Origin of the sequence: Vibrio sp. M260121 (assembly GCF_036533715.1) — a bacterium.
Lineage (GTDB): Bacteria > Pseudomonadota > Gammaproteobacteria > Enterobacterales > Vibrionaceae > Vibrio.
On sequence record NZ_JATABF010000001.1, the window covers coordinates 230,685 to 288,355 of the forward strand.

Annotated in this window: 43 protein-coding genes, 4 tRNA genes and 1 other annotated feature (1 of these 48 only partly in view); of the genes, 19 read left to right on the forward strand and 28 right to left on the reverse strand. The window is 45.3% G+C overall.

All coding sequences use genetic code 11. The annotated features are described in order from the left end of the window. Together QTO06_RS01060 and QTO06_RS01065 are read right to left on the reverse strand one after the other, a co-directional pair. On the reverse strand, positions 1–1,583 hold the 5' end (the start) of the coding sequence (locus QTO06_RS01060; protein WP_331406572.1) for a T6SS effector BTH_I2691 family protein. 1,951 nt of this gene lie to the left of the window's left edge; 1,583 of the gene's 3,534 nt are visible here — the first part of the coding sequence; its start codon is at positions 1,581–1,583; its stop codon lies off the left edge, out of view. Between the two features lie 281 nt (positions 1,584–1,864). Further along, positions 1,865–4,180 (reverse strand): YgiQ family radical SAM protein, encoded by a 2,316-nt coding sequence (locus QTO06_RS01065; protein WP_331406574.1) that lies wholly within the window; start codon positions 4,178–4,180, stop codon positions 1,865–1,867. Positions 4,181–4,592: 412 nt separating this feature from the next. Between QTO06_RS01065 and QTO06_RS01070 the strand changes: the two genes are divergently transcribed. After that, the gene (locus tag QTO06_RS01070; RefSeq protein WP_331406575.1) at positions 4,593–7,049 is read left to right on the forward strand and encodes an EAL domain-containing protein; all 2,457 of its coding nucleotides are present in this window, start codon (positions 4,593–4,595) and stop codon (positions 7,047–7,049) included. 75 nt (positions 7,050–7,124) lie between these two features. On the opposite strand, the gene QTO06_RS01075 is transcribed toward QTO06_RS01070, so the two are convergent. Next, positions 7,125–11,609, reverse strand: coding sequence for an Ig-like domain-containing protein (locus tag QTO06_RS01075; protein ID WP_331406576.1), 4,485 nt, complete (start codon positions 11,607–11,609; stop codon positions 7,125–7,127). Between the two features lie 182 nt (positions 11,610–11,791). Between QTO06_RS01075 and QTO06_RS01080 the strand changes: the two genes are divergently transcribed. Together QTO06_RS01080 and QTO06_RS01085 are read left to right on the forward strand one after the other, a co-directional pair. Beyond that, a complete protein-coding gene (locus QTO06_RS01080; protein WP_032802905.1) occupies positions 11,792–12,502 on the forward strand; it encodes a hypothetical protein in 711 nt (236 codons plus the stop codon). Positions 12,503–12,686: 184 nt separating this feature from the next. After that, complete coding sequence (locus tag QTO06_RS01085) at positions 12,687–12,887, forward strand: DUF4250 domain-containing protein (protein ID WP_331406579.1); 201 nt, start codon at positions 12,687–12,689, stop codon at positions 12,885–12,887. Positions 12,888–12,909: 22 nt separating this feature from the next. Here the strand turns inward: QTO06_RS01085 and metR are convergent, their stop codons facing one another. Next, positions 12,910–13,821: an HTH-type transcriptional regulator MetR gene (gene metR / locus QTO06_RS01090; RefSeq protein ID WP_009706929.1), complete on the reverse strand. Its 912-nt coding sequence runs from the start codon at positions 13,819–13,821 to the stop codon at positions 12,910–12,912. Between the two features lie 264 nt (positions 13,822–14,085). Between metR and metE the strand changes: the two genes are divergently transcribed. Further along, positions 14,086–16,368: a 5-methyltetrahydropteroyltriglutamate--homocysteine S-methyltransferase gene (metE, locus tag QTO06_RS01095; protein WP_331406580.1), complete on the forward strand. Its 2,283-nt coding sequence runs from the start codon at positions 14,086–14,088 to the stop codon at positions 16,366–16,368. Positions 16,369–16,461: 93 nt separating this feature from the next. Here metE and QTO06_RS01100 read toward each other — a convergent pair whose 3' ends face one another. The 15 genes from QTO06_RS01100 to QTO06_RS01170 form a co-directional block, all read right to left on the reverse strand. Continuing rightward, complete coding sequence (locus QTO06_RS01100; protein ID WP_331406581.1) at positions 16,462–16,863, reverse strand: GspS/AspS pilotin family protein; 402 nt, start codon at positions 16,861–16,863, stop codon at positions 16,462–16,464. 3 nt (positions 16,864–16,866) lie between these two features. Beyond that, positions 16,867–17,163, reverse strand: coding sequence for a YciI family protein (locus tag QTO06_RS01105; protein WP_331406582.1), 297 nt, complete (start codon positions 17,161–17,163; stop codon positions 16,867–16,869). A 120-nt stretch (positions 17,164–17,283) separates the two neighbouring features. Beyond that, complete coding sequence (gene yciA, locus QTO06_RS01110) at positions 17,284–17,679, reverse strand: acyl-CoA thioester hydrolase YciA (RefSeq protein WP_331406583.1); 396 nt, start codon at positions 17,677–17,679, stop codon at positions 17,284–17,286. Positions 17,680–17,816: 137 nt separating this feature from the next. Beyond that, a complete protein-coding gene (locus QTO06_RS01115; RefSeq protein ID WP_331406584.1) occupies positions 17,817–18,389 on the reverse strand; it encodes a septation protein A in 573 nt (190 codons plus the stop codon). A 120-nt stretch (positions 18,390–18,509) separates the two neighbouring features. Then, on the reverse strand, positions 18,510–18,752 hold the full coding sequence (locus QTO06_RS01120) for a hypothetical protein (RefSeq protein WP_331406585.1): 243 nt from the start codon (positions 18,750–18,752) through the stop codon (positions 18,510–18,512). A 90-nt stretch (positions 18,753–18,842) separates the two neighbouring features. Further along, positions 18,843–21,398 carry a response regulator gene (locus QTO06_RS01125; RefSeq protein ID WP_331406587.1) on the reverse strand — a complete coding sequence of 852 codons (2,556 nt, stop codon included), beginning with the start codon at positions 21,396–21,398 and terminating at the stop codon, positions 18,843–18,845. A 1-nt stretch (position 21,399) separates the two neighbouring features. Beyond that, positions 21,400–22,569 (reverse strand): acyl-homoserine-lactone synthase, encoded by a 1,170-nt coding sequence (locus QTO06_RS01130; RefSeq protein WP_331406588.1) that lies wholly within the window; start codon positions 22,567–22,569, stop codon positions 21,400–21,402. Positions 22,570–22,873: 304 nt separating this feature from the next. Then, positions 22,874–24,133 carry a dicarboxylate/amino acid:cation symporter gene (locus tag QTO06_RS01135; protein WP_331406590.1) on the reverse strand — a complete coding sequence of 420 codons (1,260 nt, stop codon included), beginning with the start codon at positions 24,131–24,133 and terminating at the stop codon, positions 22,874–22,876. 336 nt (positions 24,134–24,469) lie between these two features. Next, on the reverse strand, positions 24,470–25,276 hold the full coding sequence (trpA, locus tag QTO06_RS01140) for a tryptophan synthase subunit alpha (protein WP_086369166.1): 807 nt from the start codon (positions 25,274–25,276) through the stop codon (positions 24,470–24,472). Beyond that, positions 25,276–26,466 (reverse strand): tryptophan synthase subunit beta, encoded by a 1,191-nt coding sequence (gene trpB, locus QTO06_RS01145; protein WP_005376781.1) that lies wholly within the window; start codon positions 26,464–26,466, stop codon positions 25,276–25,278. The genes trpA and trpB overlap by 1 nt, the downstream gene beginning before the upstream one ends. A 65-nt stretch (positions 26,467–26,531) precedes the next feature. Then, positions 26,532–27,971, reverse strand: coding sequence for a bifunctional indole-3-glycerol-phosphate synthase TrpC/phosphoribosylanthranilate isomerase TrpF (gene trpCF / locus QTO06_RS01150; RefSeq protein WP_331406592.1), 1,440 nt, complete (start codon positions 27,969–27,971; stop codon positions 26,532–26,534). Positions 27,972–27,984: 13 nt separating this feature from the next. Continuing rightward, positions 27,985–28,995, reverse strand: a complete 1,011-nt coding sequence (gene trpD / locus QTO06_RS01155) for an anthranilate phosphoribosyltransferase (protein WP_017635721.1) — start codon at positions 28,993–28,995, stop codon at positions 27,985–27,987. A 36-nt stretch (positions 28,996–29,031) separates the two neighbouring features. Then, positions 29,032–29,640, reverse strand: coding sequence for an aminodeoxychorismate/anthranilate synthase component II (locus QTO06_RS01160; RefSeq protein WP_038889962.1), 609 nt, complete (start codon positions 29,638–29,640; stop codon positions 29,032–29,034). 16 nt (positions 29,641–29,656) lie between these two features. Then, positions 29,657–31,222: an anthranilate synthase component 1 gene (locus tag QTO06_RS01165; RefSeq protein ID WP_331406594.1), complete on the reverse strand. Its 1,566-nt coding sequence runs from the start codon at positions 31,220–31,222 to the stop codon at positions 29,657–29,659. A gap of 126 nt (positions 31,223–31,348) precedes the next feature. Continuing rightward, positions 31,349–31,452 (reverse strand) — a sequence feature (Trp leader region). Continuing rightward, on the reverse strand, positions 31,399–31,524 hold the full coding sequence (locus QTO06_RS01170) for a tryptophan operon leader peptide family protein (protein ID WP_009706915.1): 126 nt from the start codon (positions 31,522–31,524) through the stop codon (positions 31,399–31,401). Its footprint overlaps the feature before it by 54 nt. 95 nt (positions 31,525–31,619) lie before the next feature. On the opposite strand from QTO06_RS01170, the gene rnm reads away from it, so the two are divergent. Beyond that, positions 31,620–32,498, forward strand: a complete 879-nt coding sequence (gene rnm / locus QTO06_RS01175) for an RNase RNM (RefSeq protein ID WP_331406596.1) — start codon at positions 31,620–31,622, stop codon at positions 32,496–32,498. 38 nt (positions 32,499–32,536) lie between these two features. Beyond that, positions 32,537–33,157 (forward strand): L-threonylcarbamoyladenylate synthase, encoded by a 621-nt coding sequence (locus tag QTO06_RS01180; protein WP_061009875.1) that lies wholly within the window; start codon positions 32,537–32,539, stop codon positions 33,155–33,157. A 96-nt stretch (positions 33,158–33,253) separates the two neighbouring features. Here QTO06_RS01180 and QTO06_RS01185 read toward each other — a convergent pair whose 3' ends face one another. Then, complete coding sequence (locus tag QTO06_RS01185) at positions 33,254–33,964, reverse strand: calcium-binding protein (protein WP_331406600.1); 711 nt, start codon at positions 33,962–33,964, stop codon at positions 33,254–33,256. A gap of 345 nt (positions 33,965–34,309) precedes the next feature. Here QTO06_RS01185 and rluB point away from each other — a divergent pair, with 345 nt between their 5' ends. After that, positions 34,310–35,248, forward strand: a complete 939-nt coding sequence (gene rluB, locus QTO06_RS01190) for a 23S rRNA pseudouridine(2605) synthase RluB (protein WP_331406601.1) — start codon at positions 34,310–34,312, stop codon at positions 35,246–35,248. Positions 35,249–35,407: 159 nt separating this feature from the next. Here rluB and QTO06_RS01195 read toward each other — a convergent pair whose 3' ends face one another. Both QTO06_RS01195 and efpL read right to left on the reverse strand, forming a co-directional pair. Continuing rightward, complete coding sequence (locus QTO06_RS01195) at positions 35,408–35,728, reverse strand: HI1450 family dsDNA-mimic protein (RefSeq protein WP_005431208.1); 321 nt, start codon at positions 35,726–35,728, stop codon at positions 35,408–35,410. 2 nt (positions 35,729–35,730) lie between these two features. Further along, entirely contained in the window at positions 35,731–36,297 is a 567-nt protein-coding gene (gene efpL / locus QTO06_RS01200; protein ID WP_005431209.1) for an elongation factor P-like protein EfpL, read from the reverse strand. Positions 36,298–36,484: 187 nt separating this feature from the next. Between efpL and QTO06_RS01205 the strand changes: the two genes are divergently transcribed. Then, on the forward strand, positions 36,485–37,252 hold the full coding sequence (locus QTO06_RS01205) for a nucleotidyltransferase domain-containing protein (protein ID WP_045421455.1): 768 nt from the start codon (positions 36,485–36,487) through the stop codon (positions 37,250–37,252). Between the two features lie 40 nt (positions 37,253–37,292). Here the strand turns inward: QTO06_RS01205 and QTO06_RS01210 are convergent, their stop codons facing one another. Beyond that, complete coding sequence (locus QTO06_RS01210; protein WP_331406602.1) at positions 37,293–39,656, reverse strand: DNA polymerase II; 2,364 nt, start codon at positions 39,654–39,656, stop codon at positions 37,293–37,295. 432 nt (positions 39,657–40,088) lie between these two features. Here QTO06_RS01210 and uvrY point away from each other — a divergent pair, with 432 nt between their 5' ends. From uvrY to nspC, 10 genes are all read left to right on the forward strand, one after another. Continuing rightward, positions 40,089–40,733, forward strand: coding sequence for a UvrY/SirA/GacA family response regulator transcription factor (uvrY, locus tag QTO06_RS01215; protein WP_331406603.1), 645 nt, complete (start codon positions 40,089–40,091; stop codon positions 40,731–40,733). Position 40,734: 1 nt separating this feature from the next. Beyond that, complete coding sequence (uvrC, locus tag QTO06_RS01220) at positions 40,735–42,567, forward strand: excinuclease ABC subunit UvrC (RefSeq protein ID WP_331406604.1); 1,833 nt, start codon at positions 40,735–40,737, stop codon at positions 42,565–42,567. A 46-nt stretch (positions 42,568–42,613) separates the two neighbouring features. Further along, on the forward strand, positions 42,614–43,171 hold the full coding sequence (gene pgsA / locus QTO06_RS01225) for a CDP-diacylglycerol--glycerol-3-phosphate 3-phosphatidyltransferase (protein WP_005530466.1): 558 nt from the start codon (positions 42,614–42,616) through the stop codon (positions 43,169–43,171). Between the two features lie 400 nt (positions 43,172–43,571). Beyond that, positions 43,572–43,645, forward strand: a tRNA-Cys gene (locus QTO06_RS01230). A gap of 36 nt (positions 43,646–43,681) precedes the next feature. After that, positions 43,682–43,757: transfer RNA gene (locus tag QTO06_RS01235), tRNA-Gly, on the forward strand. Positions 43,758–43,835: 78 nt separating this feature from the next. After that, positions 43,836–43,922 (forward strand) — tRNA-Leu (locus tag QTO06_RS01240). Between the two features lie 11 nt (positions 43,923–43,933). Then, positions 43,934–44,009: transfer RNA gene (locus tag QTO06_RS01245), tRNA-Gly, on the forward strand. Positions 44,010–44,772: 763 nt separating this feature from the next. Beyond that, entirely contained in the window at positions 44,773–47,664 is a 2,892-nt protein-coding gene (locus QTO06_RS01250) for a pyridoxal phosphate-dependent class III aminotransferase (protein ID WP_331406605.1), read from the forward strand. An 18-nt stretch (positions 47,665–47,682) separates the two neighbouring features. Then, entirely contained in the window at positions 47,683–48,936 is a 1,254-nt protein-coding gene (locus tag QTO06_RS01255; RefSeq protein ID WP_005430654.1) for a carboxynorspermidine synthase, read from the forward strand. A 337-nt stretch (positions 48,937–49,273) separates the two neighbouring features. Further along, on the forward strand, positions 49,274–50,407 hold the full coding sequence (nspC, locus tag QTO06_RS01260; RefSeq protein WP_331406607.1) for a carboxynorspermidine decarboxylase: 1,134 nt from the start codon (positions 49,274–49,276) through the stop codon (positions 50,405–50,407). A 104-nt stretch (positions 50,408–50,511) separates the two neighbouring features. Here the strand turns inward: nspC and QTO06_RS01265 are convergent, their stop codons facing one another. Beyond that, on the reverse strand, positions 50,512–51,024 hold the full coding sequence (locus QTO06_RS01265) for a glycine cleavage system protein R (RefSeq protein ID WP_331406608.1): 513 nt from the start codon (positions 51,022–51,024) through the stop codon (positions 50,512–50,514). 241 nt (positions 51,025–51,265) lie between these two features. After that, complete coding sequence (locus QTO06_RS01270) at positions 51,266–52,168, reverse strand: DUF3943 domain-containing protein (protein ID WP_045369213.1); 903 nt, start codon at positions 52,166–52,168, stop codon at positions 51,266–51,268. 198 nt (positions 52,169–52,366) lie between these two features. Between QTO06_RS01270 and QTO06_RS01275 the strand changes: the two genes are divergently transcribed. Further along, a complete protein-coding gene (locus QTO06_RS01275) occupies positions 52,367–53,599 on the forward strand; it encodes a CinA family nicotinamide mononucleotide deamidase-related protein (protein ID WP_331406609.1) in 1,233 nt (410 codons plus the stop codon). A gap of 77 nt (positions 53,600–53,676) precedes the next feature. On the opposite strand, the gene QTO06_RS01280 is transcribed toward QTO06_RS01275, so the two are convergent. The 3 genes from QTO06_RS01280 to nrdA form a co-directional block, all read right to left on the reverse strand. Then, positions 53,677–53,955, reverse strand: coding sequence for a 2Fe-2S iron-sulfur cluster-binding protein (locus tag QTO06_RS01280; RefSeq protein WP_331406610.1), 279 nt, complete (start codon positions 53,953–53,955; stop codon positions 53,677–53,679). Beyond that, positions 53,955–55,088, reverse strand: a complete 1,134-nt coding sequence (nrdB, locus tag QTO06_RS01285; RefSeq protein ID WP_331406611.1) for a class Ia ribonucleoside-diphosphate reductase subunit beta — start codon at positions 55,086–55,088, stop codon at positions 53,955–53,957. The genes QTO06_RS01280 and nrdB overlap by 1 nt, the downstream gene beginning before the upstream one ends. A gap of 81 nt (positions 55,089–55,169) precedes the next feature. Continuing rightward, positions 55,170–57,452 carry a class 1a ribonucleoside-diphosphate reductase subunit alpha gene (gene nrdA / locus QTO06_RS01290; protein ID WP_331406612.1) on the reverse strand — a complete coding sequence of 761 codons (2,283 nt, stop codon included), beginning with the start codon at positions 57,450–57,452 and terminating at the stop codon, positions 55,170–55,172. Positions 57,453–57,671: the final 219 nt, after the last annotated feature.

Genomic DNA, 57,671 nt, shown 5'->3' on the forward strand with positions numbered 1-57,671 from the left:
GTTGGTTTCTCCCATTGGCTCTCAGCCCATTGGCGGTCTTCTTCTTGCATCACTAGAGTAAATGACTCAACGGCTTGCTTGTGCAGTTGATACAAACTGTACTGCGTGTCTTCGCTGTACAGGTCGAAGGTTCTCTCGAGATGATGAGGTGTCAAAGATTCCATTACACCAATAAAGTCGCTTTTTACCGAGACAACTTCGGCAAGCATGGTTTCTTTTTGCTCTGACAGCTCTTGCATTTCGCTCAGCATTTGCTTCCAGTTGAGCTGCTTGCGCCAGCGTTCAGTCGCTATCCATTGTTCGTATTTACCAAATCGGCTCGCAGAAATTCGATATTTGTCCTGTATTGCTTTGGCAATGTCGCTTTGGGTATGTTGGTGTGATTCAATCGCTCCGGCGGAAAATTTAGCAGGATAGCCTGATTGAACTGAGCTTTTATTCTGCTCTGCCAAATCAAGTTGGTTAGAGGAGTCATAATACTCAGCCATGTCGGTATAAAACGACAGCTCTTCGCCGTTACGCTTAACGCTAGCTGGCATGTCGATCTCGTCACTTGCCCCGAACATGCACAGTTGCATGGCGGTCTGCATCAAGTTCCACTGGTTTGAAAACTGGTCAGTGAAAAGACGATATGGGCTTGCTGCGCCAACAAAATGCAGCGACATATCTTGAATGTCTGCGGCGTAATCTTTTATCGCGACGAAGTAGCCCGACTCTTCTTCTGGAATCGCAGAGGTTAAGTCACTCTCGGCTGCGACAGGTTTAAAGACGGAACCATCTTCATCAGCTTTGGTCGCGATGCCAGAATCTGCAAAGCGCCCATCATCGACGGCAGAAGAATCAATATCAGCCACTTGAGTTAACTTATCGATTGGTGCAATGTTGTGTTGATTCTCGTTTGCGGATAACACAACAGTCTGCATGCGATCGATATGATTACTCGGATTGTTAAGGACGCGCATGAACATGTTCCATGTCCAACGGTGTTCAGAGTAACAAATCGACAGCACGCTCCCATCTTCGTAAGTAAGGAAAGGTTTTGCACCTTCTGGTGTCCCACGCTGTTCGGATTCTGGGCTTTCCGACTCTCCCAACTTGTAGAGCGTGAATTGCGTTCCTTTGATTTCATATTCGTCTAGGCTTTTGTTGATTGCATCATAGACATACAACCAACCATCGCGAAGCTGACGCAGGGTGTAGCCAACGGTATTGAGTTTGGCTGGGCCTTGGCCTTTCCATTCGTCAGGCAAACCAAAAGGTTGTGTTTCTTCTGTTTCTAGCTGATCGATGGCGTAGCGAACAGGGATAAAATGTGCCGGTAAAGCCTCTGTTGGTTCTTTCTCGGTTTTTAAATTGAGAGGTTCTGGTTCAGACGGCGGTGGCGGATCGATTTTTTTTGTTTCTCCCTCCCAAAACATACTGCGCTCTGGAGGCGAGCCAGCCATATCATCGGATGCGGTGGTTGGAACGGTATTCAGAGATTTCAACGTGCCATCGCTTTCAAATGCCTGAACAGCTTCTTCGTGGGTATAGCTGTTGTCGTGCCAAAACATCGAAGTTTTCGGGGGAAGTGGATTACTCATCGTCAGCCTATGTTTAAGAGTTTTACTCCATTAGGCAAATATCGCACCAAAATAAAACAATTAAAAATCAGTGGGTTATTCCTTGCGTGATTCTGCTTTTACCAAAAAGTTGTTTGTTTTTCCAATAAGTTGGTTGGCGTATACCATTTTTTGTATCGGTAGGGCTTAAGGGTGACTTAGAGCCTAATTGTAAGTTGTGATAGGGACTATTGAGAGCTGTATACAAAAAAAGGCTCCAGAGTTAACTCTGGAGCCCTTTTTAGTATTCAAGTTCTATTGTATTAACGGCGTTTTGGCTTGCGTTGACCTGCCGTTCTGCCTTGTCCTTGAGGACGACCTTGGCCTTGTGAGCCCGCACCGTTGGAGCGGTTTTGGTTGCCACGACCTTGGCCGTTTTGTCCGCCTTGCGCTTTACCTGAACCGTTGCGGTTGCCAGATGGTTTGCCATCACGCGAGCCACCTTCAGAACGTTTGTTCAAGTGACCACCAAAGCCTGGTTGGTTCTTGGTGTGTTTGGTCGCAAAACGGTTTGCACCGTGACGACCAGACTTACGACGTTGTGCTGGTGTTTGCGCATCAATGTCTTCTGCCGGAACCAGACAGTTTGGTTTATCACCAATCAGGTGCTTCTTGCCCATGTTGATTAGCGCTTCGCGGATCATTGGCCAGTTTGCTGGATCGTGGTAGCGAAGTAGGGCTTTGTGTAGGCGACGCTGACGTTCACCTTTCGCCACTGGCACATCTTCACGTTGTTTGTACTTCACGCGTTTCAGAGGGTTCGTCTCTGAGTAGTACATCGACGTTGCGTTACACATTGGCGATGGGTAGAAGTTTTGTACTTGGTCACACTCGAAGTTGTTCTTCTTCAGCCATAGCGCCAAGTTCAGCATGTCTTCGTCTTCTGTACCTGGGTGTGCTGAGATGAAGTAAGGGATCAGGTATTGTTTCTTACCTGCTTCCGCGCTGTACTTCTCAAACATCTCTTTAAAGCGGTCGTAAGTGCCCATGCCCGGCTTCATCATCAGATCCAGCGGGCCTTTCTCGGTATGCTCAGGTGCAATCTTCAGGTAACCGCCGACGTGGTGAGTTACAAGCTCTTTTACGTACTCTGGTGATTCAATTGCAAGATCGTAACGTACGCCAGATGCGATCATGACCTTCTTAACACCTTTTACTTTGCGTGCTGCGCGGTAAAGATCGATGGTGTGTTTGTGGTCGGTATTCAGTTTGTTACAGATACCTGGGAACACACAAGAAGGGCGACGACAGTTTGCTTCCGCTTTTGGATCGCTACAGCCAAGACGGTACATGTTTGCTGTAGGACCACCCAAGTCAGAAATCGTACCGGTAAAGCCTGGAACCTTGTCACGGATCTCTTCTAACTCGTTGATGATGGAATCTTGAGAGCGGTTTTGAATGATGCGACCTTCGTGCTCGGTAATCGAACAGAAAGAACAGCCACCAAAACAGCCACGCATGATGTTAACCGAGGTTTTGATCATGTCGTAAGCAGGAATTTTTGCTTTGCCATACATAGGGTGAGGAACACGCGCATAAGGCAAGCCAAATACAAAGTCCATCTCTTCTGTCGTCAACGGGATTGGCGCTTGGTTTACCCAAAGTTCGCGGTCACCATGACGTTGCAATAGGGCACGACCAGAGTACGGGTTGGTCTCTAGGTGCATAACACGACTTGCGTGCGCATACAGAATACGGTCGTTGTTTAGTTTTTCGAAGGCAGGTAAGCGCACCGCGGTGTTCGCAGCATCATGACGTGATGGGCGAATCGTAATTGGCTTCGCTTCTGGTTCTTCTTTTTTGGTGTCGCACTGAGTTTCTACTTCGTATGGGTTCTTAGGCACGAACGCTTCTTTACGAGGTTTCTCAATACGAGAGGAATCGATAACCGTGTAACCTTCTGGTTCTGCAGGTAAGTTAACCGCAGTACCACGGATATTGGTCATATTGTTGATGTCTTCGCCATCGGCTAAACGGTGCGCTACTTCAACAAGAGCACGCTCGGCGTTACCAAATAAAAGGATGTCAGCTTTTGCATCGAACAGAACAGAGCGGCGCACTTTATCTGACCAGTAGTCATAGTGAGCCACACGACGCAAACTCGCTTCAATACCGCCAAGAACAATAGGTGTGCCTTTGTAAGCTTCACGACAACGTTGTGAGTACACCAACGTTGCACGATCTGGACGTTTACCACCTTCGTTATTAGGTGTGTAAGCGTCATCGTGACGAAGCTTTTTGTCAGCAGTGTAGCGGTTGATCATGGAGTCCATGTTGCCCGCTGTGATCCCGAAGAACAGGTTTGGCTTACCCAGTTGCATGAAAGCATCTTTGTTTTGCCATTCTGGTTGAGCAATGATACCGACACGGAAACCTTGAGATTCCAATAGACGGCCAATGATCGCCATACCAAAGCTCGGGTGGTCTACATACGCGTCACCCGTGACAATGATAATGTCACAACTATCCCATCCTAGGGCGTCCATTTCTTTGCGACTGGTCGGCAAGAAGGGTGCCGTACCAAAACACTCAGCCCAGTATTTTTTGTACTCATGAATAGGAGTAATGTCGTTGGTCATATTTTGCTCTCTGTTCCAGGGAGCGCGAATTATAGCGATTTGATAATCAGGTATCTATACCCAAGTTCCCTTATCAAGCTTAGTTCAGTAAGTTTTATTGCTAGATGAAAATAACTCGCAATTAGGCTGGTGGTTTTTACTACGTTATGTCCTTCAAAGCCTTATGGTTATTGGCTTTGCAGACGATGAAAATTTATTGTTGAGCAACAGTGTGCTTATCAAAAACTCTTTCTATAATTTAATTAAGTGCATGCTAATGCACACGTCGTTTTGACTTTGAATATTGACCGACCGTATCGACGTTCCAAATGGTGTTTGACCACTTTGCAATCATAAAACTACAGCAAAATCAGGCGACACCGTGGGTAGCCAATATTCGTAGTCATGGCTGATACAAACAGGGGGCTAGGTTATGAGTGAATTAGTGTCTATTGCACAAGGAGAAGTGCAGCCCGCATCCGGTCATTCTCAAGTTATCGATTGGTCTTACGATATCCAGACCCGAGAATTTGAATGTGACCAAAAGGGCATGATGTCCGCATTTGGTTTAAAGAAACCGATTAGCGGGTTGGATGAATTGCTGGAGCATATGTTGTTAGGGCAACAAGACGCTGCAAGAGAAAAAATTGCTCAGATAGAGCGTCATGGAGGACATGGCAACTTGTCTTGTTGCTTAATGCCAAACGAAGCCATGCTCGTTCACGTCGATATGAGCTTTGAGCGCCTGAATGATCACATTGTTCAAGGTATCGTCATTCCTCAATTGACGATCACTGGCAGTGAGGAATTGGCGAAAATCCTCGAAACCATTTTTGACTTGCCCAATGTGGGGATATTGATTGCTGACCAAGATACTCGAATTCTGGGTTGTAATCGGGCTTTTGAACAACAGATGGGGTACGAAAATCGCGATATCATCGGTTTGAAAACCAACATTTTTAGCTCGGACCATCATAGCCAAACTTTCTACGACGACATGTGGGAGCAGATTGACCAAGAAGGTTACTGGAGCGGTAACTTATTAAGTCGCACTTCAAACGGAAGTAACCAAGCCCAACATTTGTGTATCTACCGTCTTAATTTTACCTCTGGTCGAACACTGTTCCTTGGCTTTTCGACGGATATCTCTGCCTCTTTGTTGTGGATGAAAAAAGCGGGAGAACAAGCTCAACAATGGTCTGCCTTTCTTCCCCCTCGTGACGAATTCGAATCTCAGCTTGCCAATCTAGCACGAGAAAATGGCAACAAAGATTTGAACATCGTCATGACGTTACGCCCTAATTTCTCGCGTAAAAACTTGCTTGAGCAACAGCTCGGTTTAGCGGATTTCATGATGCGTAGTCGACACGCGAGCATAGCAGGTCAATTATCCAAAGATGTATTTGTCGTTTGTTTGCAGACGCCGCGCTGTCAGTGGCTTAGTCCTTTGAGGCTGATTCAGATTGCGTTAAGAGGCTTTTTTGTTGAACTGAGAAGTGAGCTGGGTTCGAGCATGCATGATGTGATTGTAGAAGGTCAAACAGGGGTATCAGTACTGGGTTACGATACCAATAATCCAAGACAAGCTTTGGTGCATGCCGCGCAAGCGATGGTCTCTGCACCGACAGGCGACCAAAGTTACTTTAGTTTTTACAACAGTGACTTGCATGTTGAACTGGTCAAGCGTCATCATCTGGAAGCGTTTTTGAGAACCCAAATTGAGAGCCAATTGGTGGATGTGTACTTTCAACCGATTATTGAAACTCGCACTGGAAAAATCGTGAAGTTTGAGGCGTTAGCTCGTTTCTACCATCAGAACAAAACCTACGACACACAAGAGATGATTTCAGTGGTGGAAGACCTAGAGTTGATCGCGGCGCTGGACGACGTAGTGTGCAGAACCGCGCTGAAGCAATTGCCTCATATTCAAAAAGTCTATGGTGAGGAGGTTGGCTTAACGCTTAACCGTTCGTTAAATACCAAGTTAGATTCCCTCCAAGTTCTGCAAAGTTCTTTAGACTTAATCGCAGAGAGTGGGGTAGACCCAAGCCGTATTACCATTGAACTAACTGAAACCGCATATTTCGAACAAGACCAAGAGCACACTGTCGCGTTGGAAGAATTACGTGGGCAGGGCATTAAGATCGCGATTGATGATTTTGGTACGGGATATTCTTCGTTTTCCTATCTCGAAAAAGGCCAGTTTGATCTACTCAAGATCGACCGCAAGTTCGTCAAGAACATCGAAGAGGGCAGCACAAAATACAGCATTGTTAAGATGATCACTGAGCTCGCCCATAAGCTGAATGTCAAAGTGGTTGCGGAAGGGGTTGAGTCAGAAGAGGAACTAAAAGTACTCGCTGGTGTTGGCGTCGATTACATGCAAGGGTTCTTGTTTTCTCAAGCTATTCCTGTGGTTCTATTGGACAAACCGCAATGTCACAAGAAGCGATTTAACGGGGTGGCGATCAAGTCAACACGCGATGAATCTTTACTTTCACTGAGTCATCGTGATGTAAGACGTTTAGACCCTGGAGATCCATTATCATTGGCGGTTGAGTACATGAATCTAAGCCCAGACGCGCCTTTAGTCGTGATCAATGAAAAGTGCTGTGTTGGTCTGATTACTAAAGAACAAGTCAATTTGCATTTAACACCTGCGATGGGGACGGATCTGGAATCGGAAAGAGAGAACCGTATCTGGAAACGTCCGGTTAACCAAGTGATGAATACGGAGTTTGAAATAGTGGATGCAAACCTGCCGGTCTCTACCGTCCAAGAGCTAGTCAGAGCGGGAGCGGCTTTTCCATGGATACTTTGTGATTCACAAAATCAGTACCGTGGTTTGTTAACCCAAAAAGACGTGTTAGGTTATTTGGTAAGCAGCTAAGTTGAGAAAGATAAGTGAGCGACTTAGCTTTGGATAAATGAGCGGCTTCAGTTGAAGCCGCTATGAGTTTTGTTTTTATTGACTACAGACGATGACAGAGCCTTTATCAGTTTCGTATATTTTGGATCTCAGATAACCGGATGGAACGCTAACAGCAATAGGTTCTCCAGTTTTGCTATCTAATCCTACTTGTGACCCAAACTTTAGGTATTTATTTTGAAATTCAATCATAGCTGTTGTTTTAAATGGCTCTAACGTTCCCAATGTAAGACCTTTTTTCTGACAAAAATCCTCGGCTTCCAATGGCGTATAGTTCTCATAATCAGAAATGAATGTACCCTCTTCATTTTTTAAATGTTTTTTTGTTATGTAAATTCGCTGATTATTTTCATTTTTAAAACCGCTGTCTCCTGAGTAATGAACAACTAAGTTTGATTGTTGTTGCAAGTCTTTCTCGCTTCCTCCAATAAAGACAATAGATGCAGGTATGTTATTTATCTTAGGCTCTTCCGGCTTATCAAAAATAAAAACAAGTTTGGACGCTACTTGACCTGAGTTTGCTGTGTTGAGTGTTTGAGGTATGAACCCGATGATGTTGCTGAATATGTAAGTGCCATCGTAAGCCACATTTTCATCGTGAGATAACTCGATAACATCATCTCCTGTGATAAGAAGACTTTGTTTAAGTGACGGCAATGAGGTTGTTAAAAGCATAAATCGATCAATCGTTCTTTCATCGAATTCAGTTGCATTCTTATCCAACAAAGAAATTTCAAGCTTAAATTGGTCGCCAAAATCCAGAAGAGAGTAGTTAACTGCTAAAGTAGCCGTCGACTTTTCAACTTCAGTATCGTCATAAAAATTTGCCCAGTGCTGTTTAACAAAAGTCCCGCTTTCTGCTGGGTAACCATATGTCATGCCTCCTGAGTGGCCAAAACCATGATTATGCATTTTTTCATGCAAGAAGGTGGTCTTTGGAGAGGTTTCTCCTTCATTAAACAGCCTATAATCGCGAATACTTAGCCACCCGTCGCCAATAGTTGCTTCTCCATTTAGTTGCCTAGTTAGCATGGTATAACTTGCGCTTGGTTTGTTGGCGATTAAGCTAACGTGTTTTACAGTATTCGATGATGAATCACTCCCTTTGAACTTTGAAAATTCATCAGAGCTACTATCATCTGAGCTTTTTACTAAAGCCGGCTCATAGTTACACCAGTGATCTTCATGACTGTGAACAAGCTTAGGCGTATTCATATATTCTTCAATAAAGCTAACAAACTTCAGATTATAGTCGTAGTTATTCATTAGGTTTTTAAAGCCACGAAGTTCCTTCTCATATTGCGCTACATTTGCTTCATTCGGCGCAGCATATTTATCATCACTAGGCTTTATATCGGTGTAAGCACGGATATGAGATTTAAACAGAGGCTGTTCTTCTACAAACTGTGCTGACATTACTTCTTCTATAAACCATGTTGGTACACGGAAATTCGCCTTTTGAAAAGGAGCCAAAAAAACATCTAATCGGAAGTATGTATCATTCAGTCTAATCAATGGTTTGTTGATATATCTAGGAGTGGAGTTCAATATATCAAAGTTACGTAATTCATTTTGTCTGATCTTGATATCATCAATGTCGTAACCATCAAACGTAGAGCGTGATAAAGCAGTGATGTCATGCTCGTTGATTTCAAGCACATAGTCTTGTTTTACAGTAAACAATTTTGCCGCTTCGATCGGAGCTGGCAATGAGTGTACTTTCGCTATGGCGGTAACCTCACCCTCGGAAATGCCATGAATAGAGATACTCTGCTCCGAGGTAGACAAAGTAGCAATGTTCTCGTCTGTTGTAGTCCATTCAACCTCAGAACTTGAAGATATATCTTTTTCTGAGTTATCAGAAAAAACAGCATTTAGTTTCAATTGAACTGGTTCGCCGATGACGACTTCATCTGTAGTTGAGCTAATTGATAGCTGAGTTATTACGGCTTCAGAAACCACCAAGTTTTTACTTGCTGTAAGTTGATTATTATCGAATATCCCCGAAGCTTCCATAACCACTGATCCAATTTGATGAGCAACAATGATGCCCATTCCCTGAGAGTCTATAGTGATTTCGGCTAACGTTGGGTTATTAACGCTAAGATGTAAATCAGGGGATGTGGTTACGTCTTTTTCTGTGTTATCTGAAAGTAATGCGTGAACCTTTAATGGACGAGTCAAGCCAACAGGAAGAGCGCTTTCATCCACCTTAATCTCCAGTTCAAGGGCGACAGCTTCATCAATTGTTAATGTCGTTTTTGCCTCGAACTCCTTCGCAAGGATACCTGAAATTACGATTTCTCCTGGCTTTGTCGTAGATAGCAAGCCGCCTTCGATAGTGGCAATTGATGAATCGTTGACTGTCCAAGTAAAGTCAGAATTATGGGTGACTTCAAGTTCCGAATTGTCAGAGAAAATCGCCCAAGCCTGATAAGCATGGCTCAATCCTGCGGGTAGGCTTTCCGGGTTAGCTGATAGATAGACCTCTGTCACGATAGGTTCATCAATAGTCAGCGATGTCGTTGCTTTGAACTGGTTGGAAAGCACCCCTGAAATAATAACGTTACCTGTTTTCATAGCTGTCAGAGCACCACGCTCAATTGTTGCTATCGATGTATCACTGACCGACCAAATTAAGTCAGGATCATTTGTCACTTCAAGCTCTGAGTTGTCGGAAAAAATTGCCCAAGCTTTATACTCGTGACTTAATCCCACAGGCAGACTCTCAGGGTTAGCTGATAAATATATTTCTCTCACAATGGGTTCATCAATAGTCAGAGAAGTTGCTGTTTTGAATTGATTGGAAAGCTCACCGGAGATCAGTAGCTTACCTGGGTTGGTCGTTGTTAAAAGGCCATGTTCGATAGTTGCAATTGATGAATCACTAACAGACCATAAAAAATCAGGGTTATTGGTTACCTCAATTTCTGAACTATCTGAGAGAACTGCCCAAGCCTTATAAGCATGAGTTAACCCAGCAGGTAGGCTTTTAGGGGATTCAGATAGATAGATTTCCGTCACGATAGGTTCATCAATAGTTATGGAGGTTGTTGCTTTATAGACCTTCGACATTGAACCAGAGACAATCACTTTACCAGGCTTAAGGCCAGTGACGATACCTTTATGATCTGATTGGCTTACAGATGCTATTTGAGCGTCGCTAATAGACCAAATGAACTCAGGATGATCTGTGACTTCCACTACGGAGTTGTCTGAAAGCCTAGCCCAAGCGTGAAGTTGGCCAGTAAGGCCTGCTGGGATGCTAGACTTCTCTGAAGTGATATAAACACCGCTAATTATTGGTTCTGAAACAGTCAAGTCTGCCGTTGCTTGTAAATTTGAATCTTTTAATTTAGCACTGATAGTGCTTTGACCAGAGAGGGTGCCTACCAAAATGTACGCTGCTTCAGTTTGTTCGGCAGTCACTACGCGAGGATTTGAATTAGACCAAGTTAAGCGTGGATCATTTGTTAAGTCGATAACTGACTTATCAGATAGTGTTGCCGCTACAGTCGCTGTCGTACTAAGACCTGCTGGAATCACGTTGTCTTGTAGAGACATTTCAAGCTGAGTGATGATCGGTGGCGTTATCGTAAGATTTTCACTGGTTGTCAACTCCAAATCAACCCAAGATGCAGTAACGGTAATTGAGCCGGGCGTTAGGCCCTTAACTAAACCTTTGCTATCGCTATTATTGACAGAAGCAATGTCAGTGTTACTTAGCGACCAAGACAAGTTTGGATCATTTGTCACGTCAAGGACGGTATTGTCAGAAAATGTCGCCCATGCTTCAAATTGATGGGTAAGCCCAACGGGTAGTTCTTCAGTGCCTGAAGAGATGTCAAGCTTCTGGATCACAGCTTTAGTTATATTGAAAGTAGCACTCGTTTTTAGCTGAGAGTTTTTCAACATACAAGAAAGGGTTGTTTTCCCTGGGCTTATACCAGTAATAAAGCTTTTATTTTGTTCCTGAGTGAATGAAGCTATTTGTTTATTGTCCAGAGAGCACTGAAGATTTGAGTCTTGAGTGAGTTCGGTTGTTGAGCCATCAGAGTAGGCGGCGAAAACCTGAAACTCATGCGTAATACCGACCGGAAAATCTGCATCATCAAGGTTTTTAATGTACAAATAGTTCATAGATGCAGCGTCGACATCAATACTAATACTATGTGTATATTTAATGTTCCCTCTTTCAACAGAGGCTGAAATAACAACCTTACCTTCGGAGGCTCCGCTTAACTTGCCTTCTTCATTTATTGTTGCGATATTATTGTCGGAACTTTCCCAATAAATAGTATCCTCCTTGGTAAAGTGATCTTTACCCTCAGCATCGAGGAGCTGAATATCAAGCATTTGGGATTCACCAACAGGAAGTACATCCTTTTCTGCGGTTATAACCAGATCGAGTTGAGTTGAGCTATCCTTATCTGAAGGAGAGGCAGGATCGTTAGCAACATACTCACACCCTGATATTGAAAGGATTAACATTACTAACCCTAAGAAGGAGAAATGTTTCATTTACGGTATGCCTTACTTTATTTAACACTCGAAAATTCTACCCTCCTCACCCTCATATATCTTGGCATTCAAATTTAAGTTCTCTGATAACCTGCCTATCTTGTTGTATTGCTTAGTTTCTGTTCTAGTTTCACTGTGTGCTAGTCTGCTACTAGGCGATTTGCTATTATCGCCACCCCAAAATGACTTTTGAGTTTGCATTCAACATGATTCAACAACTGCTGTTAACTTTTCCTCCAATGCTGTTTGGCGCGCAAGCGCTGTTGACTTTGCTTTTGATTAAAGGCGATATCTGTCCGGGTCAACGTGGTCGTCTGCATAAGATGTTGCCATCAATTGGTATTCTTTGGTTGGCAGTGGCTTCGCTACGTATTGAAGCGTTTATGGTCGTGTTCGCGATCTTCTATTTCTACTCTCAAGTTCAAACTAAAAAGACTCGTGAAAAAGGTCCGCTATGGGCGCTGCACCTCGCTAACGGTTTGGCGTTTGCTTATGTGAGCATTCAAGTGTTCGAGCAACCGCACTGGGCTGCTTCAGCTTCGATGGCGCTGATGATCTTCTTCTTAGGTGCGGCATTTGCTCAACTGCTTCTGGTTATCGCACGCAGCCGCCTGCAAGCTTTCCACCGTATTTTGCCTGTGACTGGCGTGGTTTCTGGTATGTTGCTGGTCGTAATGACCTTGTTCTCGGCGTATCAATTGGATGAAGCGACGCTAAACTCAGTGACGCAACACATCTTGGCGTCATTGGCGATGCTGATTATGGCCATTGTCGTTTGGTGCTGGCATATCTTTACTCACAAGGCGCCGAATAAAGTTCAATTGGCGGCGGCGCTATTACTGGCTCTTGCTTCAATGACCAGCCTTCAAGGTCTATTTTTGCTTGGCGCATAAGCCTAAGTGACCTTACATCCTCTCAGAATTCTGCTTAATGAGCTCGGGATTTAGACCGAGCTCACTTTCAAATCATCCGATTAAGTCTACGCTTTAGATATAGCCTCTATTCGTTTAGAGTGCGCCAAGACGCATGTGCTCAACAGAATTGAGGTCGAATACCTTGTCTTAGAGGAGTGTCGCTATGGACTTAAGCAATGTTAGTAACTGGGACAGCATTATTTTGCTGGGTATCGTTAATGAAAAGCTGCGCTTAGAGTGCGACAGCTTTGAAGAGCTCGTTTGCATGTACGAAATGGATGTGGAATCGCTAGTGGGCAAGCTTGATATGCTTGGCTATCAATACGACCCACTCACTAATCAATTCAAATCTTACGAACGTTAAATTCGTCTCGCTTTCCGAATTTTTAAGCCATCTTGATACCGTCAAGGTGGCTTTTGCATTGTTGGCGCGCGGTTGCAAAGAAGGCTTGTAAATAACGCTTATCTTTTTCTGAGTTTCGTGTCGCAGCAAACAAGCGGCGCCATAATCCATCACCAAACGGTTTACTGGTGATGAGTCCTTGACGCGAAAACTCCGAAATAGCCCAGTTAGGCAACGCCGCGACGCCCAATCCTGCTGACACCATTTGTACGAGCATTAGCGTGTTATCTGCTTGCTTCCATTTCGCTGGCTCTATACCTGCCGGCTGTAAGAAGTGTTTCACTACATCCAATCTTTGTTTCTGAACTGGATACGAAAGCATGGTTTGATCGGCAAGATCTTCGGGTTCAATGATCTCTTTATTGGCAAGGGGATGGCTGGTGGACGTGATCAAGCGCATTTCGAAATCGAACAGCGGTTCATAGTGCACTTCAGAGCGTGGCTGAATGTCGGAAGTGATCACTAAATCAAGTTCTCCGGCGAGTAATGCAGGTAGAGGCTCAAAGCCAAAACCGGACGAGAAGTCGAGCGTGACGCTCGGCCAAGTGATCTGATACTCCTTAAGCGCAGGCATTAACCACTGAAAGCAAGAGTGACATTCGATTGCCATGTGCAAGCGGCCATTCACATCTTCTTTAAGACTCGCGAGCTCGTTCTCGGCTCTGGCAAGCTTTGGCAAAACGTCATCGGCCAGTCGAAGCAAGATTTCACCTTCAGATGTAAATTTCACTGGGCGAGTTTTACGCAAGAATAGCTGACCGCCAATACGAGACTCGAGATCTTTGATTTGGTGAGAAAGGGCTGATTGCGTCAGATGCAAAGCTGTCGCTGTCGCTGTGAGTGACCCTGTATCTCGTAACGAGGTGAGGGTACGTAAGTGTTTCAACTCTATCATGAATCCCATTCATCCTTATGTATCTGCCATGAGCTTTATTAACTTACCGATAAAAAATGGATATGTAAACGTCTAGACGTCCATTTGTTTTGATTGAGTGCGAGTGAGATCCCTCACTATGAATTTATTTAATAAACAAGTTGAATAATTGGATGTTGTTCAATTCGCTTGTCAGAGAGATAGTTTTAGCCATCCAGACATCTTGGTGAGTTTCATACTCGATGCTCTGACTCAAACATCAGACACTGAATAAGGAATACGGACATGGCGACGACAACGCATATTCTTGGCTACCCACGCATTGGTGAAAAACGCGAACTCAAATTTGCTCAGGAGAAATACTGGCGAGGAGAAATAGATCAAAACGAACTCAAACAAGTTGGTGCTGCATTACGTGAGAAGAACTGGAACACGCAAACGGAAGCGGGTTTAACCTTCGCTACTGCTGGTGACTTTGCTTGGTACGATCATGTGCTTACGACCACTTTGTTGCTTGGGCATGTACCAAAGCGTCACGCCAATGGGTTTCCAGATCTAGACACGCTATTCAAAGTCGGCCGTGGGCAGTCTCAAGCTGGCTGTGATTGCAAAGGAGCGGCTGCCTCTGATATGACGAAGTGGTTCAATACGAATTATCACTACATTGTTCCTGAATTCAGTAAGGACGACTCATTTGAAGTCAGTTGGCCGCAATTGTTTGAGGAAGTGAACGATGCGATTAAAGCAGGACATAAAGTGAAGCCAGTTCTGCTTGGGCCATTAAGTTACCTGTATTTGGGCAAAGAAGTGGAAGAGGGCTTTGACCGCCTAACGCTATTGCCGAGAATTTTGACTGCGTATCAAGCCATTCTCTCTAAGCTGGCAAGTTTGGGTGTCGAGTGGGTGCAGATTGATGAACCTATTCTTTCACTTGAACTTGAAGACAAATGGGCTGACGCATTCAAGCTCGGATATCAGGTGATTCGCAGTGATGTGAAAGTTTTACTGACGACCTATTTTGATTCTGTTAATGATACGCTGAATAAGATTATTGAGCTGCCAGTGGATGGCCTGCATGTTGATTTGTCTGCATCACCAGAGCAACTGGATGAAGTTGTCGCTAAGTTGCCAGAGGATTGGATATTGTCTGCGGGTGTGGTGAATGGACGTAATGTGTGGCGTACTGACTTAAGCAAACAGTTGGAACGTTTACAGCCCGTTAAAGATAAAATTGGCGACCGATTATGGGTTGCGAGCTCTTGCTCACTGCTACACAGCCCAGTCGACCTCGATCTCGAACCTTCTTTGAGTGAGGAAGTGAAAAGTTGGTTTGCTTTTGCGAAGCAAAAAGTGACGGAAGTGGTGCTACTTGGGCGTGCGCTAGATGGTGACCCAAACGCCATTCTCGCTTGCGATACTTACAGCCAGCCAATTAAGGATCGTAAAACGGCCACTCATGTGAACAAACCTCAGGTACAGGCACGTTTGAATAGCATTACCGCGTCACTCGGTGAGCGCAGTGCACCGTATGTTGAGCGTGCTGCCCACCAAGCTGAAGTGCTTAATTTGCCACTACTTCCGACGACGACCATTGGCTCCTTCCCTCAAACAGGAGAAATCCGTGTTCAGCGCAGCGCGTATCGCACTGGTAAGCTTTCAGAAGCTGAGTATCGCCAAGCGTTAAAAGGTCATATTGCTGATGCGGTAAAACGCCAAGAAGCGCTCGACCTCGATGTTTTGGTGCATGGCGAAGCAGAGCGTAACGATATGGTGGAATACTTTGCCGAAAACTTGGCTGGCTTCCAAACCACAAAGTTTGGCTGGGTACAAAGCTACGGCTCTCGTTGTGTGAAACCAGCGATTGTTGTGGCAGATATTGAACGCGAAAAGCCGATCACGATTGAATGGTCTACCTACGCGCAGTCATTAACCAGCAAGCAGATGAAAGGCATGCTCACAGGTCCGGTGACGATACTATGTTGGACATTCCCGCGAGAAGATATCACCCGTAAGGAAATTGCAGACCAACTAGCGCTTGTTTTACGTGATGAAGTGTCCGACCTACAAGACGCAGGCATCAATATTATCCAGATTGATGAACCTGCAATACGTGAAGGTCTACCTTTGAAGAAGCGCGACCACAAAGCGTATCTGCAATGGGCAGTTGATGCGTTTAAGATCTCTGCGGCAAGTGCGAAACCGGAAACGCAAATTCACACCCACATGTGTTATAGCGAGTTCAATGAGATTATTGATTCGGTAGCAGCGTTGGATGCGGACGTCATTACCATTGAGACATCTCGCTCGAACATGGAATTACTCAAAGCGTTTGAAGAGTTTAATTATCCAAACGAAATCGGCCCTGGCGTTTACGACATTCACTCGCCGAACATTCCAACACAAGAGTGGATTGAAGGTTTGTTGAAGAAGGCAGCAGAGAAGGTGCCAGTGCAGCGCTTATGGGTGAATCCAGACTGTGGTTTGAAGACGAGAAACTGGGCAGAGACAGAGGCGGCATTAGCAAATCTGGTCTCAGCTGCGAAAAAGTTACGCACTGAGCTCGCTTAATTATTACTAGCGAATGAAAATAAAAAAGCGAGGACATTGAGCCTCGCTTTTTTCTATCTGATTTTTACTCATTCTAGTGAACGAACAAGCACATTACTGTGGCTGTTGAGTCGCAGTACAAGTTTGTTCTGATACTAGCTCATCTGCCATTAATTGGCCACGAGAGTTACGGATCTTAATGCGGTACATCAAGCCCATATCGATTTGCTCACGAACTGAAGGCGTGTTGCAGTAGGTGTAGATGCTGGTATTCAAAACTTGGTTCAACGGCTTAGCACCCAGTGCATCGTCGTTGTAGATCATCATCATCTCAACCACATTCTTATTGGATGAGATGCGTAAAATCTTGAGGGGACCGTATTCAAGCGGTAAGCCCGCAGAAAGAACACCCGCACGGTTTGAGGCCATCAATTCGAGCTGGTGCTGTTTATCATCGTTCGATGAACAGCCAGCTAAGGCACCAAATGCTAGGAATAGACACAGTAATTTTTTCATAACTTAAAACACTTTCTTGAACGGTTTTACGATGACATTTTCGTAAACACCCGCCGCGATATAAGGATCGGCATCAGCCCATGCTTGAGCATCTTCCAAAGAAGCAAACTCTGCTATAACGGTTGAGCCCGTAAAGCCCGCTTCACCTGGATTATCAGAATCGGTCGCTGGCATTGGACCCGCTGTGAGTAGTCGACCTTCGTCTTGAAGCTGTTGTAAGCGCTCAAGGTGTTGCGGTCTAACACTCATACGTTTTTCCAATGAATTCTCGACGTCCTGAGAAAAGATGACGTACCACATAGCATATTTCCTTAATTGGTAGGGTAAAGTCATAATTTAACGCCTTTTTTGTGTCACTCACAAGCGAACATGAAAAATTGTGAGGTTCTTCCTAGCATTTATTGGTTATGGCGTACTTGATTACTTTTGAATTGGGCGTGGTTTACCTTCGCTATCGATCGCTACATAGTTGAATGTTGCGTCACAAACCATGAAACGCTCTTCTACTCCGTCGACTTTGACAGGCTTCACCCAAACTTCTAGGTCTACACTCATCGAAGTTCTGCCGATCTTTGAGCATACACCGTAACAACAGACAACATCGCCTACGCTAACAGGTTTTTTGAATGTGATGCTAGAAACCGAGACAGTAACAACTCGGCCTAAGGAGATCTCTTTAGCCAGAATCGCGCCAGCTAAGTCGAGTTGGGACATGATCCAGCCGCCGAAGATATCGCCATTGGCATTAGTATCTGCGGGCATAGCAAGGGTACGAAGCAATAATTGGCCTTTTGGTGTATGACCTTCTTGATTCATGATGACATCCTACAATCTTTATTGAGCTCAAAAATGGAGCAAATAATGCACCAAAATTTTTGGCGCAAACAACAAAACAGCGACCCCAAGGTCGCTGTGAATAATCAATATGAGCGAATTATAGCAAAACTGAGTTTTTAATCATCAACCGATACATCGGATGAGTTCTCTTTTTGCTCTTTCTGTTCTTTTGGCATGTGTTTATAGATGTAGAAGCCCGTTGCAATCATGTAAGCGAACGTCGCAATCAACAAACCAAACACTTTGAAGTTCACCCAAACATCCAATGGGAGTTCGAACGCAACATAAACGTTCAAGCCAGCGCAGAACGAAAAGAAACCTACCCATGCCCAGTTTATCTTGGTCCAAACCGCATCTGGGAGTGTTATCTCTTTACCTAACATGCCTTTGATTGCTGATTTGCCCATTGCGTGACTGACAGCCAAGCCCACAGCAAATATCACGTAAACAATGGTCACTTTCCATTTGATGAAGTTCTCATCGTGGAGGAAGATCGTCATACCGCCAAAGATAGCCACCATGGCGAAAGTGATGAGCTGCATCTTCTCTACTTTTTTGTACAGTACAAACGTCAACACAATCTGGATGGCAGTCGCGGCAATAAGAGCACCAGTCGCAACGTAAATGTCGTACATCTTATAAAGTGCAAAGAAGACGATGAGTGGAATAAAATCAATGATTTGCTTCATATTGCAGAAAAACCGAGTTGTTGAGTTGAGGACAGTCTAGCGGAATCTCGGGCAATGTGAACACTTGAAGGTGTTTAGATACAAAAATTGCCACGTTTACGCGGCAATTTTCTACCTTGACTAAGCTACGTTTTGGTACTGGGAGACCAATGATTTTACGTCTTCTAAGTAGCCTTCGTGCAATAAATTGTGGACCGTCATTTCAAGCTCTTCTTCAGACATTGTGAAGCAGGTTGATTTGCCTGTCATGATAGACAAATACTGATGGTATTCATCTTCAGTAAAGTGCCCAACTCTGTCTAACAACAGTGCTTTTATACCCTGGTGTATCAGTCCGTAGTAAGTATGTCTCTGCATTAGCATATAGCCTCCTCACAGTACCAATAATTTAATGTATTAATTGGTACTGTAATGTTCCTATTGCTGACGATGTTGCATAACAAGTGCCATGTTTTATATCTTTTCTACTTCTTGTTCTCTTGTATGCTGATTATTGAGCCATCGATCAAGAATATTGTTGAGGGCAGTTATGGTCGTAGGTTTTGAAAGGCGATCATCCATCAACTCGTGAATCAGCTCTAGTTCACGAGCTCCTGACTCTCCTGATAAAGCAATAATAGGGGTGTTTGGAGATAACTCTTTGATTTTTTTGCTTGCTTCAAATCCATTCATGATTGGCATCTGTACATCCATCAATACCAAGTCAATATGATTTGATTTGAATATATTGACGGCAGTTTCACCGTTGTTTGCTTGAATAGTATTGACCTTAAGTTTATCAAGATACATCTGAACCAACGTACGTTGGACTTCTTTATCATCGACGATAAGAATTGTTGGGGCATTAACTTTGACGTTGTTAAACTGAAGCCCGTCACGATTCGTTAGCGCTTTACTCGGTTTAGCTGACAGTGACTGTAGGTTGGTTATCTTCTTGTCGATAGGCTTGATGGCATTTGGTACCACTGGGAAATATAGATAAAACTCAGTGTATTGCCCTAAGACCGATTGACACTCGATTCGGCCTCCAAACGAGCGCATAACACGTTGACAGTAGCCAAGACCAAGTCCGCTACCACCGCTTTTTTGGTGGCTGAAAAAGTCCTCAAATACTCTGTGCAGAATATTTTCGTCAATGCCAGGCCCGGTATCACGAAAGACGAGAGTGTTTTCATACTGGCCAATCTCATATTGAATCTCAATTTGACTCTGAGGGTAAGAATCGAAGTAGTAAATCGCATTTCGCAAAAGATTGAAGATGACAAAGCTAAACAGTGTTTCGTTTAAGTTGGCAATAAAATCATTATTCGCAGATAAGTGAATACGTTGACTTGTTTCAGCACTTTCAAACCCATAGCGCTGTACCGCTTGCTGCACAGCCGCCTGAATGGAGATTTGTGAGCTTGGCTCATGCTCTTGAGCGTTGTCGCTCACTTCTCGCAGAATAATATCAATAAGCTGGCGACCTCTTTGAATTGCGCCTTGTCCTTTTTCTATATCCGCTAAGGTATCTGCTGTTTCTGATTTCTTTTCGATATGTTGTTTTAACTTTTCAAACTGGAGCTGAACTTGCGCTAATGGATTTCGCATTTCATGGGCAATCGAATTCGCCAGGGCGCGACTTTGTCTGATCTTCCTGTCGGCTTCAATGGTTGTCTGGACGCGGTTTAATAGCGTTTGCAGTGCCGAAATTTCTTCGTTGGAGAAGAGTGCATTATCGATTTTGTGAGGAGAGATAAGCAAGTGAGTCACTGACTTTCCTTTTCCAAAAAGCGGTAATACGAGTGCAGTCTTATTCGAGCTCATTTTCTCATGGAGCTGTTTTAGTTCGCGTTCAGTTGAATAGGACTGCTCTAGCCGTTCCACCAACTCGTCAAAAACCAGTGCGGATTTCTTATTAGGCAAGTAGTTTTCATAAACGGTTTCGGTATAACTGCTGGTCACTAGACGAAGCTTCTCACTTGATATATTCAGTAAAAAAGCTAGTTGATGCATTGCATCATCGATTGAATCTTTAAACTCACTTTCTAGAGAAAGAATTTGCTGAACGGGGGTTAGAACTTCCCCATAGATGAGGAAGGACGTATAGCGACTTACCTGTTTGAATACAGATTGCCAAGTTATGCCGATGAATGAACAGATGAAAGCAGCAGTGACCAATTGGTGACTTTCTGATAACGGGATGTATAAGGCAACGAGGGGAATAGAGTACATTGCTGCAGTAAACACCGCGGTGATTACCATGTATGTCAAATACCTAGCGCTGTAAAAACGTGATGTCAGCAATGCATATCCGACAAAGAGCATTTCACTGATGGATAGGGCAGGTGGAAGCCAAGTTAGCGAAAAGTCATTAAGGAAAAAAGTCATTCCAACCTGAATTGTTAGCGTAGAAAGCATAAAGATAACAATCCCGGCAATCATGTAGTTAGAGCGGACTTTGATAAGTCTAAATTTACTTCCTTTAATATAAAACAGGTTTTTTAGCGTAAGGATGATCAACACAAAAACCAAGGTGAAAAACAAGCTAGTTAATGGGCCAAACTGAATTGAAAACTCACTAGGTGCGGCAAAAGCAACATCAATGACGGTAAGTCCTGGTACTAGATTTATTGCTATAGCAACTGTACTAAAGGCTAAGAGCACCAACTTTTGGCTGGACTTTAGTTCTGGTTTTGATACTCCGGCACTAAGTAAACACGAAAACGTATAAGCAAATGCAAATGCCGAGTAAGCAAACAAATTCGACAATACGGCTAAACCAATAGATAGTGTTTTTCCGAGCAATAATGGCAGCTCGGTGTGAAAGTACACATTGGTTAATATCCACAGGCATAGACTGAAAGAGTAGCCGATGTAATAGAGATAATACCCAGATTTAAAATCATAGTGCTTACGAACTAATGAGTTGATGAAGTATCCGATCCATGCCAATACAAAGCCAGCAGTCACGACCAGTGTTATTGCTTTTGGATACGTCATTACGTCAAAGAGATTCAAAATATCCATATCAATTTTGACTCCGCTTTTCTGCTAGGACTTTTGTTTTATAGCTTCGAAAGTCCGTTGTCTCGAAGTCTCTCCGTACATTGGGCAAATACCACATACCTTTATTGATTTGCTCTGTACCGGAACTGAAAAATGCCAAATTTGTGTAGCTTTTCTGCGACATCGATTGATAAAAATAGAGCATGGCCGGATTTTGCGTAATGATGAAAGCCGTGCAGAACTGATTCTCGTCTAGCACTTCAGCTAAACGTTTTTGGCTAAGGTACAAGAAATACAGTCCAAGTGAACGTGGGGCAGAAATTGCCAGTCTTATTATTTCGCAAATGGCATTTTTGTTCAGTGTGTGGTGATGTAATTGATGTTGTAAGGAAGCATCAGAAGTCGTTGCTTCAGAGGTCACTTTTTGTTGAACAAGAAGCTGCCCCAATTCATTAGAGTTTTCAGAATGCCACAAAGGGTTATTGAAGTAATGAGAAAAGAACAACCATTTAGAAAGTGATTTCCCGCACTGAATTCGAGCGCTTGATATAAGATGCCTATGTTCTGAATCGATACTCGGGGCGGTTAATACAAAATGTGTTTCATTTTGGGATAACTCCAAGTCCAACAAAATCTCATACCATTGCTCTTTGCGGACAAGGGTTTGTAAATTGCTCATTAGTATGGCATCAGCAAGTCTCATCGGTTGGCTGCAATATGGTGTGAAAACTAACTCGGTATTGCTGGAGACGTTTACGAGTTCGGATTTGTAATATCCATCGACTCGTGGCATGTAAGCGTAAGTTGGAGCTTGCTCTGGACAGCAATACCCTTGGTAACTCTTGCGAAGCTTATAGATGAGATAATCACACCAAAAATCGAGCCACGATGGGTAGTGTTGGTGAATTGTGCTTTCTAGCGCTTCGAGCTCAATGGCTATACTTCCAAGTGAACTCGAAAGGCATGCTTTCTCATATGCATTGGAGGTGATTATTTTGAGCAAATTACCGCTTTCTAGCGATGGGTCTATTTTTCTTGCATCAGAAATACGTTTTCGACAAACCTCTTCAATTAGGTGTTTGCCTTGAATAGTTTCAAGCCCAATAAATGCTTCAAAAGCTCTTTCTTTTTTGACTCTTGAATCAAGATGAAATTCTAGGCTCGACTCTACTTCAGTCGAGTATTGCGCCATCCTAGCCTCGTTTGACGTTTCAATCAGGTGTTTGCCAAACCACCCTTATCATTATGTTTGTGTCGAATTGATTGAGCATACTGCTAGTTGTGTCTAACGCACATTCTAAAAAGCAGTTGCTTAAGGTCTTGTTCTATATCGACTCTTATGCTGAATATACTAATCGTATTAAAACAGGTTTCATAGTAAGAAGAGGCATAGGGCTAGGACTCTTTTGCCATATTGTGAGAGGAGGCGAAGAATTAAGGCGATAAAAAACCGGGACGAATCCCGGTTTCAATTAAATACAAAATAAAGTAGGTAATTACGCTTCTTGTTTTTGAAGCTCAACTTGTTGTGCTTCTTCTTCCACTAGCGCATCAACGATAACGGCACATGCTGCGTCACCTGTGATGTTTAGTGCGGTACGAATCATATCGAAGATACGGTCAAGAGCGAACAATAGTGGTAGACCTTCAATTGGGATACCTGCCGCTAGAAGTACAGCCACAACAAGGAATGAAGGACCTGGAACACCAGCTTGGCCTACAGCGCCTAGTGTAGAAGTGACGATGATCGCAATGTATGCGCCCATGCCTAGGTCGATGTTGAACAGTTGCGCGAAGAAAATGGCTACTAGGCCGTAGTAAATCGCGTTACCAGACATGTTGATGGTCGCACCAAGAGGCAGAACAAATGATGCTGTTGAGTTGCGAACACCTAGCTCTTTCTCGCACGTATCCATTGTTACTGGCAGTGTCGCCATTGAAGAAGCTGTAGAAAGTGCAACTGCTTGTGGCTTTTTCATTGCTGAAACGAACTTCTTCGCCGATGTCTTAGTGAAGATGTGTACCATCGCTGGGTAAACCACGAAACCGAACACAAGGATTGCAGCTACGTACACAACGAACAGTTTGAATACCACCATTAGGGCACCAAAACCAAACGTACCTACCGCTTCAGCCATGAGACCGAATACGCCAATTGGAGCAATGATCATCACTTTGTTGATCATCCAAACCATCGCGTCAACGATGCAGTTAACACCATTGATGATTGGCTCGCGGCGCGCTTTTTCTTGTTTTGAAATCGCAATACCAAAGAACATACAGAACACTAGGATCTGAAGAATATTTGCTTCATTAAGTGATTGGAAAACGTTGGTTGGGATCATACCAGTGATGGTCGCCCAGAAAGTAGGTAGCTCACCTTTTGAAGCGTATTCAGCCGAGAACATACCTTCGACGCCAGAAACGTCGATGCCCATGCCTGGTTTGAATACTTCACCCATGAACAGCGCCAGTGCTACTGCTAGGGCAGACGTTAGACCGAAGTAACCTAGGGTTACCAAGCCTACTTTTCCTGCAGATTGGCTGTTGCCAAGGCCTGCTGCGCCCGAGATAAGGGCTACCGCAACCAATGGGATCACGAGCATTTTAATCAGGTTGATAAAGATCGCACCAAGTGGCGCGAATACTGTCGCACTTTGACCCATGAAGGCACCAACGGCAGTACCCACGATCATTGCAATGACGACTTGCACGCCAATGTTGTTTAGCAAACTCTTTTGTTTTAACACTTCCATAACCTCTGTGCTAATAATGTGTAAAATCCTAAAATTACCCACCAATATAAAGTTGTTATTTGGATAATTGTTTCGCCTTGCTTTTTACACTTATCATTCACAATTAGCAATACAATTTCTGTACATACTTACCGTCTAATTGGAAATTCATTGATTGTCGATAGTTTTTTAATTGATAGCAAACGATTGCTATCAATTGTGGTGATATTTTGGTTGTCTGGCGTTTGAAAAATAGATGGTAAGAGAGGGAGGTTTTTAGACGGGAATGTTAAAAAAAAGATCGATTCCTGATGGTTAATAAGGAATCGATCTCATATTTATCAAATTAGTGATACGTTATTTTTGTGTTGCAGCTTTCATTGCAGAAACGAATTCACCTAGCTTATCGAGCATGATTTGTGGTTGCTCGACGTTCGCTTCGATAATTTTTACCACGGCAGAACCAGAAATCGCACCAGCGGCACCAGATTCTAGAGCTTGTTTTACTTGTGCAGGCTCTGAAATACCAAAACCAAGCAGCGCTGGTGGTGCATTGAATTGATTCAGTTTATCTAACATGTGGTCAACAGGCATGTTTGCCTTGGTCTCAGCGCCAGTAACACCTGCACGAGATAGTAGGTAAGTGTAGCCGCCACCTAACTCTGATACTTGCTTCAGTGTTTCATCACTTGCCGTTGGTGGTGCGATGAAGATTGGGTGAATACCAAACTTTTCTGCAGCAGCAACAAATTCGGCACTTTCATTAGTTGGTACATCTGCAATCAAAACAGAATCGATGCCTGCTTTTGCACAACGCTCATAGAAGTTTTCGATACCACGTGAGTACACAAGGTTCGCGTACATCAGAAGACCAATAGGTAGCTCTGGGTACTTCGCTCGGATCTTACCAATCTGCTCGAAACAGATATCTGGTGTTGCACCTGAATCTAACGCGCGAATGTTAGCGCCTTGGATGGTTGGGCCATCGGCTAGCGGATCTGAGAATGGAATACCAAGTTCAAGGGCATCTGCGCCAGACTCAACCAGTGTTTCCATGATTTTGTAAGACTGCTCTGCGTTTGGATCGCAAACCGTTACGAACGGTACAAATGCGCCTTGGTTCTTTTCGTTTAGGCGCGCAAACATCTTCTCATAACGGCTCATTAGATCGCTCCTTTTTCTTCTAGGATGGCATGTACAGTGAAGATATCTTTATCACCACGACCAGATAGGTTAACAACCAGCAATTGCTCTTTTTCTGGATTCTCACGTGCCATACGCAGTGCGTGTGCCACGGCGTGAGAAGATTCAAGTGCAGGGATGATGCCTTCATGACGTGCAATCTCTTGGAATGCTTCTAGCGCTTCATCGTCTGTCACGTTGTCGTATTCAGCACGGCCAATTGCGTTTAGATGGGCGTGTTGTGGACCAACTGAAGGGAAATCAAGACCAGCAGACACCGAGTAAGACTCTTCTACTTGGCCGTTTGGATCTTGCATCAATGGCGCTTTCATACCGAAGAAGATGCCTGTTTTACCATGCTTAAGTGGCGCGCCGTGTTGGTCAGTATCGATACCTTTACCTGCTGGCTCAACACCAATTAGGCGAACACTTTCTTCTTCGATGAAGTCAGCAAACATACCAATCGCGTTTGAACCACCGCCCACACATGCGATAACCGCATCAGGAAGACGACCTTCACGTGCCAAAATCTGATTCTTCGTTTCTTCACCAATCATGCGTTGGAAATCGCGCACGATGGTTGGGAATGGGTGAGGACCTGCCGCTGTACCTAGTAGGTAATGCGCATCTTCATAAGTTGCAGACCAGTCGCGTAGCGCTTCGTTACATGCATCTTTAAGTGTCGCTGAACCCGAGTGGACAGGAATAACTTCTGCGCCCATTAACTTCATACGGAATACGTTCGGGCTTTGACGCTCAACGTCTTTTGCTCCCATGTAAACGCGACACTTAAGGCCAAGCAGCGCACACGCTAGTGCCGTTGCAACACCGTGTTGACCTGCGCCTGTTTCAGCGATGATTTCGTTTTTACCCATGCGTTTCGCAAGCAGAGCTTGACCTAGCACTTGGTTGGTCTTGTGCGCGCCACCGTGAAGCAGATCTTCACGTTTTAGGTACAGTTTAGTTTTCGTACCTTTGGTTAGGTTACGAGTAAGAGTTAGTGCCGTTGGGCGGCCCGCATACTCTTGCAGAAGGGTCATGAATTCACTGCGGAATTCCGGATCTTCTTGCGCATCGATAAACGCTTGCTCTAGTTGCTCCAGTGCTGGCACTAGAATTTGCGGAACGTACTGACCGCCGTATTCGCCAAAGTAGGCATTCAGTTTTGCCATGGTGATATTCCTTCTCGTATTTTTTCGCTACGAATAGCTTTAAATTTTTTAGCTGAAATACAGCTTTAGTAGTTGCGAATGGCGCTGAATGCCGCGAGCAACTTCTGTGAATCTTTTTTGCCTGGTGCGTTTTCTACACCAGAGTTGAAATCTAATCCCAAGCAACCTAGTGTCGCTGCTTGTTGTGCATTTTCTGGCGACAGTCCACCCGCTAGCATAATTTGACTTGGGTCGCCGATCAGTGACCAGTCGAACACTTGACCCGTTCCGCCTGTTTGAGTGCCGACTTGCGCATCTAACAGGTGGTGGTCAATGTTGTCTGCAAGCAGTTCTGGCTTCGCATCTGTCACACCGTAAGCTTTCCAGATTTCAACACATGCTGGCAACTCTGTTTTTAGCTGGTTAACGTAAGCTTGGTCTTCTTGACCATGCAATTGCACCGCTTTCAAACCCAGAGAGGTCACCATGGATGCAACAAAATCGATATCGTGGTTTTGGAACACGCCTACGTAGTTCAGTGGGGCACCGCTCATGGTTAAACGAGCGCCTTCAAGATCAACGGCGCGCTTCGACTTCTCAACGAAAATCAGGCCACCAAATACCGCACCAGCTTGATACGCTTTCGCTGCGTCATCTGGATGAGTGAGACCACAGACTTTGTTTTCGCCCAGCGTAACTTTGCGTACTGCAAGCTCTAGGTTCTCTTCTGCCATCAGCGAACTACCAATCAAGAAGCCGTCTGCGTATTCGGCTAAATCACGGACTTGTTGATGCGTATAAATGCCAGACTCTGAAATCACGGTCGCGTTAGGTGCTAATTCGCGAATTGTCGGCGCCAGTTCTTTCGTACGATTCAAGTCGGTACTTAGGTCGCGTAGGTTACGGTTATTGATGCCGATAACGCGTGCGCCTAGATTAACGGCACGATGAAGCTCATCTTCGTTGCTCACTTCGGTTAGGATGCCCATGTTCAGGCTGTGTGCTGCTTCTTCTAGCGCTTTGTACTCTTCGTCATTTAGGACAGACAGCATTAGCAAGACAGCATCAGCACTGTAATGACGCGCTAGATAAACTTGGTAGGTGTCTACCATGAAGTCTTTACACAGAACGGGCTGTTTGACTTGGCCACGCACTTGAGGAAGAAAGTCAAAGTTACCTTGGAAGTATTTTTCGTCTGTTAAGACTGAGATTGCATCTGCGTGGTTGTTGTAAACCGATGCAATGTAATCCAAGTCGAAGTGATCACGAATCAAACCTTTAGAAGGGGATGCCTTCTTACATTCAGTGATGAAGGCCGTCTTTTCGCCACTCAGAGCGTCGTAGAAGCTGCGGTCCGATGGCAGCAAATCTGACTGAAATGTGCTTAGCGGTTGAGACACCTTACGGTCTGCTACCCACTGATATTTGTCGCGGACAATTTTCGCCAGTACTTCTGCCATTTCTGCTTCTTTTTTAGAAACGTGCTCAGACAGGTTGTCAGCTTGCTGAGTGTTGAAGTCAGTCATCTTCTTCAATTCCTTAAGCGTGTGCGGCAAGTTGTTGTACCAATTGGTACGCCTTGCCTGAATTCATTGCCTCAATCGCTTGTTGCGTGTTGGCTTTTAAATCTTCGTGGCCGAATAGACGCATTAGCAGAGCAACGTTCACCGCCACTGCCCCCAATTGTGCGTCTGTACCTTTACCCGTCAGAATATTGGTAATGATTGCTTTGTTTTCTTCAGGATCGCCACCTTTGATCGCTTCTAGTGGGTGTGCTTCTAGACCGAAGTCTGCAGGCGTTAGTTTGTATTCTGTGATCTTACCGTCTTTGATTTCGGCAACGGTTGTTTCACCGTGAATCGCCACTTCATCCAAGCCACTACCGTGTACTACTGCTGCGCGCTTCATACCCATTTGTAGCATGGTTTCTGCGATAGGACGAACCAGTTCTTCACTGTAAACGCCCATCAATTCGATGTTTGGACGAGCAGGGTTAATCAGTGGGCCAAGGATGTTAAAGATGGTGCGTGTTTTCATGGTTTGACGCACTGGCATCGCATGGCGCACACCACCGTGGTATTGAGGAGCAAATAGGAAAGCAACACCGATATCGTCTACCGCTTTGCGCGTATCTTCTGCGCTCATGGCAAGGTTGATACCAAACGAGTCAAGAAGGTCAGAGGAGCCCGATTTGCTTGAAACGCTACGGTTACCGTGTTTCGCCACTTTTAAACCACATGCTGCAGCAACAAACGCTGCAGTGGTTGAAATGTTGATGGTGTTGTGACCGTCGCCACCAGTACCTACGATATCTGCGAAATCGTAATCTGGGCGAGGGAATGGGTTTGCGTTTGCCAGCAGTGCTTTCGCCGCGCCCGCAATTTCATCTGGCGTTTCACCTTTGATTTTTAGTGCAGTCAGTGCTGATGCCATCAAAATTGGGTCTAGTTCACCACGGATAATGATGTCGAATAGCTGTTGGCTCTCTTCCTGAGTAAGCGATTCTTGCTCGTACAGTTTGGTGATAATAGGGTTGATGATTGCTTCCATATTTCCTCTCCTAAATTTCTTATGTGCCAGTGCTTTTTAAGCAGTGAGTGGGTTCGCTGAAGTTTGTTCTTCAAGTGCCCATTCAATGGCATTGGCCAACAGTGTTGCTCCGTAGGTCGTCATAATAGATTCCGGGTGGAACTGGAACCCGCAAACTTTATCTTCTTCATGTACAACAGACATTACCAAGTCATCCACTTCTGCTGTGATGGTTAGGCTCTCAGGAACCTTGGTCGCAACCAGCGAGTGGTAACGTGCAATTGCAAGTGGTGATGGTAGGTTTTGGTAAATCGCATGGTCTTGGTGCTCCATCATAGAGACCTTACCGTGAATGATTTCGCCCGCGCCAGCAACGGTGCCGCCGTACGCTTCAACAATCGCTTGGTGACCAAGACAAATGCCGATCATCGGCACTTTGCCTTTCATGCGTTGGATCAGCTCTGGCATTGAGCCTGCTTCTGAAGGAGCACCAGGGCCTGGCGATAGCAGAACCACTGGGTTTTCAAGCTCGTTTACCGCTTGTTCGATGGTTTCTGCTGGGATGTTGTTTCGGTAAATCTTGACTGAGTGACCTAGCGAGCGGAACTGGTCCACAAGGTTGTAGGTGAACGAGTCAAAGTTATCGATAAAAATGATATTAGCCATCTCTGAACCCTATTCCTTATTGTGACTTATGCGCTGCTTGGATAGCAGAGATTACCGCTTGTGCTTTACCGCGCGTTTCGTCTGCTTCCGCTTGCGGATCAGAGTCGAACACCACGCCAGCACCGGCTTGAACTTGAGCAATGCCGTTTTCTACGTAAGCTGAGCGAATGACGATACACGTGTCGAGTGTGCCTTCACCAGTTAGGTAACCAACCGCACCGCCGTAGCTACCGCGACGTGCGCCTTCTACATCGCGAATCAACTGCATTGCGCGAATCTTTGGTGCACCAGTGAGCGTGCCCATGTTCATACATGCTTGGTATGCGTGCAGCGCGTCTAGGTCTTCACGCAGTTGACCAACTACACGAGATACCAAGTGCATTACGTGGCTGTAGCGGTCGACTTTTAGAAGGTCTGCTACGTGGCGAGAGCCAGCTTGAGCAATACGAGCGACATCGTTACGTGCCAAGTCAACCAGCATCATGTGCTCTGCGTTTTCTTTCATGTCGGTACGCAGTTCAAGTTCGATGCGGCTATCTAGGTCGAAATCAATCTCGCCGTTAGGGCGCTTACCGCGGCGGCGAGTGCCTGCGATTGGGTAGATTTCAATTTGGTTAGTGTCGGTTTCGTACTTAAGCGCGCTTTCTGGTGATGCGCCAAACAGAGTGAACAGCTCATCTTGCATGTAGAACATGTAAGGGCTTGGGTTACTTTGTTTCAGTTCTTTGTAAGCCGCTAGTGGAGAAGGGCAAGGTAGAGTGAATCGGCGAGATGGTACAACTTGGAATACATCGCCTTTCACTACGAACTCTTTTAAGTCGCGAACAGTTTGGCAGAAGTCTGTATCAGATACGCTAGGTTCTACCGTTATGTCAGCGATTTGTTTTGCGCTTGGCAGTAGTTTTGGCGCTGCACACTGAGCGCTGATTTCTGCAATGCGAGTCTCTAACGCTGTTTTCTCTGAACCATCAACAAACAACGTCGCTTGAAGCTGGCAAGATTCCGTTTGATGGTCGACAACAAGCAGTGTTTCCGCGACGTAGAAAACGTAATCTGGACACTGATTTGTTGCTTCTGCATTACCAAGCGGCTCGAAGTTTGCGACTAAGTCGTAGGCAAACAGACCACCAAGGAAAATCGCGTGTTTGTCTTGCTGTGAAATATCAAAACTATGCTGAACCAAACGCAGCGCATCGAAAGAAGAGGCTTCACGTAGGCGAGAATCTTCATCTAGCGTGTCGCATGGCTGGCTAAATTCCAAAGTTAGCGTTTCGCCATCGAACTTACTCTCAACATCACCACGGATGTTCTCGTTTAGGTGAGACAGTAGGTTTTTACCGTTGTTGGTCAAGGCGTGCATGCTAACAGTGTGGCCAAAGCAGACAATGCGAACCGCTGAATCTACGATCAGCAGGGATTTTAAATCTTGCTTTGAATCGATCTCAGCAGATTCCAGCAACAGGCTGTCAGTTTTGTTCTCACATAAAGTATGGAACAAACGAGTCGGGTCTTGAGTATAAGGGACGGAAGCCGTTAGCACTTCAAGCTGTCCAAGTTTCTTAATTTCAATGGCCTTGTTCACAAGACCTCCTTATAGCTGTTTTACATCTTCCTGCCGTACATAGTCGCATAAAGCAAACGTTCACCCAATCAAGTTTTGGTCATATCCGATGAATGTTTGAGCAGTTGAATGTGAGATGGACGACAAAACAAAAAGCCCGCTGAAGTAGCGGGCTTTGTGACATTTAATTCTCTAAACTAGAAGTACACGTTCGCCCACCAAGAACTTGTCCAAGTGCGCCACCAAGCAAGGTCAGCAGATTTCATCTTATTCAGACGAACTGCAACTTTCGCTTCCTGGTTTTGGTTAAATTCTTGTAACATGGTGAGCCTTAAATTAGGTACTTCGTATTTGTGTACTAGTTAACTAGTGCAGAGATAAAAAGTCAACCCCAAAACAGCATTAAAACGACAAAAAGATGAGAATTGATTTACACAGTCACACCACCGCGTCAGATGGTCGATTTGCACCACACGATTTAGTGGATAGGGCATTGAGTTTTGATATCGAGGTTTTGGCGATCACGGATCATGATACGGTTGACGGCTTAGCTCCGGCCAAGCAATACGTTGAAGAGAATAATCTGCCGATAAAAATCATCAACGGTATAGAAATTTCGACTGTTTGGCAGAACAAAGACATTCATGTTGTTGGATTGAACATCGATCCAGAAAGTCCTGCGCTAGCGGAGCTGATTCAACAGCAAAAATCGCATCGTGTTGAGCGCGCAGCATTGATCGCCGAGCGCTTGCAGAAAGCCACCCGTGAAGGTGTACTAGAAGAAGTTCAGCAAATTGCAGGAGATGCGCCAATTACTCGCGCGCATTTCGCAAAGTGGTTGGTGGACAATGGTTACGCTAAAAACATGCAGATGGTGTTTAAGAAATTCCTGACGCGCTCTAACCCTGGTTATGTACCGCCGAATTGGTGCTCCATGAAAGAGGCGGTAGACGCTATCCATGCCGCTGGTGGCCAAGCAGTGCTGGCGCATCCGGGGCGTTATCAGCTCACTGCCAAGTGGGTAAAACGCCTGTTAGCGGCATTTGTTGAAGCGGGTGGGGATGCCATGGAAGTTGCGCAACCTCAACAAGCGCAACAAGAAAGACGCAACTTGGCGGATTATGCTATACAATACAAACTATTAGCTTCTCAAGGCAGCGACTTTCACTATCCATCACCGTGGATGGAATTGGGAAGAAACCTCTGGTTACCCGCGGGCGTAGAACCAGTTTGGAAAGATTGGGGTATTGATCCTTCGTTGAATAATGCTCAACAAGACCAAGTCGAGAACCCATAAAAATATAGAGCCGAGAGGTTCGATAATGAGGAATTACAATGAGCCAGTTTTTTTACGTTCATCCAGAAAACCCACAGGCTCGCTTGATCAATCAAGCAGTAGCAATCATTCGTAACGGCGGTGTGGTGGTGTACCCAACCGATTCAGGTTACGCACTAGGCTGTCAATTGGAGAACAAACAGGCGTTGGAACGAATCTGTCAGATCCGTCGTCTGGATGATAAACACAACTTTACTTTGTTGTGTCGTGATTTGTCGGAGCTTTCTCTGTATGCACGAGTGGATAACTCTGCATTCCGACTACTGAAAAACAATACTCCGGGTCCTTACACCTTCATCTTCAAGGGCACAAAAGAAGTGCCGCGTCGTTTGATGAACGCAAAACGTAAGACCATCGGTATCCGTGTACCTGATAACCGCATTGCGCTGGACCTGTTGGAAGCGCTTGGTGAACCAATGATGTCTACGTCACTTATCTTACCGGGTAGCGATGTGACGGAATCGGATCCAGAAGACATTCGTGACAAACTAGAGCACGCTGTAGACGTGATTCTTAACGGTGGCTACTTAGGTGAGCAACCAACAACGGTTATCGACTTCAGCGAAGGTGAAGCGGTTGTTGCTCGTGTTGGCTCTGGCGACCCGGCACCATTTGAGTAACTGGTTTTACTCTTAACAAAACAAGAAAGGGAGGCGTGAATGCCTCCCTTTTTACTTTGAATCCGCTTATTTCTGATTCAATGGAATGGTGCCATTTTAGGCGAAATCGAAGATGTCGATGCCGTGGTGCTCAATGTAGTTGATGTAGCCTGCATCAATACCTTTCAGAGTCACTTCTACATTAAACTCGTCACTTGAGTAAACTGCCCAACCAAAGTCGTTGTAAGACAGTGTTAAGTCGTCCGCCGAGTCCAAGAACGTATCACGAATACCATCGTTGTTGGTATCTAACCCCATATCAAAGACAAGCTTGTCGTGACAAATGTTGAAATCGAGAATTTCTGATTTTACTTCGATGTCGTTTGAAGAAACTGGCTGATCGGGAACGCCAACAGCAAGACGGTTTGTCATAACGAACGTGTCAGAGCCGCAACCGCCTGCGATCACAGAGTTACCATCGCCAACCACAACAGTATCGTTACCCCAACCTGCGTTGATGAAGTTATTGCCAGAGTAATCGAAAATTATGTCGTCGCCACAACCACCAAATAGAGAGTCATTACCTAAACCACCCGACAAATAGTCATTGCCAGAACCACCGGCAAGTAGGTCGTTACCTCTACCACCGAGTAGAGTGTCGTCACCCCAGCCACCGAAGACGTAATCGTCACCACCAAAGCCAACAAACTTATCGTCGCCGCCAAAGCCGATAAATACATCGCTTGTATCGGAGCCTTTTGTACCTGTCATGTTGTCATCTTCGGAGGTGCCAAATATCCAATTTAGGTCAAGATTTGTATGAGACATTTATTATTCCTTTTTCATCTGTTTAAGGGAGCTAGCAAGCTGTAGGGTTATCTTTCTTATAACCCTGACAATTTTATCAGGTAGGCCAGCGTTTTAGAGGCTCGCTCCGACCCATAATAGTGCGGTTCTATTTGGGGACTGTCTGGTACTAAGTGGGAGAGGGTGATGAGTTAAGTGTGAGTTTTTGGGCGTTATTTTGCTGCGACAATATGGACGATTTCGCTTACATTAAAGTAGAGAATCCCGTATAATGACCGACCGAAAAATCCCAACAGGTTGGGTAACTTGCACAATGAAGACCAATCTTGGTCTCGACGTCTGTGAAGACGACACATAGGTAGATAAATGAGCGAAAAGTTACAAAAAGTATTAGCACGTGCTGGACACGGTTCTCGTCGTGAGATCGAATCGTTAATTAAATCTGGTCGCGTTAGCGTGAACGGAATCGTAGCTAAACTTGGTGAAAGACTGGAAGATGAGAACAGCGTAGTTCGTATCGATGGTCACGTTGTGTCTGCTAAGGCGCAAGAAGAAGTGATCTGTCGTGTTTTGGCTTACTACAAGCCAGAAGGTGAACTATGTACTCGTCACGACCCTGAAGGTCGTCGCACTGTTTTCGATCGTCTGCCAAAAATTCGTGGCTCTCGTTGGATTTCAGTTGGTCGTCTTGATGCGAACACATCTGGCCTGCTGCTTTTCACAACGGATGGTGAGTTGGCAAACCGCCTAATGCACCCAAGCCGCCAGGTTGAGCGTGAATACCTAGTACGCGTATTTGGTGAAGTGAACGAAAAGAAAGTTCGCAACCTAGTAAGTGGTGTTGAACTTGAAGATGGTATGGCTCGTTTTGAAGACGTAGTACATGCGGGTGGTGAAGGTATGAACCACACGTTCTACGTAGTGATTAACGAAGGTCGTAACCGTGAGGTTCGTCGTTTGTGGGAATCTCAAGAATGTACGGTTAGCCGTCTAAAACGTGTTCGCTACGGTGATATCTTCCTGGACAAGAAACTGCCTCGTGGCGGTTGGATGGAACTAGACCTGAAAGAAGTAAACTACCTGCGTGAGCTTGTAGAACTTCGCCCAGAGAAAGAAACCATGCTTGATCTAAACAAAGACAACACATCACGTAAGCGTGAACGTGCTCGTAGCCAAAAAATTCGTCGCGCAGTTAAGCGTCACGAAGAACGTGTTAACACACCAAAAGGTCGCAGCAACAACCCTTCTCGTCGTAAGCCGAAGAAGGCTGCCGGTGACCAAGGCGCACGTAACAAGCATCGTTAATCGATAGCAGAAAATTAGAAAGGCTTGCCACATTGGCAAGCCTTTTTCTTATCTAGCGTTTCGCGTTCTTTCTTGTTTGCCAATCACAAGCAACTTTGACTTACAGATATAAAAAACACCAGCGTGAGGCTGGTGTTTTTGATCATGATGAGGAAATCGTTAATCACGTTTCCAAAGCATATGACAGAACTTATGTTCTGGGTCTCGACTGATTAGCATACGAGCAAAAACGTCATCAAGTACGTCATTTTCCTCGTTTACTAAGCCGATTCGAACTTCTGCATACACTTCTTTGTCGATATCGAAGCCAACGTGTTCAACCCAGTCATCACCAGTTTCAACAAGTTCTGCGGCACCACGATCTTCAAATTGCGCAGTAAACAGAATGACATCAGCTGGCTCTAGGTTATCTGGAGCCATCTCAAGGAAGATGTCGTACGCAGCGTCGATAACGTCGTCGTAAGAAATCAAATCAGACATACTTATGCTCGGCTCATGTATTTACGTTCAGTCGTGTTGATGATTACACGGTCACCAGTTGCGATGTACTCAGGAACTTGAATAACAAGACCTGAAGCAAAGCGTGCAGGCTTAGTACGTGCAGATGCAGATGCACCTTTAATTGAAGGATCAGTTTCTTCAATCACTAGCTCAACAGAAGAAGGAAGCTCGATACCAACAGCAGAGCCGTTGATTAGGATAAGGTGAATACCTTGAGTGTCTTCGTTGATGAACAGAAGCTCATCTTCAACTTCGTTGTGCTTGAATGTGTATTGTGAGTAGTCTTCGTTATCCATGAAGATGTGCTCATCGCCATCAGCGTATGAGTACACAACTGCACGTTTGTTCATTTCTACTGTTTCAACAACGTCATCAGACTTGTAACGCTCGTCTACACGCGCACCAGTGTTTAGATCTGTACAGCGCATTTTGTAGATTTTAGCGCCGCCACGACCACCTGGAGTGGTTACTTCGATGTCTTTTACTAGAAGAGTTTTACCATTAGACTCGATTGCGAAGCCTTTTTTGATTTCACTTGCCTTTGGCATTGTATTTTCCTATTTACACTTATTAAGCAAAACTTGGTGATTATAGCGCTAAGTTGCTTGTCTGGCATCAAAATTCCGCACAGTAATTTGCACGTCAATAAGGGGGTTATTTGGCTTGATTCAAATGCAAGGCTGGTGGATCATATAGCCCATCGTCCGTTAAAAGCCTGAGATCGCGTTTTCTTCAATGTCTCTTCCTGTTATCGATCCAAAACATCCTTTCCAACCAGAATTTGAGCCTCTGCTCAGAGAAGTATTGGCGTGCCTCAAAGGTGGGCTTGGTTCTAACTTACATAGTGTTTATGTTTATGGGAGTGTGGCACGTAAGTCAGCTGTAGCGGGTAAATCGAACCTTGATTTGGTGGTGGTAACAAAATCAGGCTTTGAACATAACCGTGCGACGTTATTAAACACCATTAAATGGCGAGCACAGCAAGGGCACCCGCAGGTAAAAGGGGTAGCGATTCGTACTGCGCTGGTTAATGAAGTCGCCAACCTCGATAGTATCTTCACTTGGGGCTTTATGCTTAAGCATTGCTGTGTCTGTGTTTATGGTGATGATCTGGCGGATTGCTTTGGTGACTACGTGCCAAGCTGGGAAATTGCCAAGCACTGGAACATGGATGTCGAAGACTGGCTATCGGTGTATCGCACTAAGATAGTACAAGCACAAAGCATTGAAGAGTTGGTCAGTGCCCAAGTGACTATCGCTAAGAAACTGCTCCGAGCGTCGTACTCACTTGTCATGTATCGCGACAAACGTTGGTTTGATGACCCGCTTGAATGTGGGGAGCAATTTCTACGATACCACCCAGAAAAGCAGCTTGAGATAGAACGCCTTGGTATTCTGCTCTCTGGGCGCGCAATCCCAAAACGTTCTGTGATTGGTTTAATTGACGGTTTTGGTGAGTGGTTGGTGGCTCAGTACCAAAAGACCGAATTTCGCATTGGCTAATGTCACCTTACGTTGGTTCCTCACCAGTTAAGAGCTTGATTTAGAACAGCCCCATCTGCGGCGCAGATAACTGCTCGAAGTCTGTGCCAATAAACGGCAAAATCGCATCGGCCACTGGCTTCAACTGTTTATCAACATAGTGCTGGTAGTCGATAGGACTATTGCGGTATTCGTGTGGCTCTGGCCCGTTTACTGTAATTAAGTATTCTATTCGACCTCGGTTTTGATATTGCAGAGGGCGACCGAGTTTGGCATTGATGTCGTCGGCTAAACGCGCAGCACGTACCTGTGGTGGAATATTTTTCTGATACTCATGTAATTTGCGTCGCAAGCGCTTTTGATACACCAACTGATCATCAAACTCACCGGCATTGGTCTTCTCAACCATCTCTCGCACGTAATCACTTGGATCTTCGCCGTGGAAGATCATTTGGTACAAAGTATTTTGGAATCGCTGTGCCAGTGGTGTCCAGTCGGTGCGTGCACTTTCTAATCCTTTGAAGATAATGCGTTCTTGTTCGCCTTCACCAATCAAACCTGCGTAGCGTTTCTTAGAGCCCGTTTCCGCACCACGGATGGTTGGCATCAGGAACTTGCGATAATGGGTTTCGTATTCGAGTTCAAGAATCGAATTGAGGTTGTACTCACTGCGCAGATGATCATTCCACCATTGGTTGATGTAGTCGACCAGTTCATTACCAATTTTATCGGCGTCTACTTGGCTGTACGCGCCATTTAAAGACACAAAGGTTGAATCGGTGTCGCCATAGATCACTTGATAACCTTTGTCCTCAATCAGAACTTTGGTTTGCTTCATGATTTCGTGCCCACGCATAGTGATGCTCGAAGCAAGGCGGGTATCAAAGAAACGACAGCCAGAAGAACCAAGCACACCATAAAAAGAGTTCATGATGATTTTGATTGCTTGCGAGAACGCTTTTTCGTTGTTCTTCTTTGCGGCATCGCGCGCTGCCCAGAGCTTTTCGATCATCTCTGGCAGGAAGTGTTTGCTGCGATGGAACTGACCACCACGAAACCCTGGCACGGCTTCATTGTCTGCTTTGCCGATTTCAAGCTGTAAGCCTTCGATTAAACCCATAGGATCGATCAAGAATGAGCGAATAATAGAAGGGTAAAGGCTCTTAAAATCGAGCACCAATACCGAGTTGTAAAGGTTTGGGATCGAGTCCATCACATAGCCGCCTGGACTGGCGATCCAGTTTTCGGGATGCAGGTTTGGCGCAACATAGCCTGCTCGGTGGATTTGCGGCAGATACAAATTAGTAAAAGCTGCTACTGATCCCCCGACGCGATCCAGTTCCACACCCGTTAGGCGAGAGCGTTCGATTGCGAAGTCGAGTAGGTGAGTGTGGTCAAAAATCTTGTTGACCAACACACAGTCTTGCAAGTTGTATTTAGCGAGAGATGGTTTGTCTGAACGGTACATGCGATTGATTTCGTCCATTCGATCATGAACGTTATGAATCTCTTTACCTTCGCCAAGGAGCTCTTGTGAAACCGACTCAAGTGACCAAGATCGGAAATGGTATGTCGCGGTTTTGAGCGTATCGATACCATCGAGTACCACACGCCCCGGTATTGAGATGAACCCCTGTTGGCTTTGCGCGGAACTGCGGAAGAAACTCGGTTGGTCAGCGCGGCCTAACATCAACTTCATGTTGTGCCACTCGGCACGTTTGTGTAGCAGGCGGAAATCGAAGTCGATCACGTTCCAGCCAACAATGACGTCTGGGTCGAACCGCTTGAACCAAGCGTTCAAAGCATCGAGTAGTGCCTTTTCATCTTTCACCCATTGAATTGCTGTTTCTGCCGGTTCAGGCTCTCCAATCATGATCACTCGTGAATCGACAGGGCTGTCTAAACCAATCGAATAGAGAATGCCTTGTTCAGAACACTCTAAGTCGAGGGAGACCACATGTAATTTAGGCTGGTATTCACCTGTACGGCACTTTGCATTTTGAATGCGTTGGAAGCCGTTTCGTGGCTGCTGGTTGCCGGTAAACTCCATGCTGCCTTTAATAAAACGTTCCATCAAATAGCGGTCGGCAAGACGCACGTCGCCTTCGAAATGAACGATGTCATGTTGCTTGAGTTCATCTTGTAGAGCGAACGCGTCTTTTGTCGTTTGCGTGTAACACGCAGCTAAAGGTGTTAGTTGAAAGTTCTTTAGCTCAAGTGCGCGAATGTCGACGGTAATGTGTTTAGAGCTGGCAAGTTGTTTGGTTTGCTCGATGTGCGCCTGTTCAATAAAGAAGACGGGCCTTTCTCCTTGAATCAACAATTGGGTTGGACCATTCTCGGTCGAAAGCCAAAGCTCAATCTGAGTTTGACCTTTGATGTCTCGGGCTTGGCGAGTGAGAAGGAAGCCTTGTTGGATATTCAATAGAGAAACCTTGTAAACCAATGAAGCACGTATTCTAGCATTAAGAACTGTAAAAATAACCAGTAAAAGACCGGTGCTGAATTTCACCGTTCGAGTGCGTGTCTTGAGGGTGTACAAAAGCGGAGATATCTCGCTTATGGAATAACCATTTATGGGTGATATTGCGTTTTGCTGAGCAAAGTGAAATCTAGTTGCTTGATTTATTAAAGTTTATGTTGTTAATTAGCTTGTCTTAAAAATCGGCTTTGCACGCTACACACTCAAATAATAGAGTGGTTTATGAATAAGTTCTTGCCAAACTTTGCGTTTAAGCACATATTCATAGAAAGCAATTTTCTGCCTAATGCGGTAGTATATAGGCACTCATACTGATATCCACATTGACATAAAGTTATGTGGGTGCAGAGCCAATAAAAGTGTGGAGATACAAGTTTGATAAATGTTTTCCTTGTAGATGATCACGAGCTGGTTCGCACAGGGATACGACGTATTATTGAAGACGTCCGTGGAATGAACGTAGCAGGAGAAGCTGACAGCGGTGAAGAAGCAGTAAAATGGTGTCGCAGTAATCATGCAGACGTCGTTTTAATGGATATGAACATGCCAGGAATTGGCGGCTTGGAAGCCACGAAAAAGATTCTTCGCGTGAATCCTGATGTAAAAATCATCGTATTAACCGTTCATACGGAAAATCCGTTCCCAACTAAAGTGATGCAGGCGGGTGCTTCTGGTTACCTAACCAAAGGTGCAGGTCCTGATGAAATGGTTAACGCAATTCGTGTGGTTAAGAGTGGGCAGCGTTACATCTCGCCAGAGATTGCGCAGCAGATGGCATTGAGTCAATTCTCACCTGCCTCAGAAAACCCATTTAAAGACCTTTCTGAACGTGAACTGCAGATCATGATGATGATTACCAAAGGCCAGAAAGTAACGGATATTTCTGAACAATTGAATTTAAGTCCAAAAACAGTCAACAGTTACCGCTACCGACTGTTTAGCAAACTGGACATTAATGGTGACGTTGAGTTAACACACTTAGCGATCCGCCACGGAATGCTGGACACCGAGACCCTTTAGTGTGAATCAACCCTTCGATTCGGCTTCCTTTCTCAAGACAGTAACTCATCAGCCCGGCGTTTACAGAATGTACAACGCCGAGGCTGTTGTCATTTATGTAGGCAAAGCCAAAGATCTCAAAAAGCGCCTCTCAAGCTACTTTCGCAAGAAAGTCGACAGTGAGAAGACCCGCGCTCTCGTAAGTAATATCGCTAAAATTGATGTCACGGTAACCCATACCGAGACGGAAGCGCTCATCCTTGAGCACAACTACATCAAGCAATATTTACCCAAATACAATGTACTTCTGCGTGATGACAAATCGTACCCTTACATTTTCATTAGCGGTCATAAACATCCGCGATTGTCTATGCATCGTGGTGCGAAAAAGCGCAAAGGTGAGTACTTTGGACCATACCCGGATTCTGGTGCGGTACGAGAAACTTTGCACCTTTTGCAGAAAACACTCCCTGTTCGTCAGTGTGAAGATACGGTTTATTCCAACCGTACTCGCCCTTGTTTGATGTACCAAATTGGCCGTTGTGCGGGTCCGTGCGTCAGCACGATTATTTCTGATGAAGAATACGCCGAGCTGGTGGGTTTTGTGCGTTTGTTTTTGCAGGGCAAAGATAAGCAAGTACTTGAGCAGCTCATTGAGAAGATGGAAGTGGCAAGCCAGCAACTTCGTTTTGAAGATGCCGCTAAGTTCCGTGACCAGATCCAAGCAATTCGACGCGTACAAGAACAGCAATACGTTTCAGAAGACAGCATGGACGATATGGACGTGCTTGGTTTTGCCCAAGAAAACGGCATTGCTTGTATCCATATCTTGATGATTCGTCAGGGTAAGGTGCTAGGCAGTCGCAGTCATTTCCCTAAGATTCCACAGAACACCAGTCAACAAGAAGTGTTTGATAGCTTCCTTACCCAGTACTACTTGAGCCACAACGAGGCGCGTACAATTCCTTCTCGTATTATCTTGAATCAAGAGCTAGGTGGCGATATAGAGCCGATTCAGCAAGCTCTGAGTGAAGTGGCTGGGCGTAAGGTTCAATTCCATAGTTCTCCAACAGGTTCACGCGGTCGTTACCTTAAGTTGTCTAATACCAATGCGTTGACGGCGATTACCACTAAGATCAATCACAAGATGACCATCAATCAGCGTTTCAAAGCACTGAGAGAAGTCTTGGGTATGGAAACCATCGCTCGCATGGAGTGTTTTGATATCTCGCACACGATGGGCGAGAGCACTATTGCCTCTTGTGTGGTGTTCAACAGTGAAGGCCCTGTTAAACAGGAATACCGTCGTTACAATATCACTGGCATTACGGGCGGTGATGATTACGCAGCGATGGGACAGGCATTAGAGCGCCGTTATTCGAAGCAACTTGATGTAGAGAAGATTCCTGACATTATCTTTATCGATGGTGGTAAAGGACAACTCAATCGAGCGCATGAGATTATTTCCCAATATTGGGGGGATTGGCCGAAGCGTCCAATCATGATTGGTATTGCCAAAGGTGTTACTCGTAAGCCGGGACTTGAAACCTTAATTACCGTAGATGGCGAGGAATTTAACTTGCCAAGTGATGCGCCGGCATTGCATTTGATTCAGCACATCCGAGATGAGAGTCATAACCATGCTATTGCAGGCCATAGAGCGAAACGTGGCAAAACCCGTCGTACCAGTGCTTTAGAGGGTATTGAAGGCGTAGGACCGAAACGTCGTCAAGCCTTACTCAAATACATGGGTGGTTTGCAGGAATTGAAACGTGCAAGTGTCGAAGAAATCGCCAAAGTGCCGGGAATTAGTCACTCTTTGGCAGAAATTATTTTCCAAGCATTGAAACAATAAGGAAAATCCCGCAACATTAAGCCGCAATGTGTAAGAGAATAATAAAATGCGTTTGAATATCCCGAACATTCTATCTCTACTAAGACTGTTCTTAATCCCAGTTTTTGTGGTTGTTTTCTATCTACCTTACTCTTGGGCGCCTTTTGCAGCAGCAATGGTTTTCTGGGTTGCAGGTTTTACTGATTGGCTTGACGGCATGCTGGCTCGTAAGCTAGGTCAAACGTCTCGCTTTGGTGCTTTCATTGACCCTGTGGCAGATAAAGTACTGGTTGCAACGGCCCTGATTTTGATCACAGAGCATTATCACAGTATCTGGGTGACCATCCCCGCTGTGACCATGATAGCGCGCGAAATCATCATCTCTGCATTGCGTGAGTGGATGGCAGAAATCGGTAAGCGAGCCAGTGTGGCAGTTTCTTGGGTTGGCAAAGTAAAAACGGTCTCCCAAATGTTCGCACTCTGGGTTCTGATCTGGCGTTACGATGATTGGATGGTATGGCTTGGTTTTGGTGCTTTGTATGTTGCGACTTTCCTGACCTACTGGTCAATGGTTCAGTATCTAGCGGCGGCGAAAGACGATTTGCTTAATGAAGAGCATCACTAAAACAATCCAACGCAAATAGCATTTTAAGAAGCAGGCATGTAGCCTGCTTTTTTTATATCTATTTCTCAAAGGGCGATAGGAGTGTGATCTAAGTCTTACTTTTAACTGCTCCATACTTTATTCAAGTCTGTTCCGCTGATTATCAGCACTTGAAATCAAGAATAACGCCTTGGAATGGGTAAGGGGAATAGCCCAATATTCATGATAAACAAGTGTATTTCGGATATTCTCAGTATTAAAACTAATCAATTTACCGTCTTTCGCACAAATTCTGGTCAAACGATTTAAAAAAATAAAAATAGTGTTGACTCGATCGCTCGAATCCGTAGAATGCATTCCGTACCCAAGAGAGCACAGCTCGAAAGGGTTGTGAGAGAAGTTGAACTTCCTTCACAAATGAGGCGCCTTGGCAGAGTGGCTATGCAGCGGATTGCAAATCCGTGGACCTCGGTTCGACTCCGGGAGGCGCCTCCATTATTCTTTGAGAGTGAATGACTTTCAAGAATAAATGCGACACTAGCTCAGTTGGTAGAGCGCAACCTTGCCAAGGTTGAGGTCACGAGTTCGAACCTCGTGTGTCGCTCCAAATTAAAGTGATATGGCGATTTGCGGTATCAGATGGTGTTTTACTTTTCTGTAAAGGCATCACAAAGAATATTTGTGTGCCCTGGTGGTGGAATTGGTAGACACAAGGGATTTAAAATCCCTCGACGTTCGCGTTGTGCCGGTTCAAGTCCGGCCCGGGGCACCATCTCAAAATCTGCGACACTAGCTCAGTTGGTAGAGCGCAACCTTGCCAAGGTTGAGGTCACGAGTTCGAACCTCGTGTGTCGCTCCAGATTCGAAAGCCCAGCATTTATGCTGGGCTTTTTCGTTTCTGCTGTTTGAGTCTTCCTTCAGTTCTACCCAGCGACTTCATACATCCAATCGTAATAGAATCCCTCCCTGAACTTGCTTTAACACTCTGATGGCGTAGTAAGAAAATGCCTTCTCAGAGCCGCACAAGCGGGCTGTCCTTATATTTTCTGTTTTCAACCGTTGATGGATTTAAGACGATTTTCTGCGATACATATCAATATTAATGAAAATGAACCGAGTAAACGTTTGCTGCCGATTGTGATCTAAATCAATATGCAACCTGTGAAAACATATTGCCAGAAGATTTTATTTTGTGATAAATTCGCGCGCAATCTCGGAGCGTATTATTACGACTTTGATTCTCTGGGGGATACGCGTAATGACCATTCAAGCTGATTGTGACATTACGTAGGGTAGGTATCGGCAAAGCCATTTGTCGATAGACGGGATACTAGTGCTGTAAGAAGCAGCATGTTAATGGGAAACCCAACATTGAAACCTTTAAACAAACACACACTAATCAGCTTCATACTGCCGAAATGTCCCGTTTTACAAAACGGATGCATTACGGAACCTTGATTACTCTCCAAGCACAATAAAAGTCGCGTTCGTCGTGACGGGTTATCTGTATTTGTCGTTTAAGTAACGATGAATGCGGAGGTATATCTGTATTTCCTGTTATTTAATACTAACAAGAATAAATACAGGAAAGAGAATCATTATAATTCAAGGGATTATGTAGTATGAGCACTGCCTTTGAAGTCGATAACACTATCGCAAATTACTTTTCCTCCCAGGTTCCTGTTGTTGAAGGAATCTACGATTTAACGCCTGATCAAGTTCTTATCGAACAAGCAGAGCATGAATCTGAGGTTCGTTCTTACCCACGTCGTCTACCAATCGCGATTAAGCAAGCTTATGGCTGTTTGGTTGAAGATACGCGTGGTCAAATCTTCCTAGATTGTCTTGCTGGTGCGGGTACATTGGCTCTAGGTTATAACCACCCAGAGATTAACCAAGCGCTAAAAGAACAATTGGATTCTGGTTTGCCGTACCAGACTCTGGATATCGCAACGTCTGCGAAAACGCATTTCATTAAGTCTGTTAAAGGCTTTTTACCGCAAGAGCTGAGCGACAACTGTGTGATTCAGTTCTGTGGCCCTTCAGGTGCAGACGCGGTTGAGGCAGCAATCAAACTTGCCAAACAAACCACAGGTCGTAACACCATGTTCGCTTTCCGCGGTGCCTACCACGGTATGACGAACGGCACTATGGGTATGATGGGGAACTTGGGCACCAAAGCTCGTCGTACTGGTTTGATGTCAGACGTGCACTTCATGCCTTTCCCTTACAGCTTGCGCTGTCCGTTTGGTCTAGGTGGTGACGAAGGGGCGAAAGCGAGCATTCGTTACATCGAGCGTCTACTGAACGACGACGAAGCCGGTATCATGAAGCCTGCTGCAATCATTGTAGAGCCAGTGCAAGGTGAAGGCGGTGTTATTCCTGCGCCTGCATTTTGGCTACGAGAGTTGCGCCGCATCTGTGACGATCACGGTATCCTACTGATTTTTGATGAAATTCAATGTGGTGTCGGTAAGTCGGGCTACAACTTCGCATTCGAAGAAGCGGGCATTGTTCCTGATATTTTGTGTTTGTCTAAAGCGATCGGTGGTGGCTTGCCAATGTCACTATTGGTGATCAACAAGCAACACGATACATGGAAGCCAGGTGAGCACACTGGTACGTTCCGTGGTAACCAGTTAGCAATGGTGTCAGGTGCGAAAGCACTAGAAATCATCCAACGCGACAATCTTGTTGAGCATGCAAATGTTGCAGGCCAATACCTACGCTTTGGTCTTGAGAGCATTCAAAAACGCGTTAACTGTATCGCGGATGTTCGCGGTAAAGGTTTGATGCTTGGCGTTGAGATTAAACATCCAAGTGGCGAGCTAAACAAGTTTGGTGAGCCTTTGTCGGATGGCCAGCTTACTCTTGATATTCAACGCGCGGCACTTGAACGTGGTTTGATGGTAGAAAAGGGCGGCCGTGATGGCTCTGTGATTCGTTTCCTTCCGCCACTTATCATTTCTTTCGAGCAAATTGACTTTGCACTTCGAGTTCTGGAAGACGCAATTATCGCTGCAGGCGGTAGCCATGTTGAAGCGGACCCACAGGAAGAGTGGAAAAAGCACTTCATTCAAACTGGTGAACTTGGTGGTACTGAGTTTGCGTCTGTGATGAATCACATGACTGCAGCAATGAAGTCGGTGTTTGAGCAGGTGAATGCACCATACTCGGGAATGGATCCTAAACTGTTGGAAGCGACGATTAATGCGGTCGATCTGGACAACAAAAACGCCTCGTTAAAGTCAGTGATTGATGAAGCTGCAGAACTTGTTGCGAAGAATGCAATCTTCACTCAGCACCCTGATTGTATTGCTCACCTGCACACGCCTCCTTTGATGCCTGCGGTAGCGGCAGAAGCCATGATTGCAGCGTTGAACCAATCAATGGATTCATGGGATCAAGCGTCTTCTGCGACTTACGTAGAGCAAAAGGTGATTAACTGGCTGTGCGACAAGTACGAACTTGGTGATAAGGCGGACGGCATCTTCACCAGCGGTGGCACGCAGAGCAACCAGATGGGCCTAATGCTGGCGCGTGACTGGGTTGCAGACAAGCTAAGTAACCACTCAATTCAGAAGCTGGGTCTTCCAGAATACGCGGACAAACTTCGTATCGTATGTTCGAAGAAATCGCACTTCACGGTTCAAAAGTCAGCATCTTGGATGGGACTGGGTGAGAAAGCCGTGATGACTGTCGATGCGAACGCTGACGGAACGATGGATGTTACTCAGTTAGATCAAGTTCTAACGCAGGCAAAAGCAGAAGGTTTGATTCCATTCGCTATTGTTGGCACAGCAGGTACGACCGATCACGGTGCAATTGACGATCTAAACTTCATTGCGGATATGGCAGCGAAACATGAAATGTGGATGCACGTTGATGGCGCTTATGGTGGCGCACTGATTCTTAGCAGCCACAAATCACGCCTGAAAGGTGTAGAGCGTGCGCACTCGATCAGTGTCGACTTCCACAAACTGTTCTACCAAACAATCAGCTGTGGCGCATTGTTGGTGAACGATAAGTCGAGCTTTAAGTTCTTACTTCATCATGCTGACTACCTGAACCGTGAACACGATGAGCTACCTAACTTGGTAGACAAATCTATCGCAACGACGAAGCGTTTTGATGCATTAAAAGTCTTTATGACGATGCAAAACGTCGGTCCTAAGGCGCTTGGTGACATGTACGATCACCTATTAGCACAAACGCAGCAAGTTGCTGACATGGTTCGTGCCCATGAAGAGTTCGAGCTTCTGGCTGAGCCTGCGCTTTCAACGGTTCTATTCCGCGCAACCAATGTACGCACAAACAATGCATCTACAGATTTAGATGAACTGAACAAAGCACTGCGTCTTGAAGCGTTGACTCGTGGTATCGCGGTACTTGGTGAAACCATCGTTGATGGTAAAACCGCGCTTAAATTTACGATTTTGAATCCATGTCTGACGACAGCGGACTTTGAATCTTTGCTCTTGAAAATCAACACGCTAGCCGTTGAGCTAGTTTAATAAAGGTAACGGAAAACTATGGCAGTTCTACAGATTGGTGCAGGCGGCGTTGGCTGGGTTGTTGCACATAAAGCAGCACAAAACAACGACGTTCTGGGTGATATCACAATCGCATCACGTACTATTGGTAAGTGTGAGAAGATCATCGAGTCTATTCAGAAGAAAAACAACCTGAAAGATTCAGCTAAGAAACTAGAAGCGCGTGCAGTGAACGCTGACGACGTAGATTCTCTGGTTGCTCTTATTGAAGAAGTAAAACCGGATCTTGTAATCAACGCGGGTCCTCCGTGGGTTAACATGCCAATCATGGAAGCGTGTTACCGAGCAAAAGTTTCATACCTAGATACATCAGTGGCGGTTGACCTATGTTCAGAAGGTCAGCAAGTGCCTGAAGCTTACGATTGGCAGTGGGGCTACCGTGAGAAGTTCGAAGAAGCGGGCATCACGGGTATTCTTGGCGCTGGTTTCGATCCAGGCGTGGTATCAGTATTCGCGGCGTACGCAGTGAAGCACCTGTTTGATGAAATCGATACAATCGACGTTATGGACGTGAACGCAGGCGACCACGGTAAGAAGTTTGCGACCAACTTTGACCCAGAAACAAACATGCTTGAGATCCAAGGTGATTCGTTCTACTGGGAAAACGGCGAGTGGAAGCAAGTACCTTGTCACTCTCGTATGCTAGAGTTCGATTTCCCGAACTGTGGTTCACACAAAGTTTACTCAATGGCGCACGATGAAGTTCGTTCGATGAAAGAATTCATCCCAGCAAAACGCATTGAGTTCTGGATGGGTTTTGGCGATCGCTACCTAAACTACTTCAACGTAATGCGTGATATTGGCCTACTAAGTCCAGAACCACTAACGCTACACGACGGTACAGTCGTTCAACCTCTACACGTACTAAAAGCGATGTTACCTGATCCAACGTCTCTAGCACCTGGTTATACTGGCCTAACGTGTATCGGTACTTGGGTTCAAGGTAAGAAAGACGGTAAAGAGCGCAGCGTATTTATCTACAACAACGCAGACCACGAAGTCGCGTACGAAGATGTTGAACACCAAGCGATCTCTTACACGACAGGTGTTCCTGCAATTACAGCAGCACTGCAATTCTTCCGTGGCAAGTGGGCTGATAAAGGCGTGTTCAACATGGAACAGCTAGACCCAGATCCGTTCCTAGAAACGATGCCAACGATCGGTCTAGATTGGCATGTTCAGGAGTTGGAAGCAGGCCAAGGCTTACCGCTGATTCACGAACTGAACAAATAAGTTTTATCATTAAACTTGTTTAGATAATTTGAGCAGTCATGGCTTAAAGCCGTGGCTGCTTTTGTCGTATTTGAGGTTAACCCCTCCCAGCCTCCCCTTAAAAAGGGGAGGAGCAAAGACCGGCCGAGCTTAATTTCAAATCTTCCACTTTTAAAAGGGGGGAAGTTGAGGCAAACCGAGTACAGTTTCCACTTTCCTTTTTAAAGGGAGGAGCAGAAACAGACTGATCGTGGCTTCAATCTTTCCATTTTTTTGGCAAGAGTAGAGGTGGCTTGGTTTAATCCTCCTTTTTAAGGGGGAGAGTTAGAGGGGGTTAATCGTTGATAAATGGTGAGTTATGAGCAAAGAACAACTTAAAACCCCGTACTTCATGATCAATGAAGACAAGTTGGTTGAGAACCTAGAAAAAGCAAAGCAGCTAAAAGACATTTCTGGTGTGAAGCTAGTGCTGGCACTGAAGTGCTTCTCAACATGGGGCGTATTCGACATCATCAAGCCTTACTTAGATGGCACGACTAGCTCTGGCCCGTTTGAAGTGAAGCTTGGCTACGAAACTTTCGGTGGTGAGACTCACGCATACAGCGTTGGCTACAGCGAAGACGATGTGCGTGAAGTCGCGGATATCTGTGACAAGATGATTTTCAACTCTCAGTCACAGCTAGCTGCTTACCGTCATATCGTTGAGGGCAAAGCATCTATTGGTCTTCGCCTTAACCCTGGCGTAAGCTACGCAGGTCAAGACTTAGCTAATCCTGCTCGTCAGTTCTCTCGTCTTGGCGTACAAGCTGACCACATCAAGCCAGAAATTTTCGATGGCATTGATGGTGTGATGTTCCACATGAACTGTGAGAACAAAGACGTAGACGCATTTATTGGTTTGCTGGATTCGATCTCCGAACAGTTTGGCGAATACCTAAATAAACTTGATTGGGTCAGCATGGGCGGTGGTGTATTCTTCACATGGCCAGGCTATGACATCGAGAAATTAGGCCTTGCGCTTAAAGCCTTCTCTGAAAAACACGGCGTACAAATGTACTTAGAGCCGGGAGAGGCAATCATCACAAAAACGACCGACCTTGTCGTGACCGTGGTAGATATTGTTGAGAACGTGAAGAAGACGGCGATTGTTGACTCAGCAACGGAAGCGCACCGCTTGGATACCCTTATCTACAATGAACCTGCGTCTATCCTAGAAGCATCAGAAAAGGGCGAGCACGAATACGTGATTGGTTCTTGCTCTTGCCTAGCGGGTGATCAGTTCTGTGTGGCGAACTTCGAACAACCATTAGAGATTGGTCAGCGTCTACACATACTGGACAGTGCGGGTTACACCATGGTGAAGCTAAACTGGTTCAATGGTCTGCGCATGCCATCGGTATACTGTGAGCGTTCAAGTGGCGAGATTCAAAAACTGAACGAGTTTGATTACTCAGATTTCAAACGCTCTTTATCTCAATGGTCAGTGAAGTAGTCATCTTTGCTTGACGTAAAAAGTGGTTGAACGTGAAAAGAGCAGCACAACGCTGCTCTTTTTTATTTGGGCATTGCTATTGGAATGTGCATCGGGGGCGGAGGTTAGCCTTCCACAATCACACGGGTATCTTCACTGAGTGATTCCAGCTCGTTTGCCACATCATCGATTTCTAATTCTCTAGGCAGCTTGATGGCCATCTTCGCACTGAATAGGCTAGAGCTGACCCCACCACCGCCGGCAATGAACACACGTTGGCAGTCCATATCTAAGATTGAAATCCCTTGTCCATCGAGTACGTGAGTAATCTCGTTGACAATACCCGCGCGGTCATTGGCGTCGAGACGTAATTGGAAAATCGTATCTTCTCGATGAGAGTGCGGCTCAGAATCGACGAACTTGACGATAAGAGTCTGGCAAGCGGAAAACGCGTCTTTTACTGTGTCGGCGTTTTCTTCAGGAAGCTCCACTTTGATTACGCCAGCGACTTGGTCTTCAATAAAGTTCACTTTACTGATGAGCCATTTTCCCTCGTTTTCATGTGTAACAGCAGCAAGTTGTTTGATGGTCGCTGGTGATGCCTGACCGACGAAATTAACGATAAACACAGTGTTCATAATGTCCCCTCCCGGAATAAGGTTTGGACGCGGCACGGGTAGACGTATCGCTATAGTTATTTGGGCTTAAGGTTCAAGAACTTAAGTTATTGGAATTTTTCCTTAATTTCAGTGTAGGTGCTGGGGGAGGGTTATGTTTGACAGAGGTCAATTTTTGACGCTAATTCGTGACGCAAATAATGAAAACTTTGCTTGGGGCACAAAAAAAGCAGCTCGTGAGCTGCTCTTTAACTGTTTGGTTTTAGAAGGTTACCTTCATTTCAAAACCGTAGAAGACATTGTCGTAGCTTGCGCCAGAGTCCATCGCGAATTTCGCGGCGTCTTGGTTACCGAACCAAGGCGATGAGCTGAATTGGAATTCTGCGCTACCACCCCAAGCATCGGATACCCAGTAATGGATATGGCCAACTGGGTTAAGGAAGAACAAAGATACGTCACCCATCGTCTCTGAACCCATTACTTCACCACCGCCAGCAATAATGTCTTGCTCAGCTGTTAACATCATTTCACCGACCACAGCACCAAAAAATGGAGTAATAAACAAGTCTTGCCATGATGGAATTTCCGCAAACGCTTCTACGCCGTATTCCCAGAAGAATGTCGACATCGTTGCAGAGTACAGGAAGGATTCAAATTCGTTATAGCCCGCGTGGCGTGCTGCTGTGTAGTAAACACCACCGAAGTAAGGGTGCATGACGTAGTTTAGGAAGTGTTCGTCACGATCCCAAACCGGACCGCTAGAAACGTTGTCTTTCCACTTACTACCGAGTTTGCTCATGTCACGATCTTCGTCGTCCCACTTAGTGATGCTCTCAGGCAGTAACGTCATCAAACCCACAGTCGCCACACTCAAACCAAGGATGGTGTAAGTTTGCCCCATAAGGTAGTCCCAATCTTTGTCTTTTGGAACGATAAGATGCTTTGGTTGAAGACCTGCGTCGAGATTTAAAGAATCATCGCTATCTAACCCCATCGCATAGCGAGGATTTTGTGGCTCGAAGCTATACAGAGTGGTTGTTTCGCAGTAACCTGACAGGCAATCAGGCGTGTAAGAAAACTCGATATGGTTACTCATATCGTACTGGCTCGCATTTGCCGCAGCAGATGCAGTCAGAACAAGACCACTTAGCGTTTTCTTGAACATGGATGATTTTGACACAGAGGTCTCCGAGTTATTGGTTTGATGATCGGGCTCACAATTATCCCTTAAAAGAACAGCCATTTAAATACTTGACCTAAATTTAATCTCAACAAATTCACTAGAGATTAGTCTAATAAAATGAAAACGATATAGGCACAATGTCGAAAAAATGTGGATTTTGCCTATTTTCAGGAGTCAGTTGTGAAAATTGCTATGCTTAGTACCGGAGAAGAAGTCCTTCACGGTGATATTGTTGATACAAATGCTGCTTGGCTGTCGAGCTTATTTTATCAGCATGGATTTGGCTTAACGAAACGCTCAACCGTTGGTGACAAGCAGTCGAGTCTAATTGAAGAATTCCTAATGCTCAGCTTCAATAACGATGTGGTCATCGTTAATGGTGGCTTGGGACCAACCACCGATGACATGAGTGCGGCGGCAGCAGCAAAAGCCGCTGAGTGTAAGCTTGTGTTGTTCAAAGATTGGTTAGAGCATCTAGAGGCAATGTATGCGCGTCGTGGTATTCCAATGCCAGACAGCAACCTAAAACAAGCGATGTTGCCAGAGACGGCAGAAATCGTAGATAACCCAATTGGTACCGCATGTGGTTTTAAGATGCTGATCAATGACGCGGTGTTTTATTTTACCCCTGGCGTACCAAGCGAATTTAAGCTGATGGCAGAAACGCAAATTTTGCCAGATTTGAAAAAACTGTTCCCTGAAGTCGAAAGTGCGTCTTGCAGCCGAATTTATACCTTTGGTCTGTCGGAGTCTGGTATCTCAGATAAGCTTGACCAAATGAAACTGCCACAAGGCTATGAGCTTGGCTATCGCTCGTATTTACCTTTTATTGAAGTGAAGCTGTTTGGTCCATCCAATCAAGTAGAGCAGCGCATGAAGCTCATGCAGATCATTCACAAGCACCTTGAAAGCAATACGGTGAGTGTCGATATGCCAATGGTCGACCACGTAGGTCAATTGCTGGTGGACAAAGGATTAACCTTGTCCATTTCAGAGAAAAGCAGTGCAGGCCACTTAACCTATTGGCTTAACAGTAATGAGAACGTTGAAAAGCAATTTGGTCATGGCTGGGTATTAGCAGGCCAGAGCCAAACCATTACTGATGAAGGTGATCCGTTAGCGGCGACGTTTGCGCTGGCGGGGGCGACGCGTGAGAAATGTGGTACGGATTTAGCGTTAGTCACAGGTAAGCTTGATGAAGGCGTTTTCTCTGTCGCACTTTCCACTTCTGCGGGAGAGTGGGGGGCGTTGTACAAGCTATCGAGAAAATATCAACGCGACGATCAAGTCAAAGTCATCAGTGCGGCGGCGCTAGATATGTTGCGCCGTTATTTAGAGCGAAAACCAATGTCAGCGCAGTACGCTTTCTTAGAGAAAGTGAAAGAGATGCACATTCCGAGCAGCGCACTTTAATTCTGTCGCTTGAAAACGGCAGATAACAAAAAGCCAAGGCAAATGCCTTGGCTTTTTAGTATTCACTGGCGCTAAATCTACGCGCGTTTCTCTTTCATCGCGTAGTTCACACCACTGAGCGAAACACTGGATTTCGCTCTGCAAATACATGGCAGTATCTCATCTGGCTGAGTATAGGCCATAGCAAAACCAACATACTCCACTTCACCTGACTCTAACGTGCAGCGGCAAGCACCACAGTGTCCGTCACGGCAGTTGTATTCAGGGAGTAAACCAGCTTGTTCCATCGTCTCCAAAATTGTATTGGATGGGTTGGACTCAATACTGACGAGTTTGTTGATTTTGATGCTTGGCATTACAGCTCAAATCCTTCGAAGTCGTCTGCGCTTACTTCGTTGTCAATCTGACCAACAAGGTAAGATGAAATTTCTGCTTCTTGTGGCGCAACCTGAACGTTATCCGATGACAACCAAGCGTTGATCCATGGGATTGGGTTTGAAGTTGCTTCAGGGTATGCCATAGGTAGACCTACCGCTTGCATACGGATGTTGGTGATGTACTCAACATACTGGCTCAGGATGTCCTTGTTCAAGCCGATCATTGAACCGTCTTTGAATAGGTATTCTGCCCATTCCTTTTCTTGCTCAGCCGCTTCTTTGAACAGGTCAAAACACTCTTGTTTTGCTTCTTCAGCGATTTGCATGAATGAGAAGTCGTCTTGACCGTTACGTAGCAAGTTGATCATGTGTTGTGTGCCATTCAGGTGAAGGGCTTCATCACGAGCGATCAGCTTGATGATTTTCGCGTTACCTTCCATTAGTTCACGCTCTGCGAAAGCGAATGAACAAGCGAAACTTACGTAGAAGCGGATTGCTTCTAGTGCGTTTACTGACATCAGGCAGATGTAAAGCTTCTTCTTCAGATCGTACAGGCTAACTTTAACCGTTTCGCCATTCAGAACGTGTTCACCTTCACCGTAACGGTGGTAGTCATTTGTCGCTTGAATTAGGTCATCGTAGTAGTGTGCGATGTCTTTTGCGCGCTTTAGGATGTGTTCGTTTTCAACGATGTCATCGAATACCACACTTGGATCATTCACGATGTTACGGATGATGTGAGTGTATGAACGAGAGTGAATCGTTTCAGAGAAAGACCAAGTCTCAATCCAAGTTTCTAGCTCAGGCAGAGACACAAGCGGTAACAGTGCAACGTTCGGGCTACGACCTTGAATTGAGTCAAGCAGCGTTTGGTACTTCAAGTTTGAGATGAAGATGTGCTTCTCGTGGTCTGGTAGCTTGTTGTAATCGATACGGTCGCTTGATACGTCCACTTCTTCAGGGCGCCAGAAGAAAGACAATTGCTTTTCGATTAGCTTTTCGAAGATCTCGAATTTTTGTTGGTCGTAACGAGCAACGTTCACTGATTGACCTAGGAACATTGGTTCCTTAAGTTGGTCGTTTTTGTTCTGGTTAAAAGTACTGTAAGCCATAATGCCTCAATTCCTTTTAGACCTCCCCAAGCGGGGAGGTGTTCGATTGTTTGTTTCTACGAATTGTTAGGGTGGGTAAGATTAAATCTTACAACCGCCGCCTGCACAATCGTCATCTTGTGGTTGAACTGCGTCTTTCTGGTCGTCTTTCGCACCGTCACGAGTGTTATGGTAGTAAAGTGTTTTCACACCAAACTTGTACGCAGTTAGAAGGTCTTGAAGAAGTTTCTTCATTGGAACCTTACCGCTCTCGTAACCAGAAGGGTCGTAGTTTGTGTTTGCAGAGATCGCTTGGTCAACGAACTTCTGCATGATGCCCACAAGGTGTAGGTAACCGTCGTTAGAACCGATGTTCCAAAGCAGTTCGTAGTTGTCTTTCAGTTCAGTGAAATCTGGTACAACTTGCTTCAAGATACCGTCTTTCGACGCTTTAACAGATACGAAACCGCGTGGTGGCTCAATACCGTTTGTCGCGTTAGAGATCTGAGAAGAGGTCTCTGATGGCATTAGCGCAGTCAGTGTTGAGTTACGTAGGCCGTGCTCCATGATTTCTTGACGTAGGCTATCCCAATCGTAGTGCAGCTCTTCTTCACAGATTAGGTCAACGTCTTTCTTGTAAGTGTCGATTGGCAATAGGCCTTTCGCGTAGTTCGTTTCGTGGAACGAAGGACACTTACCTTGTTCTTTTGCTAGCGCTACAGACGCTTTCAATAGGTAGTATTGAATCGCTTCAAACGTGCGGTGAGTTAGACCGTTTGCGCTGCCGTCAGAGTACTTAACGCCGTTTTTCGCTAGGTAGTATGCGAAGTTGATAACACCAACACCTAGCGTACGACGGTTCATTGTCGACTTGTATGCCGCTGGTAGTGGGTAATCTTGGTAATCAAGTAGTGCATCTAGTGCACGCACTACAAGCTCAGACAGCTCTTCGAAGTCATCTAGAGATTTGATAGCGCCTAGGTTGAACGCAGATAGCGTACATAGTGCGATCTCACCTGAATCATCTTCAACGTTCTTCAGAGGTTTCGTTGGCAGTGCGATTTCCAAACATAGGTTTGATTGACGAACTGGCGCTACTTCTGAATCGAATGGGCTGTGAGTGTTACAGTGGTCCACGTTCTGAATGTAGATACGGCCTGTTGATGCGCGCTCTTGCATTAGCAGAGTGAACATTTCGATCGCTTTAACCGTTTCTTTCTTGATTGAAGGATCGTTCTCGTATTTTACGTATAGACGTTCGAATTCTTCTTGGTTTTCAAAGAACGCGTCGTACAGACCCGGTACGTCTGATGGTGAGAACAAAGTGATGTTGCCACCTTCTACTAGGCGTTGGTACATCAGTTTGTTCAGCTGAACACCGTAGTCCATGTGACGAACACGGTTTTCTTCAACACCACGGTTGTTCTTAAGAACCATTAGCGAGCGAGCTTCGCCGTGCCACAGTGGGTAGAACACAGTCGCTGCACCGCCACGAACACCACCTTGAGAACAACACTTAACGGCTGTTTGGAAGTATTTGTAGAATGGGATACAACCTGTGTGGAATGCTTCACCACCACGGATTTCAGAACCTAGCGCACGGATACGACCTGCGTTGATACCGATACCCGCACGTTGAGAAACGTAACGTACGATTGAGCTTGCTGTCGCGTTGATAGAATCAAGGCTATCGCCACATTCGATCAGTACACATGAGCTGAACTGACGAGTAGGCGTACGTACACCAGACATGATTGGTGTAGGCAGAGAAATCTTAAATGTCGATGTCGCATCGTAGAAACGCTTGATGTAGTCAAGACGCGTTTCTTTCGGATAGTTAGCGAACAGGCAAGCAGACACAAGAATGTACAGGAACTGAGCACTTTCGTAGATTTCACCTGATACACGGTTTTGTACGAAGTACTTACCTTCTAGCTGTTTTACGGCTGCGTAAGAGAAATCAAGGTCGCGCTTGTGGTCGATGTACGCATCAAGCTCGTCTAATTCCGCTTTTGTGTAGTCTTCTAGGATGTGCTTATCGTACTTACCCATATCAACAAGACGAGCTACGTGGTCATGCAGCGTTGGCGGTTCGTATTGGCCGTATGCTTTTTTACGTAGGTGGAATACCGCTAGGCGAGCAGCTAGGTATTGGTAGTCCGGTGTCTCTTCTGAAATCAGGTCTGCAGCAGACTTGATCATCGTCTCGTGGATATCTGACGTGGTGATGCCGTCATAAAACTGGATGTGAGCACGTAATTCTACTTGTGATACTGAAACGTTGTTAAGACCTTCGGCAGCCCAAGTAATAACGCGATGGATTTTCTCCAGATCGATAGTTTCTTTGCGGCCATCACGCTTAGTGACGGTAAGTTGTTGGTTCATTCTGCTTTATTTCCCTAAGAAAACTGATAAAAGCCGTGTTTTTGTTTGTTTATGTGCAAAATTTGTAAAACTTGCGGCGGCTTTGTGATCAAAGTCTATCTATATATTGTAGCTTAAACACAACATATAGGGGTTCATTTGTTTGCGAGTTACAAGATAGTGCTGTTACCCCAATTTTTCAAGGTACAGATTTGGGATGACTTGTGGATAACTAACAAA

Coding starts and splice junctions, on each gene's coding strand:
- QTO06_RS01065 (WP_331406574.1), bottom strand. CDS start 4,180: ATGACCAACGACATTACTCCTATTCATGAGTACAAAAAATACTGGGCT.
- QTO06_RS01070 (WP_331406575.1), top strand. CDS start 4,593: ATGAGTGAATTAGTGTCTATTGCACAAGGAGAAGTGCAGCCCGCATCC.
- QTO06_RS01075 (WP_331406576.1), bottom strand. CDS start 11,609: ATGAAACATTTCTCCTTCTTAGGGTTAGTAATGTTAATCCTTTCAATA.
- QTO06_RS01080 (WP_032802905.1), top strand. CDS start 11,792: ATGACTTTTGAGTTTGCATTCAACATGATTCAACAACTGCTGTTAACT.
- QTO06_RS01085 (WP_331406579.1), top strand. CDS start 12,687: ATGGACTTAAGCAATGTTAGTAACTGGGACAGCATTATTTTGCTGGGT.
- metR (WP_009706929.1), bottom strand. CDS start 13,821: ATGATAGAGTTGAAACACTTACGTACCCTCACCTCGTTACGAGATACA.
- metE (WP_331406580.1), top strand. CDS start 14,086: ATGGCGACGACAACGCATATTCTTGGCTACCCACGCATTGGTGAAAAA.
- QTO06_RS01100 (WP_331406581.1), bottom strand. CDS start 16,863: ATGAAAAAATTACTGTGTCTATTCCTAGCATTTGGTGCCTTAGCTGGC.
- QTO06_RS01105 (WP_331406582.1), bottom strand. CDS start 17,163: ATGTGGTACGTCATCTTTTCTCAGGACGTCGAGAATTCATTGGAAAAA.
- yciA (WP_331406583.1), bottom strand. CDS start 17,679: ATGAATCAAGAAGGTCATACACCAAAAGGCCAATTATTGCTTCGTACC.
- QTO06_RS01115 (WP_331406584.1), bottom strand. CDS start 18,389: ATGAAGCAAATCATTGATTTTATTCCACTCATCGTCTTCTTTGCACTT.
- QTO06_RS01120 (WP_331406585.1), bottom strand. CDS start 18,752: ATGCTAATGCAGAGACATACTTACTACGGACTGATACACCAGGGTATA.
- QTO06_RS01125 (WP_331406587.1), bottom strand. CDS start 21,398: ATGGATATTTTGAATCTCTTTGACGTAATGACGTATCCAAAAGCAATA.
- QTO06_RS01130 (WP_331406588.1), bottom strand. CDS start 22,569: ATGGCGCAATACTCGACTGAAGTAGAGTCGAGCCTAGAATTTCATCTT.
- QTO06_RS01135 (WP_331406590.1), bottom strand. CDS start 24,133: ATGGAAGTGTTAAAACAAAAGAGTTTGCTAAACAACATTGGCGTGCAA.
- trpA (WP_086369166.1), bottom strand. CDS start 25,276: ATGAGCCGTTATGAGAAGATGTTTGCGCGCCTAAACGAAAAGAACCAA.
- trpB (WP_005376781.1), bottom strand. CDS start 26,466: ATGGCAAAACTGAATGCCTACTTTGGCGAATACGGCGGTCAGTACGTT.
- trpCF (WP_331406592.1), bottom strand. CDS start 27,971: ATGACTGACTTCAACACTCAGCAAGCTGACAACCTGTCTGAGCACGTT.
- trpD (WP_017635721.1), bottom strand. CDS start 28,995: ATGGAAGCAATCATCAACCCTATTATCACCAAACTGTACGAGCAAGAA.
- QTO06_RS01160 (WP_038889962.1), bottom strand. CDS start 29,640: ATGGCTAATATCATTTTTATCGATAACTTTGACTCGTTCACCTACAAC.
- QTO06_RS01170 (WP_009706915.1), bottom strand. CDS start 31,524: ATGTTACAAGAATTTAACCAAAACCAGGAAGCGAAAGTTGCAGTTCGT.
- rnm (WP_331406596.1), top strand. CDS start 31,620: ATGAGAATTGATTTACACAGTCACACCACCGCGTCAGATGGTCGATTT.
- QTO06_RS01180 (WP_061009875.1), top strand. CDS start 32,537: ATGAGCCAGTTTTTTTACGTTCATCCAGAAAACCCACAGGCTCGCTTG.
- QTO06_RS01185 (WP_331406600.1), bottom strand. CDS start 33,964: ATGTCTCATACAAATCTTGACCTAAATTGGATATTTGGCACCTCCGAA.
- rluB (WP_331406601.1), top strand. CDS start 34,310: ATGAGCGAAAAGTTACAAAAAGTATTAGCACGTGCTGGACACGGTTCT.
- QTO06_RS01195 (WP_005431208.1), bottom strand. CDS start 35,728: ATGTCTGATTTGATTTCTTACGACGACGTTATCGACGCTGCGTACGAC.
- efpL (WP_005431209.1), bottom strand. CDS start 36,297: ATGCCAAAGGCAAGTGAAATCAAAAAAGGCTTCGCAATCGAGTCTAAT.
- QTO06_RS01205 (WP_045421455.1), top strand. CDS start 36,485: ATGTCTCTTCCTGTTATCGATCCAAAACATCCTTTCCAACCAGAATTT.
- pgsA (WP_005530466.1), top strand. CDS start 42,614: ATGCGTTTGAATATCCCGAACATTCTATCTCTACTAAGACTGTTCTTA.
- QTO06_RS01250 (WP_331406605.1), top strand. CDS start 44,773: ATGAGCACTGCCTTTGAAGTCGATAACACTATCGCAAATTACTTTTCC.
- QTO06_RS01255 (WP_005430654.1), top strand. CDS start 47,683: ATGGCAGTTCTACAGATTGGTGCAGGCGGCGTTGGCTGGGTTGTTGCA.
- nspC (WP_331406607.1), top strand. CDS start 49,274: ATGAGCAAAGAACAACTTAAAACCCCGTACTTCATGATCAATGAAGAC.
- QTO06_RS01265 (WP_331406608.1), bottom strand. CDS start 51,024: ATGAACACTGTGTTTATCGTTAATTTCGTCGGTCAGGCATCACCAGCG.
- QTO06_RS01270 (WP_045369213.1), bottom strand. CDS start 52,168: ATGTTCAAGAAAACGCTAAGTGGTCTTGTTCTGACTGCATCTGCTGCG.
- QTO06_RS01280 (WP_331406610.1), bottom strand. CDS start 53,955: ATGCCAAGCATCAAAATCAACAAACTCGTCAGTATTGAGTCCAACCCA.
- nrdB (WP_331406611.1), bottom strand. CDS start 55,088: ATGGCTTACAGTACTTTTAACCAGAACAAAAACGACCAACTTAAGGAA.
- nrdA (WP_331406612.1), bottom strand. CDS start 57,452: ATGAACCAACAACTTACCGTCACTAAGCGTGATGGCCGCAAAGAAACT.